The sequence below is a fragment of the Mesorhizobium sp. M0011 genome, assembly GCF_040324155.1.
Classification (GTDB): Bacteria; Pseudomonadota; Alphaproteobacteria; order Rhizobiales; family Rhizobiaceae; genus Mesorhizobium.
On the sequence record NZ_JAMYVQ010000012.1, the window covers coordinates 115,344 to 169,946 of the forward strand.

Here is a 54,603-nt window from a genome sequence, read left to right on the forward strand (position 1 = left end):
GCATACCTACCTCACGACCATCGCGGCGACCGCCCAACTGTCGGGTACGCCGACAATTCACGATCGCGATGCGCGTTCGGCAGTATCGAGCGCAAGCGAAAACCTCCTGTCTGACGGGCAGATTTCCACCGCACCAAACCCGCCTCACGTCCTCGACGTCCTTGTGGCCAGTCATTTGCTGATCAGGCATGACAGCCAGCTCTATTCGTTACAGCACCAGCAGCTACAGGAGTGGTTTGCATCCCTTGACCTGGAGGCGGGGCTCGTAATGGCAGGGGATGACCTCAGCCTAGAGCATCCGCTTACGACAGTTGCGCTCAACGACCGCAGCTGGACCGAGGTGGTCCTTTTTGCATGCGAGCGAATGTCGCGGAAAGACGAGGCGGGTGCCAAGGTTGTTGCGAAGGTTGTGGATTTGTTGCTGGGTATCGACCCAATCTTCGCCGCGCATGTTGTCGCGCGATCGGGGCCGACTGTTTGGCAGATCATTGGAGACAGGGTCGTAAGGTTCGGGCGTGCCTGGCATACGCAAGGCCGGTTAGACCGCGCGGTCGGTTTCATGATCGAGACTAAAAGGCCCGAGTTTGCGGATATCGTGTGGCCTTTCGTTTCCGGCGACAACGGTCAGAAGCAGATGAGCGCGATGAGGATCGTGCGTCGCTTCAATCCGTTCGTCCTCGGAGATCGTCTCGCGCGGGACTTCGCGGGACTGCCTGATCAGGCACGCGAGACATTAGCCACCGAATTGGCGTTTCATGGCGATCGGGACGCCCTCGATGCGGTCCTCGCATTGGCGCTGAATGAACACAATCTGGAAATCCGGCTTCGCATCTTTGAAGGCCTCTCTTTCCGTGTCGCCACGCGGCAAATGGAGGAGCTTCTGCGAGCCTCTGGTGACGAGTTGGCGCAAGCAGTCGCACGAAAGAACCAATTCGACGGGGTTCGGGATCCAGAACTACTGGCTGACCTCTTGGAAAGGCGAAAAGCCCTAGTTACAGCCGATGCATCGCCAGAGGTCCGTTTGGCGACGGCCCTCGACTCCCTTTCGGACGAAGAAGCAGCGGTGGCGGTTGAGCGCGAACTGAAAGATCTCGCATTCTCGTTCAAGGACCGCGGACATCACATCACGCACGAAGCCTGGAACCGCTTTCCGCGCCACGCCGTGGCGCTCAGGTGGCGAGTGGAGAATGGTCTCGACCTACCCTATCAGCCGCTGCAGTATTTGGAAGGCGCCGAGCCCACCGACGACGACCCTGTAGCCACGCTGACGTTGCAGGACGACAAGAGCGATCGAGCAAGCGTGGCGTGTTTTCTAGCCGGGGAGCGTACCGTTCGGGAATTGACCGTTCGCTACCTTGATACCAGACGCAAGTTGCGAGCGGACGGCGAGCGGACAGAGGCTGCCTACGGACCCTCCCAAAAGCTTGCAGACAAGCTGGAAAGCACGCGCGCAAGCGTGCTGATCGATGTCTTGCAGGAGTTCGCAGAAGGGCTAACTTCAGATGAAATCAACGACCTCGCCGATGTTCTCAGCCGGCACGGTCGCGGAGGGGATATCGAACACTTGCAGATGCCCCCTGCCAGCAGACCAGCTGCCGTCAAACTTATAGAAGGATGGGGGCAGCAGCTCCTCGGCAAGTCAGCTTCACGGCATCACATGGCCCAACTCACGTGGGCGATGCGCCGCGTTCCTGATGCTTGTCAGGTACCCATATTGAACAGGATGGTCGAAGCAGACCTCGCGGGTCTTGCCGCGGCAAGGGCGGCGTATGCGGTCAACAGGTCCGACGAGAATGCCTTGAACGAAATGCGATGGTCTCACGTTCACGAGTACCGCATCATGCTGACAACTATCGGCAACGACGAGGCCGAAGCGGTGCTGAAGCGTTATCTTCTCGACGCGGACTTCGGTCCGGAAGCGGCTGTCGGGCTCCAAGTCATCTGGCAGCAGCGAAACGAACCAGCGCCTGACGACAAAGATCGCAAGTTCAGCCAATGGCCCGACTTCGCCCGTGCCGTCGCAAATCGGTCAAGGGACCGCACCCAGAACTGCGACACAGCGGATCTGCTTTTCAAGGTCGCAGAGACCTGGGGTAAGGCCGGATCCATGAAAGAACTTGGACGTGCGGCGCGATTTGCCGGCTGCGCCGTGCTGCTTCCGCATGGCAACCGCACGGCATTCCTGATCGACTTCCTGCAGGCCGAGTTACCACACCGGCTGCGGCTAGAACTTGCGCAACGCATGACGGTCGGCGGTCTTGTCGTGCCCGCTGGCATCATCATGAAGGGGCTGTCGGATGCGATGGCCGAGCACGGCGATCGTAAATGGATACAGGACAATGACCTATACACATTGTTTGACTGGCTGGAACTGCTACCGGTCTCGGATCAGCCGTTCGCGTTGTTTGACGGACTCGATGCGATGGCCGCAAAATTCCAGTTCGGCGAATGGCGTATCCGGGATCTGTTGAACAGTGTGCGACATCTGGAAGAAGGTCTTCGGATCGAACTTTTGCGTGGGCTCGTATACCGCTACCCGAAGTTGACTGACCAATACGAGCTGTTTCTTGCGCTCAAGAATCCGGGGCAGGCAACGCTGGACTTCCTACTGGAAATGGCGGCCGGGAAATACGGCAATGGACCGATCGAGCGCGGCACACGCTTTGACTACCCCGACGAATTGTTTCTGACGCTCTCGCCAGAGGCGCGGGAGAACTTACCGGCGCGATATGACGCGGTAAATGATGAGCGACAGAAGGCGCTGCTCGCGGGCATCCTTCTCGCTGGAGCAGATCACGCCACCGTCCTGAAGCTTGCACAAGACAAGACCGGACGCCGTGTCATCGGTCAATTTGGCTGGAATACGCGCTCCAAGATTCTGTATTTCCACCAGCCGACTGGCAACGGTTCGTCGTCTTACTCTCTCATCCCACGCGATCTGTCCGAACTCCGTAAAGGACTGTACGGTCTGACCCGGTCTTCTGATCCCGAAACGGCCAAATTCGCTGCCGACTATCTGGTGCAGATTGACGCCGAGCGTGATGAGGAAGGTGGGATTGATGCTGGTCCCCGCCATCCGGATATCTCCTCAGGTCGGCCGTGGCCCGTCGTGAAAGAGGTGGGCAACGCAGGGTTGCCAGATGCATCTCCTACTTCCGCCTAGAATGGTCTATCGGCAAGCTGAGCCGGGGCGCAGGCGCTGCAAGGGCGCCTATTTTGAATGCCAGTGGCCGTGCATCCACAGGTATGACGCTAAGGGCAATATTGGAGCAGCTAAGAGCCCGTCTTGCCAAACGATTTGCCGATAAATTTAGCTAAACCGTCTTTCTCTCCCTTCTCAACACGGGCGTGTCGTTGGGCGTTCGGCAGCAGTGTCATTGTTTCCGGAGACATCCTTTGAAAGAGAGAGTCTACCCACTCTATCTTGCTCAACTCCGGAAGCGGTTGGATTGGAAGGCCATAGACGTAGTGCGCGCCGTCGGCAATGAACCCAATCACCCTGCCACCGCCGCGCCGATTAAGCGACACGATCTGCGGCACGCCGCCAGAAAGTGGATCGCTTTTCTTCTCCAACGCGTCACAAAACGATGAAAAAATCGACCGGGCGGTGCCGCCCTGTGGGCTCGCGTTCCAAGCGTTGATTTCGCGATCCAGCGCGTGGTCGCCGCTTCCAAGTTTAACCAACACGGCGCTTTTCAATGGAACGCCAACTTCGATCTTCTGGTCCGTCCAGGTCCGCCGCCCAGCTTGATAACTGGTTTTCCAAAGGTAAAACGACCCTCTCAGCCCCTCACCATCTCGTGCACCGTGCAAGATGATGAAGTCGTAATCTGGAGCATTATGCCGCCGTTCAAATGACCGTTTCAGATACTCAACAATCTTGTCGTGCCGCATTTCAGCGGTTGCCTGTTGGTCCCAAAGCAGGCTTTGCCCGGCTAAATCTCCGAGTTGACCGAGCACTAAGGTTGGGTACAGAACGTCGCCGCAATAGCCGAACACGTCCGCCGACCGGGACGCAAATACCTTGCGGCCGCTGTCCCACCGGTGAGATTCTGAGCCCCATGTGATCCGGCTATCTCCCACAATGTAAATGCTGCTCGGCCCTCTCGAATCGACCGAAACCCAGGATAATAGTGTTGTCACTTGACTAAGCGCCCCGTTTATCTCCAAAGGATATACTGAATTCGCGAGGCAACTCCCAGACGTTCCACCACTTTTGCGGGGCGTGACGGTCGAGGACCTGTGTCGGCCCGGTCCATACTGGGCCGACACGGCTGGGTAATGGAACGAACCCAGTTTGCGAGCCTGCATGGAAATGCGAAGCCGCACGGCGATTTGACCGTGAACATCCGCGGGCATTGTCCGCCCTGATCGCGCTCGCCGTAGCTGCCTGAACCACAGCCGGGTATTCGTCCGGACACGTTGAGCTTTCCTAGTAGACGTCGGCAAAGAGGAGAATCGGGGGCATGGCGGAAATCGAGTTTTCGGAGCGCGAGCGTCTGAACGCGCTCGTGCTCATCATACACAATGAGCGGCCGCTGGATGCAGCTGAGGTTGCAAACCTCCTGCGCGACCTTAACGCCGACTACAAGCGCGTGACGGGAAGCCGGCTTGTCCTGGCGCGTTTCGAAACCGGCTCGTCCGGCTTCCTGCTCTACGATTATCTCATCCTAGCCGGTGGCGGTGCATCGGCTCTCACCGCCATCACTGTCGCGACCGGCCACATGGCCAAGTTCGTGACGTGGATGAAGGGATTCTTCAAAGGCACGCATGCGGTGCCTCAAAGTCCGCTGATCGAGCTGCCGGATATGTCGAAGGTTGCGAAGGCAGGACTTCGTCTCGCCGACACGGCTATCAAGAACGGTATCGAATTCGATTTCAGCTATGAGGCGGATGCCAAGGCAGGCACCCAGAAAATTGCCTTCAAGGTGACGCCCGCGGAGGCGCTGGAAGCGAAGAGTCGGGAGAAGGCGCGGCAACAGTTGCTTACCGGCCCGGAGACGGTGCGGCGGCTAACTGCTGCCGTTCCACAGGTCCAAATCGAAGACTTCACCAGAAGAGTGATTGCGCACGCCCCGTCTGGCAGCTCGTTCGACCAAATTGAAAACCTGGTCGAGGCTTTCGTGCAGTTCATGAAAGATAACGGCAACGCTTACCAGTTGCCACAGCTAGCGTTGTCATTTGAGATGCAGGGCAGGTCGGACATCGGGCAGATCATACGCCGACATATCGAGGACGGACCGGGCAAAGTGAGCGTCAGCGTAGAAGACTAGGCTCAATCAAGCCTTTGGGGCAGCTGCGGGTTTCACCGCTTCCTTTGCATCAGCGACAGCTGCCCGCTCTTCGGGCGTCGGGAAAATGGTCTGAAGCTCCTCGGGTGGTATCCGCTCTTTGCCCTTATCAAGGATGCCACTGGTACAGATCGTGATGAACCCGACTCCAAACTGCGAGGTGGAGATCATGAAGTCCTCCTTCTCCTTGTACCCGTAACGGTAACCGAACCGCCTGCCGTAATCCTTGATGTTGCCCCGGCCGCCAACCTCTTTTTCAGGCAACATCCTATTCACGTAGTCGGTTAGCTGCGACGCGCGCGGATGGCCGCTGTGAACCGTTGCGGTCCAGATGTAGTGCTTCTTCGTAAGGAACTTGCCGCCCGTTTCCTTGTAGTAGATCGCACACGCCATCTTTCGCCCGATATTGGTGGCCGCCGCAGGAAACTCTGCAGGCACACCAGCCAGCGGCATGTTCGACAAATCGGCGTCCGCTGGCACATGAATCCCCATATCAGCCAGCGCCGCCGCCTTAGCCTGATTGCTGAGCTTGGTGTTCAGGAGCGCGGCCGGATAGTTGTTCTTGATGCCATCCTGCAGTCGCCACATCGACCACAAGTCTTTGGTGAACAGGTCGGGGTTTCCCATCTGCATGTAGTAGCCGAATATCTGGTCCTCCGTTTTGGTCGAGCCGTTGCAGGCCTCACACGCGGGGAACTCAAAACCCTCCGGGAAGAACCCACGCGGGAAGCACGCCTGAGGCGGGATGTGGTCGACCGTGGACGACTTGGTCACGCCTCCACAAAGGCAGCACAGCGGGTTGTCCTCCAGCAGTTGCTGGTAGCGGCTCTTCTTTTGTTTGGCCTGTCCCATTACTTCAGCAGCCCGTGCAGGAGGTCGTTGAGCTGGAAGGTGCCATGTGCAAACCCCTCGGCGAGGCATCGATTTCCGGAATCGAGAGCCGCGCGCGCTTTGCGCGATGAGGCGCTGTTCCGCTTGCTCGAAAGCCCCGCGTCCAACCTTTCCCAGGCCGATGCCGAACGACGGTCAGTCCGACTGAACTATACCCGTTAAAGCATCTCAGGTCTAAGCTTAGCACGGCTCGGTTTCGGATAGGTAGCAGGCGACATCTACCAGGCTAGGGAAGCCCGGATGAAAATGTTTAGCGACCTTGCTAGAGGCCCTTCCGCTGCACAAACAGTGGGACAATCGCAAGCGCAGCGTTCGAACCAGCATCGGCTATAATGGCCAATATGCGCCGCATCTCGGATTTGTCGCTGGCCGCATGATCGGCCAACGGCTTCGCGAGCGCTGCGGCGCGGTCGCCAAGATCTTCATATCGCCAGAATTTCGGATCGCGGCCATGCGCCTCGACAAGACGGGCGAGCCATCGCGTATAGGTGGAAGCCCGCTCGTCCAACGACATGCGTTCGACCACACGCAATGATAACCACGCCGCTCGGCGGAGATGAAGCGTCGATTGCTGCCAGGTGTCGATCCATTCCAGAAGATCTGTGAGATGTAGCCAACCGGGCGGAATTGGAGTCGACCAAGGGCCTACGAACCCTGCAGCCTCCACGCAATCGTCGAGTGAATCATAATTGGTTTGCCGAGATGGGACGGCCGTCGCCATGACCCATTCCGCCGCGGGCTTCCATGCGGACCAGAAGCGTGCGTCGGGCCTCCGCTCGCTGACCATTAGTTCGTGGGCGATCGCCTCCATGTAGTTGCCAACGAGTTCCCGGGCGTGATCTCCTTCTTCAAAGCGGGTCAGACTGTTCCAGATCGCCCCATCGCCGTGGAAGGCCGCAAAGCGCCCCACCTCGCGCGCCATCTTGTGCGCCCACTCGAAGGGATAGCGGCGGTCGTGCTGCCGCGACTCCTCGCCTTCCGAATAGTCCCGAGTCCATTCGACGAGACCCTTCAAATAGGCCGCGAAAGCGTCGCGCCCCGTTGTCTCGCTTGTAAGGCGACGCCAGTCGAGACGGGTTAGAATTTCCGCGACGCGTCCCCAGTCGAGCACGACAGGTGAGATCAGCCGAATGCGGCGCGGCGGATGATACCATTTGCGACCGCGTATCCACTGAAACCGATAGGGTGGCGGCGGAAGCTCTGGAACTCGGTTTGTCGGACATGGCTTTGCAGCACGTTTGATAATCTTCAATCGCCTTCTCGCCATGCGTCTCGCAGCCTTTTCCTCGCTGCCCTGAAACCAGAAATGGCCAATGTCGATCACGCACACATCCAGCGCTGCAAAGGTCACCCGGCGCGCAAGGTCCGGGTTTGCGTCCCAGAGAAGTCCATCGAGCACCGCCTTTTGAATGCCGTGCAGCCGATCAACGGCAAGTTCGAGGACGCGCTGCTCGATGGCGTCGTTGCGTTGGCGGCATGCATAGGCGGTGAGCCCCCATGCGCCAATATCTTGCGCATCGAAGCTGAGCAGCGCCTCATCAACAGTAAAGCGTTCTTCTGCGAGTGATCGCCGAATTCCGCAACCCGCCACAAGCCGCTCGCGCACCCATTCGAGCCTTGCATCGAGAAACGCCATATCGGCCGTTGCCGCGACAACGGCTGCGGCGCCAACAATGGCGAAGGAGGTCATTCTCCGGGCCAGCCCGAATCCGTCATCATTGGCGTCTTCGGGCGGTTCGGCCATCACTTGATCAGCTAGTTCGATAGCCTCTTCGAGGGTCAAGCTTTCCTCGATACCATCTTTCTTGCGCGAGTGGACTGCCCACATCGCCAACCGATTTACCTGTCCCATTCTGCGGCGGTTTTCTTCTGCAGCCTCGATAATCTTGAGCTGCTCGGCCGGAGGACTGATATGGGCTTCGATACGCTGCTCGGTCTGATTGTAACTGATCTCGACCTGATCCCGGTCGCTATCGGAGAGGATGCGGGCAAACCGCTCTTTGTTCGCCGCCACCCAGGATGAATCGGCAAGCTGTCGTTCGTCTTCGGCGAGATCCTCCAAACTCCACGCGCCGCGCAACGCGTCGAACTCGGCTTGGGCGTCCTCGCCCGCCTTGAGGCGGAATGGAAGCATCAACGTGTGCGACATCGGTGACTGCGCCTTATGTCGCTCGAAGATCGCCTCGACCTGATCGAAGTGGTGGTCACGCTCGGAGAAACTGTAGCTTATGCGATGCGTCGGTTGTTGGTCGTCGATATGCTTCCGAATGTCGTAGTTCCAGAACCGCGGCGTCCCGAGAAATGGCGCAGCGTGATCAATCGCACCCGGGGTATTCACATGCGCTTTGAGGATCGAAATACACACACCCGCCGTTGCCACCAGGCCGTTGGGCTGAAGAGCAAGCTTAATAAGGTCGCCGACATCCCGTCCATTGGATGCTTGCCGATACATCCATTCATCGAGCGCGAGATGCATCGAACCCAGGATGTTTGATCCGAGTACGGCTCGGGACCAGCGGTAAACGGTCTCGTCACCCCAGAGAGCGATGGTGTGCCCATCGATCTTGAGCATCAGCGCAAGTGGTTGTTCGCCGTCGCGGCAGCGGGCGTACCAGCGCCAAAAGACCGAGGCCCGCCGTTCGATTTGATGGAAAAGATCCAGCGCCAACACTTCGTCGGCCTCAAACAACTCAAGGAAACCTGCGCGTGAAGGGCCAGGCGGGTAGCAACTCTGACCGTCAGGGAGCCCAGCGCTATGAGCATCGGAAAAACTAAATAGCTCACGCCCGAGGATCGACTGATCGTTACGCGAGCGGCGTCGCGGCGGCAGATAGTGGCAGGCGGAAAGCTTGGCCCACGTGGCTGGAAACCTACCAGGAAGGAAACCAGGGGATTTCAGCAACTTGCGTCGCGGGCTGCCGAGGCGCCGATCATTAGCCAGACGCGCGAGATAGGCTTCGACACCGCGTGCGTCCGACTCAGCGCAGAATATTAGGGCCTCCCGAAGTTTCTCTTCGATTAGCTTCCAAGCGTCGCGGTCCGGCAAATCGATCCCGAAAGGCTCACGTCTATCGCTCCAACCGAGCAAGTGACGGCATTCCTCGATCTCATCGAGCCAAGGGCGGACGATCTGTCCTATGGCCTGGCTATGGGCGTTCGGGATGTTGAGCGTTGCTCGGCAGAAAACACGCGCAGTCTCGGTAAGCTGAGGAATAAGACTCTTCGGCCAATTGGACCATTTCGGCAGCGACCAACGTAGAAAGGGAACCCAGCTTCGCCACACCGGCTGCTTGCCATAGCTTGCGATCGCGTAGCGTTGGCTTTCGCTAAAATGGGCAAGGCGCGGCGAGTGTAGGAGCGTTTCGTCTAGCCGAGTCTCGGATACGAGGAGCGTGTCAAGAAGACGGCGGATCAGCCGGAAGTCATCGGCTTCGAGGGCGGAACCGAGGTCGTCAAGGATTGCGCTAGAGGCTTCGGTATGGAGCGGCGCGACGAGCCAGGCCCGAGCCCAGGCAGGATCCATTGAGGTGTCGGCTTCGAGTGCCGCATACACTTCGCGCCAACGGACATAGTGGCCTTGCTCGAGACACAATTGTCCGAGGAGCCTCACCGCTCGAAGCCACCACAATGGCTCGCCGCTGTCGCGCAAACGTTCGCTAAGCCGGTCGCAATCGGGCAGCAGACCACGGGCGATGAGCCAATCCTCATGTACGTCAAAAGCAAGCGTGATTGCGTCGGCACGAGGGTCTGAAACCAGCGTGCCTTCGCTTATGAGGCAGAGCGCTCCTTCCGGATCGAAAACGGAGCTCCCAGGCGCGCGCGTCGGATTTTCGACAAGCCACCGCCCCATCTGCGACAGAGCCTTGGTCCGGCAAGCGGTTAGGCGGGCATCATTCTGATCTGCATTAGCCCATTTTCCTGCTAAATCCATTTCGGTGATACGCCCCTCGGGCGGTACGTCGAGCTTTAAAAGCTCGCGAAGAAGAAAGAGCCGCCGGTTCTGCTGAGCAAGATCATTCCGTCTGAGTAAAGATGCAAAGGCCGGGAACGCTTCCGCGACTGCTTCACAATCCTCCTTGTCTATCGCATCGACCGGAAGGCTCGCCGACTTGCTGATCCCCGCGTCATCGAGCGCAGCGAGCACCAGGTCCCGGTCTTGATATGCGCGAGCGGAAGTAATCATCCGCCAATTGCCGGCATCCAGATAACGTGCCGCGAGCGCCAGCAGGTCGGTCACGACCCCGCGCCGCTCCGAGAGCAGGAGTCGGTCGGCCCCGTCGATCAGGACCAGCAGATTGCCACCGCGCCCAAGGCGCTCGAACAGCTTTGTAGATGTCTCGCCGATCCCGAGTTGCACCAGATATTCGGCGAGCGAGCTTGCCCGAACCCTATTGTCTTTCAGAACAAAAAGCGGACCCTGATGTTCAAGTGCCAGGCGCTTCAGGATAGCCGACTTGCCACCTCCGCCCTCACCGGTGACGCGGACGATATTATGCTCAGCAAGGTAGACCGACGCGCGCGCAACGAGATCCGACCGGGGCAGCTGGAGACTTTCACTGCCGCGGCGCAGGCGGTCCTCGATTGACCCCAAGGCGGCCTCAGCGGCCTCGGCAACACGCTCGAGATCGGCGGCGCCTGCCGCAAGTTCAGGGTAAAATTGGCGGATGACCGATGGATGCTTTGCCAGCAAGGCTTTGAGAGCACCCCAGCCAAGAATATCTACCTCGAACTTGCCGACGGCAACCCGAGCCGCGGAGACAGTGCGGGCGTGCTCCTGGAGATCCGCATCGACCTCGGCAGTCGTCGCAAAATACCATTTCCCGAGGGGTGGTGCGAACGCCTCTGCTTTGGCGAGCTCGATATCGAACTCGGCCTTAGTTGGCTTTCCGCCAAAGCCCTGGTCCTTGCCTTTGCACTGAACACCGAAGTATCTACCCGGCTTCCATTCGGGCGAGCCGTATACGTCGACGCCGTGCTGCGGTTGGCCGATCCGGCCGTTCTTCTGCGCGGTTGGATCCCTCCATACTTCCGCGAACAAGGCGCAAGACAGGTCCTCGAAGGTTTGCCACTTGCTTGGCGCATTGATCTGTGAGTCGAGAATATCCACGAGCCCAGCCTTGGCACACCGAAAGATAGTCAGCAATTATGCGGGCGGAGCAATATCTACCCAGCGCAAGATATTTCACTTCCATTTTCACATTGGCTGGCGCGAAAGCTAATCTGCAATCCGAGTCACCCTCCGCTGGCCGAGGTGTTTGAGCCGATGCTTGATGCTCTGCGATTTCGCCTTGCGCGCCGATCGCGTAGGAGGACCTCTCAGCTTCTCCCATCCAGATGCGCGACCGATGCCTGTGGGGCGCCCGCCGCCGCTTCCACCCGCAACTCCAGCTCATGCGCCTCGGCGACGCCAACCCCGATCAGATTGCCCAGCGCGCGGTCGATCCGGCCCCGCGCGGGATGCGCCGGGACCAGCAGGCTCGGTTGTTCGGCGAACGCGGCGTCGAGCCATCGCACGACGCGACCACCGATGCCAGCGGTGATCCACAGGCCCGCCGCGCGGGTGCGGTCGAACCAGGCCTCCACGGCATCGAGGACAAAGTCGAGGTGTCGCGCCCGCGGCGCAACAAGGAGCAGCTTCATAGTGCAAAGCGCCACGAACACCGTCGGGCCGCCCCTCAGCAGAGGGCGCATTGTGGCTAGCAGCGGGTCGACACGGTCGAAGAGTAATGGTGGAAGATAGCTGTGCGTCCCGTTGAACGGATCGTAGGTATTGAGGAGCATCTTCGCGATGATGCCGCCACTTTCGATGTCGATCCGCGAGCTGGCCGGATCGCCGGCATATTCCCACCGCTTGAGCGCGATCACCCGCTCCACCAGCTTGGCGCGCAGATCGGCAGGCCGAGAGGCGGGGCGTTGGGGATCATTAAAATAGAGCGCGTCGGCCGCATGCATGACCGCCTGCGCAACGTCGCCGAAGGGCTCGTCGGGCAAGTCGGTCACAAGCTTCAGATCGGTATCGAATGACGCGGGCGTGCCGTCGAGTAGTCGCTCGGCGAACAGCGCATAATAGTGCAGGTTCCAGTCGTGGGGATCGCGGTCGATCTCGATATCAACCGACAGCCCTAATCCGTTCATTCGCGCGGTCCAGTCGGCATAGCCCGCGACCACCTCCTGCCGCCAGCCGATCGATCCCTTAGGTGCGGCCTGGATCATCGCCAGCCACTGCACCGCAGCCGAGCTGTCGACGTGGACGATCTCGATCGCCTCGTCTTCGTCTGTCGGTGTGACTGGTCCAGGAACGCGGATGCGCGAGCCGCGGCGCAGATGTGGACGCTCCCTGGGCCAAATCGGCCATGCAGGTTCGGCGCCGCCATCCAGCCACGCGATCTCGGCCGCGACCGCGGCATCGATTGTCGCGGCCCGCTCTACCTCGAAACGCGCATGCTCGGCGTCCTCCTCCTCCTGAAAGCTCTTCCAGCGCCAAGTCATGCTTGAGAAGGCTACGCGCATCGCCGCTTTGAAGAGCCTGGGCTCGATCTCGAGGATCCGCGCAAGGCAGCCGGAAAAGGCCGGCGAGGCGCTGCGGTCCTTGCGTGTCGCGAGCCGGATCAGCGCATCTCGGTCCGCGTTGCTCCCCTTGCGCTCCCAGAGATGAATCAGTGCAAGCGTCGCGATCGCCGGCCGGTTGAAGCGCAGCGTATCCTGAGAACCACCTCCGCGATCGGACTGCTCTTCCAACGCGATTGAGATGACCTGGCGAACCCATTTCTCGTGCGTCGCGAGCAGATCGTCATCCCCGTCGCGTGCTACGAGCAAGGCAGTCGTGATCAGCCTTGTCGAGCGCGATTTGAGAGCATCGGTATCAGTGTCGTCGGGGAGATCGCCCTCTGCATACTCGACCGCATCGCGTGCCGTTGAAGCAGTGGCGTTTTCGCCTTCTCCGGCCATAGCCAAACTGATGCGCGCCTCGAGTTCGCTCGATCGGACAAACTCACCCCGCATCTGCTCCGTCGCTGCGAGATGAGCGGCCTCGTCCGCCGGCGATTGATAGGCCAACTTCCCGCCCCCGATGTCTGTCCAGTTCGACCGCTGGAGCATGTTGTTGGCAACGCGTGCGATGAACCGTGCATCTCCCCAGTTCGAACAAGGCTCATAGGGGTCCAGGTTCTCGACTGCAGCGCTCATCTGCTCACGCAGACGGTTCGCAATGGTGTCGTCGCCCATATAATTCGGGACGATCTCAAACAAGGACGCACCCCGTGACGGGCGGGCTTTCAAGTCGGCCAGTTTGACCTTTCCATCCGGCTCTTTCCCGATAGGGAAATCGATTCCCGAACCGATATGATCATGGGTCTGACGCGCACGGTCGGCAGCCAGCAGCTCCGGGGCCGCGATAAAAGGAGCGAGAACATCACGGCCTACACCGAAATGCGACAGCAGCACGTCGATTGCGACCAGCAGATAGGCTGCACAGCTGCCCTCGGGTCCAAGGATGTCGGTGAGCACTTCATCGACGGGGACACCGTCGTCGAGGCGCTGCTGGCTCCACGCCTCGAGGGCCTTCAGTCCAGAGGCCGCCGAATATTCGTGGCTCTGATCGCGAGACCACAAGTAGCTCGAAGCCCAGGGAAAGAAGCGCGGGCCATGGCCGAGATCGACGGTGTAGCCGTCGTCTTCCGACACAAGCCCGTTGGCGTTGAACGCAATCGCTTCCGCGACCAGCGACCGAATCAGTCTCAACCCTTCGGTCGCACCGGACTCCAACAGATCGAGGAATGGCGGCTGCGCTGGCGAAGCCGGCAGATAGTCGCTGTCGGCGAAGCTGAAGGCTCGGCCCATCGAGCGGTCACCACGGCTGCGCCGATCCCGCTTCTCAATGAGGCTCGACAGCACGAGGTCCGCAAGCTCGGCCGGCGCAACCGGCGCAATTATCTTGGAAAATGGCCGGATCGCCTTGACCTTGTAGCTGTCCCTCTCGGCGCCGATCTCCCTTAAATAGGTCTTCAGTTGATCGGGCGCGAATTCGCCAAGCAAGACCGCAATCAGGCGCAACTGCTCTATCGTGCTACGCGACGCGTCGCTCGCCGCCCGGCCGAGGCTTCGCTCTCCGGGGATCGTCACCTCGGCGTCGCGAACATCAAGCTGACGCAGCCAGCCGAACAGCATGATGGCCGTCTGCTCGGCGAACGGTCGAAGGTGCTTGAGGAAATAGACCTGTATTTGGACCAGCTCGACCGCCGCGCCGATCGCCGACATTGGAATCTCGGCAGCGTGCGCCACCACCCAGCGCAGGACCAGAACTGCCGACCCGGTAATACTTGTACGATACGAGCGCGGCAGATTGACCTTAGAGCCGTCCGGCATCGTCATCAAGTCGGCCGTCGCCACGGTCTCGGCCGCCGCGATCGCCGTGCACAATTCGCTAAGGAGAGCTGCGCCGTCTGCCAATAGACCAGCGCTGCACTTTTCGAGCAATTCGAAGCCGGCCTCCGACCGCGGCAAAGCGAGGATGGCTTGGCGCCGCCATGATCCGTGCGCCCCTCTCGGAGACAGATGAGCGATTAGATCGGTCCAGGCGCCGCAATCTGCCCCCATCTCGAGCGTGAGACGGGCGGCGAACTCGATTCCGCGCGCCACACGCGTCGATACGGGCACACTCAGATCGAGTGCGGCCAGACGGCTCGGATTCTCTGCGATGTAGTTGCCGATCGCCCAGTCGCGCAGCACGTCGTGATAGAAATCTAGCCGGTCGCGGCGCACTTCCTTGAGCGTCAGTGCCTCAAGCAGATGCGACCGAGCAGAAGAATCCTCGGTCAGCTCGGTCCCGTCTTCTCCCTTTATGGCACTCGCCGCGAGCGTTGCCAGCAGGCGCTGCGCTGCGCGCACCTCGGCAGCCGCCGCGCCGTCCGCTCTCTTCCACCACAGATCGGCCATTGCTGCTTCGGTGCGAACCTCGGTCGCGCTCGGCACCTTCAGCAACCGGGATAGCCGATAGAGATTGCGAGCAAGGCCGGCGGCCGGATGTTGGGGCGCAAGCAGCAGCCGAAGATCCGGCGCCTGATTAACGAGGATCGTGACTTCATCGTCCGACAAGGGGCCGACGAGTACCGGCTGCGCGCCGCCCAGGGCGGCAACGATCTCTTCGTCGAGCCAAGGTTCGACATCGACATGGCCGGCAGTGCGCGTGGTTGCGATTACCGTGAAACCCGGGATCGTGCTAGCCGCGCGCATGAGCTCGTTGATGGTGCGTTGGCGGCCCCGATCGTCGAACATATCGATGCCGTCGATGAACAGCATCGCGCCGCCGCTCGCGGCCAGATCGGTCAGGAACTCGACCGCCGAACCCGGAATATCGAGCGCGTTGGAGAACGGCAGCCAGCCGCCTGCCGGCGTCGAATCGCGGTCAAGCACGATGATCGGCGCTTGGCGCGCCACGCGCTCGGCGACGTGGCGAAGCACCCAGGATTTGCCGACACCGGAATCGCCACGGATTTTGATGAACCGATGCGCTTCGGACGCGTCATCCACCGCAGCGACAGCTTCCAACCGCGGCAAGGTCACACCCGCCACGCTCGTCCCGATATGGGCAAGCGTATTCTGCGCGAGCTCGGCGAGCCTGGCGCGTGCCGGCCCATAATCGCGGTCGCCGGCAAGCCGGAACGCTGCCTCGGCGAGATCGGCCCTGAGGCTATCTCGATCAATTCTACCACCAGTGGTTCCGGTCTTGATCGACAGATCGATCAGCCGGCTCCATAGCGCCTCGGCACGGTCGACATCCTCGTCTGCCAGCGCCACCCGCGCGAGTGCTTGACTATACGTTCGGGCGATCGGCGCTGTCGCTTCGAAATCGAACTCGAGAATGAGCATTCGCCGCAAAAGCGACCAGATCGCCTGGTTATCGTCAGCGATGCCGCCGTCGATCAAATGCCTGCGTGTCGTCGCCACGAAGTCGCGCATGTCCTTACTCGCGACGCCCTTGGCGTGGATCCGGTTGAAGAACGCTGTCGCGCTGTCCGCCGTTTGCGCCCATCTGAGCACATCCTGATATGCGCCAGAAATCTTGCGGCTGGTCCGCTGAGTCGCGATGCCAAGAAGATGCCGGTCTTCCGGGACAGAGCCCGCCACGCTCCGCGCGATTTGTGACGCGACATCCTGATAGACACTATCGCCGGGCGAGAAGGTGATATCCCGCTTCGACTGGATTTCGAGGATGAAGTCGCCCGCCGATCCCGCGCCCGAGACTATCAGGTCATCGAGCTTGAACCCTTGCTCCGTGCCCTGGAACCGAACGCTGACGACCCGGGTGTCGGGCAAGCCTGGTGCCCGATTGCCCGTCAGCAGCGCGAGCAAATACAGCGCGCCGAGCTCACCTTCAATATAGGCACCGGCAGGCCCCCGCGATGCCGGGCTAGAACCGCGCGCGATTTCGGGGCTGGGCTCCTTTTCCACCATTGAGATGATTTGCAGGGAGTCGTCCTTGCGATCAAGTGGGCACAACACTTTGTTCTAGCTCGCCTGAACGGACGGCAGGTTCTGGGTTCGTTGAGAACAGCTGGGAACGGCAGGGATATGGCGCAAAGCGGTCGTTGGCGAAGTAAAAAGGTCGAGGACTGTTCCTGTCGCCGTAACGCCGCCGCCAGTGCCGGCCGATTGTCCCGATTGGGACAACGGGCCCTGTATTCGGCCGTAACGCTGCTCAGGCTTGAATTACTCGTCGGGCTTCTGCAGAACGGGCGACGAGGCATTGATGGTTTCTTGAAATTTCCGGAGACGCGAAACGACTTCATCGAACGACAGTGGCTTTTCATCGAACATCATCGGCGGCATGCCACGGTTGTCGGAGCGCAGGTCCGCAGTCGCATTTCGGACGGCACGAGCTGAAGCGTCCCGGGCCGCACCGTCTCGTAGCTCGCCCAGCTAGAGCGGAAAAAGACCGCCTTGTGCTTGGCTACCTGTTCGAGCAGCTCAAAGTCCAAGGCCGCACCCTTCCCATCTTCGGTGTCGAGCAGCATCGCTATATCGTAGTAATGCCGCGAGAGATATTGCGGCGTCGGCGTTTCCTCGGGCCTGTGCGCCTCGGCATGGAGGGCGGTTATCTTTCCCATAAAGTCCGCCGAACCGACAACACGGTCACTGTGGAATCCGGATCCTCGAAGAAATCTGGAAAATCTTCCGCCGCATAGGAACGGGTCGTCTTCTGTTCGGTAGATGGGTCGCCACGGGCGCCGAACTCGAGCTTAACCCGCCGAGTGATGTAGGCCATGCCTTCGTACTCTTCCGCGGCTAGCGCGGTCGGATAATGAAAGTTGATCGTCTGTAGATCGCCTGCGTCGATCTTAAGGGACCATTCGCCCTTCGTGGGCTCGCCGAGATGTCCGCCGATTGCGGCGCGTAGCGCCGGCAGCAGCTTCTCTGCGACGTGCATTTCGACATCGCCGACGAGCTCCTCGACAAGCCTGTGTGCCGAGGGCCAGGCGACGCGTGACCTTACGGTCAGGTTGCTTGCCAGACTGTATCCGGTTCTGGCCATAGTCCCCCTGGATATGGTCGCGAGCTCTCAAGCCCAAGCGCTCGAGCGCTTGGCAAAGTCGATCAATCCAAAATTCAGCATCCGGCGTTCCGGCAAGTATGCGACGGTCTGTGTAGCTGCAGGCGCGGTGCACCCATCACTTCGGTGCCCAACGTTTTTCATGGGATCGCAGGGTTGGGCGGCAAAGCTGTCGCGTACGGACCCGGTGGGCTCTGGCTCGAGCTTGCTGCCTTATGGAGCTGGCGCCGCAAGCTGCTTCGCCGCGGCCAACGTCTTTCGAACCATCTTTGCTTCCCAGCTGACCGGCGCCGAGCTGGACGAGAACATCGACCTCTCTTTATGCACCTACAACAAGAGCAACGCCGGCGATTCCAGCCCCTTAAACTTCCCTGTCGACCTTGGCGAAACGCACCTCGTTGGGCTCGGCGCGATAGGCCATGGCTCGCTCTGGGCGCTGGCGAGGCAATCCGGTCTGTCGGGGCGCCTGCATGTAGTTGATCACGAAGCTATCGAACTCTCAAACCTGCAGCGCTACGTGTTGGCAGGTCAGGCGGTGGTCGGCCTCTCTAAGGCGGCCCTCGCAACCAACGCCCTTCGGTCCACCGCCCTTGAAGTCGAGGCGCACCCTATGAAGTGGGCAGAATATGTTGCGCGCCGGGGCGACTGGGTATTCGACCGAGTGGGTGTGGCGCTTGACACCGCCGCCGACCGTCTAGCTGTCCAAGGTGCTCTGCCCCGATGGATCGCGAACGCCTGGACTCAGGAGCAAGATCTAGGCATCTCGCGGCATGGTTTCGATGGCGGCCAGGCTTGCCTTTGCTGCATGTAAATGCCGACCGGGAAATCCAAGGACGAACACCAACCGGTCGCGGAGGAACTCGGAATGCCGGAAGCACACGATGAGGTAAAAAGCTCCTGCAGACCAATACCGGAGTCCCCAATGAGTTCGTAGCTCGGGTGGCTACGGCGATGGCTGTGCCGTTTGAGCCGCTCGCCGCGTTTGTTGGCCAGCCCCTCCGTTCCTTTTATCAGCAGGCTATCTGCGGCGGTCTGGTGTTCCAGCTTAGCGATGGAAGTCGTCTCGTTCGAACCGTGGTTCCGATGGCCTTTCAAGCAGCGCTTGCCGGGATCATGCTTGCCACAGACCTGGTCAAGCATAGTGCGGGTTTTCCGATAGTCCGATAACCAGCACTCGCGTGAATCTACTGCGCCCCCTTGGTTCTCACCTCCATGATCCGAAAGCCAAAGATTCCAGCGGCCGCTGCATCTGCAGCGACGAGGATTTCATTTCCGCCTACAGGCTGAAATACGGCTGTGCCGTTGAACAGCTGAGCAACGGGTCCGCCTAAAAAGATCTGAAGTCTTCGTTACCGCGGACGGCGCGCTGTCAAGCGCTCACCGATGTTTTCGACCACGATCGAGTGCCTGATGAGAGTGCGGGGCGGATACTGTGACACGCTCGGCCCGCTGCTTGTCAATGTCAGGCCCAGAACCCACGACAGAGATCCTTGAGCGACGGCTCGCCGTTTAACGTTTTTTGTACTGTTATCTACGTTCGACCATATTCGTCGTCGAAGCGAACGATATCATCCTCGGCGAGATAATCGCCGCTCTGCACTTCAATGATAACCAGGTCAATTCTGCCTGGGTTCTCGAGCCGATGCTTATGGCCGCAGGGGATGTAAGTAGATTCGTTTGTCCCCAGGAACAACTCCTGCTCGCCATTGACGATTTTGGCGGAGCCGCTGACCACGACCCAGTGCTCCGAACGATGATAGTGCATCTGCAGGCTCAACTGGCGACCGGGCTTCACCTCGATGCGTTTGATCTTGAAGCGCTCGCCTTCCTCCAGAACCGTATAGGTACCCCAGGGCCGGTGTACCGTGCTATGGACCAGATGAGCTTCATGTCCCGAAGCCTTGAGGCCCTCGAAGAGCTTCTTAACGTCCTGAACGCGGTCGCGGGATGTGACAAGCAAAGCGTCCGGGGAATCCACGATCACCAGATCGCTTACGCCCACCGTGCCGATGACGCGCTTGTCGGAGCTCACATAGGTGCCGGTCGTGTCGACCATGTGCACATCGCCGCGTATCCTGTTCCCGCTTTCGTCGGGGGCGATCAAATCGGCCATTGCGTTCCAAGATCCGATGTCGTTCCAATCCATGTCGCAGGGAATCACGGCAAGTCTGTTAGTCTTCTCCATGACAGCGTGGTCGAGCGAGATTCGCGGCGCGGAACCGAAATGCTCAGGCGCGAGTTCGATTTTGGCAAAGCCTTGGCATTGACTGGCGCGGCCGTTCTCATAGCTGTCGGCGACGGCCTGGAGCACCTCGGGACAATGCAAAACCATCTCGTCGAGCATGGTTTGCGCACTGAAGCAGAAGATGCCGGCGTTCCAGAAGAAGCGTTGAGACGCGACATAGGCTTTGGCTGTCTCCAGATCCGGTTTTTCAACGAAACGGACGACGTTCTCACCATCTGCTTCGATGTAGCCGAATGCGGTGTCCGGTCTGGTTGGGGTGACGCCCAATGTGGCGATCCGCCCGAGCTTCGCATGTTCCATGGCCAGGCCCATGACGTCTAGAAACGCAGGCAGGTTGCTAATCAGGTGATCGGCCGGGAAGACGCACAGGATCGCGTCAGGGCCTTGCGTTGCCCTCGCATGGATCGCGGCTGCAGCCACGGCGGCGGCCGTATCCCGAGCTTCGGGCTCGAGCAGAAAGGTGCGTGGCAGGACCACGGAATCCAGTTCGTCAAATTCGTCCTTGGTCAGGAAGAGGTGGTCCCCGGATGTCACAGCGACGAGTTCCACGACACCTTCTATCGAAGCGGCGCGCAGCACAGTCTGCTGAATGAGAGAATATCCATCCGCCACTTTGAGGAAAGGTTTGGGGTGCGATTGCCTTGAGGCGGGCCATAGCCGCGATCCGGCTCCGCCGCTGATGATCACGGGAATGACTTTCATAAACCAACCTCAATTTCGTCTCTGGAGTGATCGCCCGCGTTCTTTCGAGCGTCAGCGTCACGATCGCCGTCGCTCTGGCTTGTCTGCGGCCCCCGCGTAACAGCGAAGTTCTGGCGCGTTGCAGGCGGCGTTAGATGACGACGCTATCGGTAATGTACGACGCCTCCACTGGCGTCGGTGAGAAATGCGCATTCAACTATGCCTTTGGTTGCGTCTGCCGAATTGCGCAGGTGGCGGGTCTTAACTGAGATCAGAGACTTGGCTGCCTTCTATCAAAGTCAAACGACTTGGCTCTTTCAGATCGAATTCAATTACCCGTGGTGCGAAAAGGCGTGCATATCGTGTAAAGGCGCTCGTCGGGGGAAACCGAATTACGGTATCGCAGCGCCCGAGAAGATACATCTCAACGAGGGCGGAAATTCCGCCGTCAATCCCGAGTGCTGCAGTGTGTAAGGGGCCACCTTGATTGGATCCGAAGTGCTTCGGGACAGTGAGCAGATCGGGAAACCTGGCCGACAGAAGATCCAGTATCCGCGCGCTGTCCGTGCATAAGAACAGCCGCACAGGCCTGGGGTGCGGTAACGCCTTAGCCTTGTCAATTGCAGCGCACACTTGCCGAACGGCGAGCTCCGGATCGGCCCAGTAGGGCGCATGCTCCATGATGTCTTCACCGTTACCGTGCCGAACATGAATCCCGATGATGCTGTGCCCCTCAAAACATTCCTGATAAATGGCATCTATGCGGGCTTGAATTTCTGGCCGAGGCTTGACACTCTGGAACACCTGCCGCTCTGCATCCTCATCGCACCGCCACATCAGACAAGCGTCACACACTACTGTGTTCGCTTCGACATCGTGTTCGGCCTGAAAGAGCTCGCCCAACTCATCGCGCTCTTGGAAAATCTGCTCATCTGGCCGGTAAAGGCACTCGATCGCCGGCCTGTTCCACCACTCCGGGAAGAATGGACCAGGGAAGGAAACGTCGTTGATCCGGTCGTCGGAAATAGCCGGCACGCCAGCGATGTCATTGATCGGCTGGAAGAACACCGGAAACGCATTTGTGAAGGGTTGGTCGAGGTAGCAGGCCCCCCGCCAGTCGATGACTAGAGTTCGTCCCGACCGCTGCGCGTAGCGCCAAGCGGCCGCCAATGACCACAGACAATCACCGAACCCCGTACGCCTCCGAGAGACGACGAACCGGCGCTTTTCCAATCCACTAACATGCATTTTCGGAAATCTCGTTCAGAGAGGAGGTTGCCCGGTTTGGTATCCTTAGTCGACACGTAGACCCTGACGCGCTTGGCAGAGGCCGGGGCATAGGGCAGAAGAGCTCACTCAGCACTGCCCACTAATCCCGTGACGCTCGCACAGCTTGAAGCCGATGCCCTCGCTTCCGGTTCAGCCTTCTCTACTGGGCCTCCGCGGCATATGTAAAATCTATTGAGTGGATGCCGGCCATCCATGTGTTGGATGCCATGATGAAGGGGCTCGGCTGACGCGGGCCCGGCCAATAGAGCCGAAACAGCCGGGAAACGCTGCGACACGGCCTGCCGGAGCAAATCGTTCCGTCGACGCCATACGCCAAGGGTGCAAGCTGCATACAGCAACCGGTACCGGGCGAGATGAGGTCGACAGCTCGACGCGCCTGGAACCAGCTGATCGACAGAATCTGCAATCTGCTCCCAAAGTTCTGCACGACCTGTGCCGGATGCTGTGGTGAGGGCTCGCGGCCACGAACTTTGTCCTCGCCCCGAAACGGAAGCTCGCGCCTACGACTCCGGGCCGGCGATGCGCCCCCGCTGCTCGGCCAGACCATCCATTCTGTGGATGCACTTTATCCAAACAATCGATTTCACTGATCCAAACAATTCCCATTAGAAGACGCTGAAGCAAGAAAGAAAGGCGTCCTCACTCACTGATGGATGAGCAAATCAGCTGCAAGGTGCTGGGAGTACATGCGCTCACGGCGTGAGCTGAGCGGCACTCAGACCGCATGTACGAAGCCGACAGGTTAGCGGCGCAACTCTATTTTGCTGTGACTCCAAGCAAGAGGTGTGCTCGGCTGGCGGACTGTCAATGACGAGCTTCGCGCCGCATCTGTCGAAGTGCTCCATAGCGCACGGGGCTGGCCGCACATTGTGTCGGCGTGGCGAGCCGGAGCCGAAACTTTAAACTTTAATAGAGCAGGAATAGAATGGGCGATAGCAGAAAAGTTGCTCTTATTACGGGCATAACTGGACAGGATGGTGCCTATCTTGCCCGTCTTCTTCTCAAAAAAGGCTACATCGTTCATGGGATTAAGCGACGTTCCTCTTCCTTCAACACGGGTCGTATCGAAGACCTCTACCAAGACCCGCACGAATCCGATCCGCGCCTGATCTTGCATTACGGTGACCTCACTGATTCGACTAACCTCATCCGCGTGGTTCAGGAATCTCAGCCAGACGAAATTTACAACTTGGCTGCTCAGAGCCATGTGCAGGTGTCGTTCGAAACACCTGAGTACACAGCAAACGCGGACGGTATCGGTACATTGCGACTTCTTGAGGCGATTCGCCTCCTCGGTCTGACGGACAAGACCCGCTTCTATCAAGCCTCGACTTCGGAGCTATACGGCCTCGTGCAGTCCGTACCGCAGAACGAAACGACGCCCTTTTATCCGCGCAGCCCTTACGCCGCCGCCAAGCTCTACGCCTACTGGATGGTCGTCAATTATCGCGAGGGCTATGGTATGCACGCTTCCAACGGCATTCTTTTTAATCACGAAAGCCCCCTTCGTGGCGAAACTTTTGTGACGCGCAAGATCAGCCGCGCTGCCGCTGCTATCTACCTGGGCAAGCAGGACAAGCTTTATCTCGGCAATCTCGATGCTCAACGCGATTGGGGCCATGCGCGTGAGTACGTGCGAGGTATGTGGATGATGATACAGCAGGATCAACCGGATGATTACGTGCTGGCGACGGGCAAAACGACTCCTGTCCGCCAATTCGTCGAGTGGGCTTTCGAAGATATCGGCGTCGAGATCGAATGGCGTGGCAAGGGTGTCGGCGAAAAGGGCTATGATGTAGCGAGCGGCAGATGCCTAGTCCAAGTGGACCCACGCTACTTCCGCCCCACGGAAGTCGATCTTCTCCTGGGTGACGCTACCAAGGCGAAGGAGAAGCTCGGCTGGGTGCATGAGACATCCGTGCGCGAGCTTGCTGCGGAAATGGTACGCGAAGACCTGAAGGTCATGCAGACATCTGTAGTCATGAAGGAAGCGTAATGTATGATCTGAACGGAAAAACCGTGTGGGTCGCTGGCCACAAAGGTATGGTGGGCAGCGCTGTTGTACGCCGACTCGCGTCTGAAGACTGCAAAGTTGTGGCCGCCCCTCGGGGAGAGCTAGACCTCAAGCGACAGACCGAGGTTGAAAACTTCGTGGCAGTGATGAAACCGGACGCTATCATTATGGCGGCGGCAAAGGTAGGTGGTATTCTCGCGAACGCCACCTATCCGGTCGACTTTCTTTACGACAATCTGATGATCGAGGCCAATATCTTCGCGGCAGCCCACGAAAACAATGTCGACCGCGTCCTCTTCCTCGGCTCGTCTTGCATCTATCCGAAGATGGCACCACAGCCCATTCCTGAAAGCGCGCTTTTGACCGGGCCACTAGAGCGCACCAACGAATGCTACGCCGTCGCCAAGATCACGGGCATCAAAATGGCTCAAGCCTATCGCCAGCAATATGGCCGCGACTACATCTCCGCTATGCCGACGAATCTCTACGGGCCAGGCGACAATTATGACTTGCAGTCAAGCCACGTCATCCCAGCGCTGATCCGGAAAGCGCATGAAGCTAAGCTCATAAGTGATAAGCAAATCACCATCTGGGGCACGGGCACACCACGTCGGGAATTCATGCACGTCGACGACTGCGCCGACGCATTAGTCTTCCTTCTGAAGAACTACTCTGACCATGATCACGTCAATCTCGGCTGCGGACAGGACATCACGATCCTAGAGCTGACTAGAATGATCTGCCGTGTAGTCGGATTTACCGGGGAGATCGCGCATGATCACTCTAGACCTGACGGTACACCGCGAAAGCTGATGAGCGTCGACAAGCTGCGCACTTTGGGATGGGCAGCAAAGATCACTCTCATGGAAGGCATCGAGAGTGTCTATCATGCATTTCTGAACGGGAGCTACACCGAACGGCGATAGATAAGAGGATTTGCTGCGTCTCAGGCCTGTACGCGCTTTCGGGACCCAGAGCTAATGTAGTTGAGACAATCACTCGATGGCGATAGCGCTCATGTGAGCCAGCCGCGAGGAGCCCTGCCGGACCCGGACCCCATCCGCTCCAACCTCGTCGCCGTGGAGGTCACGGTGCGCTGCCCACGCCGACGCCGACTGCGTCAATCCTCACAAGGGTAACCGTCGATAACCGAACGCGTCTACGGTAACCGAATGTACTTCTTGTTCTCGTCCGAGGGATCTGTCGATGGGCATTCCGGACGAGCCAAAGTTTGAGCATGTTACCTTCAAAACCCGGTTAGCAACGTCGGATTTGGTATGAAATTCGGAACAAGTGGATTACGGGGCCTGGCGACAGAATTGGCAGGAGCCGCCTCTGCCCTATATGCAACGGCATTCGCGACATTCCTGCTGGAATCCGGCCTGGCCAGAATTGGCGACGAGATACTCATAGGGCGCGACTTTCGCGCCTCGAGTCCGGCCATCGCCGCCGTCTGTGCGGCGGCACTGTCCGCGCTCGGCTTCATCGTAGTCGATTGCGGCGCAGTCCCCACCCCTGCCCTGGCACTGTATGCTCAGGCGCGTAAGAGTGGTTGTTTGATGATCACAGGCTCGCACATTCCGGCCGACCGTAATGGAATAAAATTCTATCGACCCGACGGTGAGATCGACAAGGGTGATGAGCGGGAGATAACGCGCATCGCCTTGCAGTTGGAGAAGCGCGGATACGTCCTTGAAGGTGCTGTTGCACGTCGGCAGCACCGGGAGGCCGAATGCAAGGCCTTTTTCATGGCGCGCAATCGAAAGCTTATGGAGATTAATGCTCTAAAGGGCTTAACGGTGGGCGTATATCAGCACAGCACAGTCGCGCGCGATCTCTTGGTTGACATTCTCTCATATCACTGTGCGACGGTCGTAACCCTGGGACGTTCGGAAGGTTTCATTCCTGTCGACACTGAAGCGGTCTCTGACGAGACTGCTCAACAGTTCAAGCTCTGGGCCAAAGAGCATCGGCTTGATGCGGTCGTCTCGGCAGATGGCGATGGTGACCGCCCACTGGTAGCTGACGACCACGGAGACCCCCTTCGCGGTGATTTGTTAGGCCTGATTACGGCGAACTTCCTGCAAGCGAAGGCAGTCGTCACGCCGGTCACATCAAACTCTGGCATCGAGACCGCAGGTTCTTTTAAAGTCGTGCGTACCAAGGTTGGATCGCCATTTGTTATTGCTGCCATGCTCGATTTGGTTGCGTCGGGTCACGAGCGCGTGGTTGGTTTCGAAGCAAACGGTGGTTTGTTGACCGGCACGGACTTTGACCCGAACGGAACTAAACTGCCAGCGCTACCTACACGCGACAGTTTTCTCCCCATCCTCGCGGCACTTTCCCTTGTTAATACAAGTGGGCAGCCACTGTCGGAGATTGGCAGTTCCTTTCAATTGCCGGCGGCGGCGGCGGATCGCTTGGAAAATTTTTCCGTCGAAAGCAGCACTCGCCTCATGACATACCTTCGTACAGCGGAAACTAACATCGCCGCCTTCGTCGGGTCGATTGGAGTGGTAAGCAAGGTTAGCGATGTTGACGGGCTTCGTATCACTCTCGCGGATAAGCGTGTCTTGCATTTGCGTCCATCCGGAAATGCCCCGGAAATGCGGTGCTACGTCGAAGCCGAAAATCGGGAGGATGCGGAGCTTTTGCTCCGGACTGGATTGGATCGAATTCGTAATTGGGCGCAAGGCTAAATAAAAGCCGCCTCCCTGCGTATTCCCAGGTGACCCTGGGGGTCGCACAAGCTACTCAAGCGCGATCAGAACGTCCACAGTGTCCCGGCCCTGTCCGCTTTGAAGCGAGCCGGAACGCCCGTGGAAACAGCCGATCCGTACCAGCCACGGAGCATCCGGTCGCTCATGGTCAAGGCAGCGCCTTCCGGTAGCGAACAGCCGGTCCCGCACTGACCGCCTGCGCCGCATGTACGATGGCGTTGGTGTCCAGGCCGTGGTGACGGTATAGGTCCGCAATAGTCCCCGTCTGGCCGAACTGCTCGACCCCGAGCGCCTTCACGCGATGCCCGTTAACCCCACCGAGCCACGCGAGCGTCGCCGGGTGGCCGTCGATCACGGTGACGATGCCGCAGTCACGCGATAGCGGCGCGAGCAGCCGCTCGATATGACTCAGGGCGCCAATCGCGCCACGCTGCCGGCCACGTTCCGCCGCCTGCCAGCCCGCATTAAGCCGGTCCGCGGAGGTGATCGCGAGCAGCCCGACATCGCGCCGGTCCTCCGCCAGAAGACCCGTCGCGGCAATCGCCTCCGGCGCGACGACGCCTTGATAAGCAATGACGACACTCGCGTTGGGCCCAGGGGGACGCAGCCAATAGGCGCCATTGACGATGTCCCGCGCGAGCGCCGGGTTCATGTCGCGCAGCGGCTGCTCGAGCGGCCGGGTTGACAGGCGAAGATAGACCGATCCTCCGGTCTGATCACGCAGCCACGTCGTCTCATCCGGATCCCCCTCGCCATTACGTTGCATGTAATCGAAGGCAAAGCGCATGATCACGGACAGTTCGTCGACGAAGGCCGGTTCGAAGGCGCAAAGCCCATCCTGCGCCATGCCGATCAATGGGGTGCCGATCGACTGGTGTGCTCCGCCCTCGGGCGCTAGCGTCACGCCCGAGGGCGTTGCGACCAGCATGAAGCGCGCATCCTGATAGCAGGCGTAGTTTAGCTGGTCGGCCGATCGGTAGATGAAGGGATCATAGACTGTCCCGATCGGCAGCAGGCGCACGCCATTGATCGAGTGCGAGAGACCGAGTGCCCCAAGCATGATCATCAGGTTCGACTCGGCGATCCCGAGCTCGAGGTGCTGCCCCTTCGGCCCAAATTCCCAGGTAAAGGTCGACGGAATGCGTTCGGCCTTGAAGGTGTCCGCCATGGTCTCCCGGGCGAAAAGGCCGCGCCGGTTGACCCAGCCACCGAGATTGGTCGAGACCGTCACATCGGGCGAGGTGGTGACAATGCGGTCGGCAAGCAGACTGCGCTCGCGTGCGATGTCGTTCAGGATCTGGCCGAAGCCCATCTGGGTCGAGAGCGGCTTGCCGGGCTGCCCCGGTGACGGAAGGGTTTCAGGCACCGGCACCGACGGCGCAGACAGCCTCCTACGCCCCTCACTGAAGAACGGCGCCTTTGCGAAGAAGGCGTCAAGTTCCGCTTCCGGCAAGGTGGCGGCCGCCCATTTGTCCCACTCCTCACCCCGCTTTACGCCCATTTGCAGGCGGTAGTCTTCCATCTGCGTGGGCGTCATCTGCCCCGCGTGGTTGTCCTTGTGTCCGGCAAGCGGCAGACCGTAGCCCTTGATGGTGTAACAGATGAAGCAGACGGGACGGTCATGCCTGGACGCCGCCTCGAAGGCTTCGAGGAGGCTCGGCATGTCATGCCCGCCAAGGTTCGTCATCAACGCCTGCAACTCGTCGTCGGAGCGGCGTTCGATCAGAGTGGTGACCGGCCCTTGGTCTCCGATCTCGTCGAGCAGCCGCTTGCGCCAGGCAGCACCCCCTTGGAAGGTCAGCGCCGAATAGAGCTGGTTCGGACAGCGCTCTATCCACTCGAGCAGCTTCTCGCCCCCCGGCTCGGCAAAGGCAGCCTCTTGCAGAGCGCCGTGGCGCAGGACCATCACGTCCCAGCCGAAGTTGCGAAAAATCTGCTCGAAACGCTGCCAGAGGCCCTCCCGGATCACGGCGTCGAGCGACTGGCGATTGTAGTCGACCACCCACCAGCAGTTCCTGAGCCCGTGCTTCCAGCCTTCGATCAGGGCCTCGTAGATGTTGCCCTCATCCATCTCGGCGTCGCCGATCAGGCTGACCATTCGGCCCTCGGCACGCTCCTTCATCCAGCCGTGACCCGAGACGTAGTCCTGCACCAGCGACGAGAACAGCGTCTGAGCAACGCCGAGACCCACCGACCCGGTCGAGAAGTCGACATCGTCGACATCCTTCGTCCGCGAAGGGTAGCTCTGCGCGCCCTTGTAGCCGCGGAAGTTCATGAGCTTTTCGTGGGTCTGGTTGCCCGCCAGATACTGAAGTGCATGGAAGATCGGCGCCGCATGGGGTTTGACCGCCACCCGATCCTGCGGGCGCAGGACCGAACCGTAGAGCGCGGTCATGATGGTACTCAGCGACGCGGACGAGGCCTGATGCCCCCCGACCTTGATCTCATCGCCCTCGCGGACGTGGTTGGCGTGGTGGATCGTCCAGGCTGCGAGCCAGGAGACGCAGCGCTCGATCTCGTGCAGATATTCCAGTTTCCTCGTCATTCAGTTTCCCGCAAATCAGCTGCCGGTCTCACAGGACCCCCGCCCAAATGGTCAAAGATCGAGTTTCAACACACCTGTCGCGCGCGACACGCAGGGGATGAAGCGGTGGCCGCGTGCCTCCTTGGACAGGACGGCATCCCGATGGATCGGCTGTCCCGCCAGCATTGCGCATTCGCAGGTCCCGCACACCCCGTTCTCACACGAGGCCATCAACGGCACACCGGCCGCACGCAAGGCGGCCAGTGCCGTGGTCTCAGCCGAAACCTCAACCACCCTGCCCTCAGCCAGTTCTATGACGAATGGTTCCGGTGGCGCGCCATCAAACTCGGGAGGCTGGAAAGTTTCGAAATGAACAGTACCCTTGGGCCAGTGTTGAGCCGCGCGCCCCACAACCGCCATGAAGCCAGGCGGTCCGCAGTAGTATGTCTGCGCGTCGTCCGAACGGTTCGCCAGCAGCGCGGCGATGTTCTGCCGGGTCTGAGGCTCGTCGTCGAAATGGATCCGCACATTGCCGCCAGGAAGATCGCTCCCGATCGCCGCCAAGAGTGGCGTGAGCGCCCGGCTGCGGGTGAAATAGTGCAACTCGAAGGGCTTGGCCTGCCGGGTGAGCGCGCGCGCCATGGCCAGAATCGGGGTGATCCCGATTCCCCCTGCCAGCAGCAAAGTCGGCCCCTCGCCTGGCTTGAGCGCAAAATGGTTGCGTGGCGCGGAGACAGGCAGTGTGGAGCCGACGGCAATGGTTTCGTGGATCCACGCCGAGCCGCCACGGCCGTCATTCTCGCGCTTCACCGCGATGGTGTAGCGGCCAAGCTCGGTCGGGTCGCCGCAAAGTGAATACTGACGCACCTTCCCTTCAGGCAGATGGACGTCGACGTGAGAACCCGCTTCGAACGCCGGCAGCACAGGTTTGCGTGGGTGTTTCAGGTCGATGACCAGCACGTCGCCCGGCTCCTTGCGGGCGGCGGTCACGGTCAGCTTCATGATGATGCGCGGCGAGGCCATGGCGTTTCACTCGTCGATGGGCAAGATCAGATCACCGGGGCGGATCACGCCCCCGACCTCGATTGTGCAGTTCAGGCCGGAGCGGTTCAGAAGCCCCTCGTAGAGACCCGGAAGCCCGAGCAACTCCTCGATATACTTGCACGGCACATTCATCCGGGCGGCCCTGAGAATCGTTTCCCCGACCCGGAAGCGTTTGCCGACAAGATGGCTAAGCGGAACGCCTCGTGTCGTCAGATTGCGCCGGTGATCTTCGGGTGCGAGCTTGGCCTTGAAGCCCGGAATTCTGGGTTCGCCCTGCGCGATGGCGTCCAAGACTTCAGCTTCGATCAGCGTCACTTCGCGAACGTCAGGACGCTCGGAATAGGTCCCCGTCCCCAGGTAGTAGCGGTCTCCGACAATGCCTTGGCCGGCAATAAGCTGCGCCTGCGCCAGCTCCTCCATTTCATAGGAGGCGGCAGGCGCGATATGGACGTGAAGCAGCTTTCCTCGCCAGGTCATCATCGCTCTCGGAAATTCGTCTCGTGGAAACCTGCTGCATAACTGGCCTGATCAACAGCGCCAGTTGCATGGCATTTTCCCGGTCCAGTTGGCTGTTTGGAAAGAAATACGGGGGGCCCTCGGACCGTTTTCAGCGCCAGCTTTCGGCGTCGCCCCGTCTCAGTTGTTCCGCGCCGGCATCGCGTCTTGCACCTGCTTGACAACCTCTCGCAGGACCTCAACGCCCTTCCCGATCTGCCGAATGCTCAAGGCGGCATAGCCCATGACAAGTCCGACGCGATCGGTGCGGCCTTCGTCCGATGGCCGTTCGTAGAGCGGCGAGATCAAGTGTAGCCCCAGGCCAGCGTCGCGGGCGGATTCGACCAAGGCCGTTTCCCGCGATCGTGGCAGGTCATTGAACCAAACGGCGACGTGCAGTCCCGCATCAGCTCCCTGGACAGTGATGCGATCCCCGAAGCTGTGCTGCAAGGCACCCAACAACGTTTCCCGACGCTCGCCGTTCAGCCTGCGCACACGGCGCACATGGCTTTCGTAGCCGCCGCTCTCGATCAACGATGCCAGCGCTTCCTGTTCAGCGACCGGCGAATGCCGGTCTGCGAATTGTTTGGCGGTTGCGAAGACCTCCTGCAATTCGGGCGGGAGGACGAGGTAGCCGATGCGCAGCATCGGCGAGAGCGTTTTGGAGATCGTGCCGAGATAGATGACAGCCCCGTGGTCCTCGAGACTGTGCAGCGGAGGGACCGGATTGATGTCGTAGCGATATTCGCTGTCGTAGTCGTCCTCGATCACATAGGCGTTGTTGTGCCGCGCCCATTCCAGAAGCTGATGGCGGCGCGCGATCGGCATGACGCCGCCCAGCGGAAACTGATGCGACGGCGTCACATAAGCCAGTCGTGCTCCGATCCCCGCCAGCAACTCGGTCCTCATCCCGTCTTCGTCGACGATGACCGGGATGGGTGAAGCACCCGTACTGGCAAAGACCTGACGCGCCATCCTGTAGCACGGATCCTCGATGACGAAGCGGTCGGCGGGATCGAGAAGCAGGCGCGCGCACAGATCAAGGCCCTGCTGCGAACCGCTGACGATGATGATCTGGTCGAGGTCGCAGCTCAGGGTCCGGGCGCGCCAGAGATATCCCTGAAGCGCCTGGCGGAGCCGGCGCGAGCCGCGAGGATCGTCATAGGCAAGACGCAGCGGGCGCTGCCCCATCGCCTCGTTCATCGCGCGTTTCCAGACCAATGAAGGGAAATCCGACGGCGCCAGGTCGCCATAGCGGAACTCGACCTTCAGCCCAGTCGGCAGATAATCTGGCCAGGGTGACGTCGCGCGCAGCCGCTCGCCATATGCGGACAGGTGGATCGGGCCGACCCGTTGCGCGTGAGTGCGCCCCGTCCCATGGCCCATCAACGAAGACGCAACGCGAGGTCGTGCGCCTTGACGGACTTCGATGAAACCCTCCGCAGCCAGTTGCTCATAGGCGACCGTCACCGTGGTTCGCGAAACGCCGAGGTCATTTGCCAGGGCCCGGGAGGATGGCAACTGACTGCCGGTTTCGTAGACGCCGCCGAGGATTTGCTCGCGAAGGGCTTCGTATATCTGGCGTGCACCCATCGCGTGCGAGCGCGCTGCAGACCCGGCACTTGAAGACTGGACCATCTCTTTCATCGCCAACTGGATATTTCACATTGGCCAGGTTGCCGTCAATCTTTCGGAACCCCAAGAGAGATCGCAGAGGCCGAATGACCAGCTCCCATCCATCCGAAACCGATGCTCCCACGGGATCGCTCAACCGCACCAGCCCCGGATTTGCCACCCGGGCGATCCATCATGGCTACGATCCGGCCGGCTTTTCCAATGCCGTCCAGCCGCCAGTGTTCCTGACGTCAACCTATGGGTTCGAAAGCGTGGCAGCAAACGATGCCGCCGCCGCCCTTGGTGGACGGCTCTATGCGCGCGAATACAATCCCACGACCGAGATCCTCGAGCAGCGGCTCGCGAATCTGGAAGGAGCCGAGGCGGGGCTGGTTGTTGCCTCGGGGATGGCGGCCTTCGGCACTCTGATCCTGTCGCTCCTGTCCCAGGGCGATGAACTCATCGTCCACAAGACGCTTTATGCGAACACGCTTGCCATGGTCGAACAGGCGGTCCCCCGCTTCGGCATCAAGGTCGTCGCGGTCGATCTGTCAAATCCCCACAATCTCGATGCTGCGATCACCGAGCGGACGCGGCTGGTTTTCTTCGAGACGCCGGTGAATCCGCTGAGCCGCATCCTCGACATAGCGGCAATTGCCGAGCGCGCTCACGCGCGCGGTGTAAGGGTTGCAGTCGACAGCACCTTCGCCTCGCCCGCGCTCCAGCGACCGCTTGAGCACGGGGCGGACATCGTGCTCCATTCGATGACCAAGTACATCAATGGTCATGGCGATGCCCTTGGCGGGGCGCTTCTCGGCGACGCCCAAACGCTCCGTACGCTGCATGAAACGGGCCTGCGCTACATCACCGGCGCAGCGCTCTCGCCCCTGTCAGCTTTCCTAATCCTGCGCGGTCTCAAGACGCTGACGCTGCGTATGGAACGGCACAGCGCCACAGCCCTTGCGGTGGCTCGGGCGCTGGAAGCGCACCCGGCGGTGGCATTTGTGAGTTATCCGTTCCTCGACTCGCACCCTGATCAGGTGACGGCGCGAAAACAGATGTCCAGCGGATCGGGCATGTTGGCCTTTGGCCTCCACGCTGGATACGAAGGAGCGCGCCGGATGATGGACCGGCTCAACCTGATCATTCGCGCCGTCAGCCTCGGCGATGCCGACAGCCTCATCTATCATCCAGCAAGCCTCACCCGTGCTCGGCAGCCGATCCGCAAGGATGCCCATTTGGCCGATGGAGTCGGCGAGGATCTCATGCGTCTCTCGGTGGGGCTTGAAGACGCTGATGACCTGATCGCCGATCTGCGGCGGGCTTTGGACGTCTTGTAATGACCTGGCGTGCGGCCATCTCTGCGCTCACACATAGATCTGGAGCCTTGCCATGGCATTCCTGAGCGGTCTTTCCGCGTTCCCCATCACCCCGACCAATCGTGACGGCCGCGTCGATAGCGTTGCCCTGCGCAGGCTGATTGCTCGGCTTGGCATTGCTCAGGTCGATTCCATCGGTCTTCTCGGCAGCACCGGCACATACATCTATCTGTCGCGCGAGCAACGGCGGCGGGCGCTCTCCGAGACCTTGGACCAAACGGCGGGGCAAATGCCGGTCGTGGTGGGTGTGGGCGCGCTGCGCACCGATGAAGCCGTGGGGCTCGCGCAAGACGCCAAGGCCCTTGGAGCAGCTGCGGGTTTGCTTGCCGCCGCCTCCTACACCCCGCTTACTGATGACGAGGTGTTCGATCATTTCTCCACTGTGGCGCGCGAAAGTGGCCTGCCGATCGTCGTCTACGACAATCCAGGAACGACGCATTTCCATTTCAGTCCACCCCTTGTCAGCCGCCTGGCAAAGGTGGCTGGGATCGTCGCCATCAAGAATCCGACAGACAAAAGCGATGCGATCAAGAACCACCTGACCGCCCAGAGGCGCACACTGCCGGAAGGGTTCTCGATTGGTTACAGCGGCGACTGGAACGCCGCCGAGGCCATGATCGCCGGCGCCGACACATGGTACAGCGTCCTCGCGGGCATCCTGCCCGAGGTCTGCATGACGATCGTCACAGCGGCGCAACAGGGCGATGCGGCCGAAGCGCGACGGATCAATGCCGCGCTGGTCCCGATCTGGAGCCTCTTCAAGGAGTTCTCGAGCCTTCGCGTCGTCTATGCACTCGCTGAATTGCTCGACGTTTGCAGTGCCGAACCCCCGCGTCCCATCCTGCCTCTGCCCCCAGCAGCGAAGCGCCAGATCGCCGCCGCGTTGAAAGGTTTGCCATCGGATGCCAGCCGGTGAACAGCAAACCCCGTTCGGCAAGTGAAAGGTATTTACCCGCTCATTTCGAGAACTGATCGAAAACAACGCACTCGGCGTGCTGATAGCCATGGCTGGAGCGGTCTCGACGCCAATCACACCCCTTCGAACTCGACAATCGACTGCGGAGGTACAGACTGCGCAGGGCACTCCGCCCATGCCGCACCGTTCGCCTTCAAACTAGGAATCGGTGGTTTATCCATTGGAATGGCATCGAGCCGGCGCTTTACTTCCGGCCCGGTGCGCGCATTGAAGCCGGTGCCAATGCCGCCGGCGAACACCAGATTTCCGTCCTCGACATTCGCCAGAGCACGCTTCCCGACCGCCGTAACTGTTGCCGGGTTCGCAGCCGATGACGATGAACTCATCACTCAGCACGCATTTTGTCTCACCCATTCTTAGCGCCAGCCGGATCGATATGGACTGACACGCAGCTTGGAGACGATGCCCTCGAGGCCGAACTGGGAGACTTGCGCGAGAATGTCGCTGCCGCCGCTGATCTCGTCGCTCAGAACGATGCCGTTTGGCGGCGTCTCAGCAGGTTAACTAGCGCTTTGCGCCGATCGACGAGTGGCCGATCGCGAAGACCCTCGCCGTCGATCTTGAGCAGGTCGAAGCCGGCAAGCATGGTCCTGACGTCTCCCGCCGTGGCCAAGAGCCCGCTGAAGACTGGGAATGCGCGACAAGCCTTCTGGTCAACGACGAACGCCTCACCGTCTATTATCGCGTCCGAGGCGCCGAGCTCGGCCACCGCCCGGGACGATAGCCGGAAACCTGAGGGTCCAGTCGTGGAGGTTGCGGGTCGAGGTAGGCCCCCATCGATAGTAGTCCCATTTCATCTCGTGTAGCCAATCAGGGCCCTGCCGGACGCGGCCGACCAGCGGTCGATGTTCGCGACGACCCGAATGTCCAGTCTCGTGTAACCCAGCCTAAAGCGGCCTGTCCGCCCAAAAAATGACATTCAGTTGCCTCCAGCCTTTCGACACGACCCACTTCACGATCTCGTAACTCGCCAACCTAGCGGCTTGTTGCTTGAGCTGCGCGTTCCTACGGTGTGGTCGCTAGGCCTCAGCAACAAGAGCTCGGTTGCCAGGCGGGCGGAGGCTCAACGAGATAGCCAGCTCAGGACAAGGAGAGCAAGCAATGGTCGCTTTTACCCTCAATGGCGAGGCGCGAACACTCGACGTCGATCCAGAGATGCCGCTGCTCTGGGCGGTCCGTGACGTCATCGGACTCACGGGAACGAAATTCGGTTGCGGGCTTGCCCAGTGCGGCGCTTGCACGGTTCACGTTAACGGCATGCCGACGCGCTCGTGCCAGACCGCAGTCGGCGACATCGAAGGAGCCTCGATCACCACCATTGAGGGTGTGTCGGGCAAGATAGGCGAAACGGTCCAGGCCGTGTGGGCCGAGTTCGACGTACCTCAATGCGGCTATTGCCAGTCTGGCCAGATCATGTCGGCCGTGGCCCTCCTTACAGAAACGCCTAAGCCGACGGACGATGATATTGATTCGGCGATGAGCGGCAACCTCTGCCGCTGCGCCACCTATCATCGCATCCGCGCGGCCATCCACGAGACCGCCAACCGGCTGGAGACTTGAGGCATGTCGCAGTTTCTCTCGAAGCATACTGCCGTGCGGCCCACGCGCCGCTGGTTCCTCGTCGGCGCGGGCGTCACCACCGGCGGCCTCGCAGTGGGCTACCGGCCAGTGCTGGCCGCGCCCGACATCGCACAAACGACCCCTGCAAAGGTTCAGGCGAACCCCTTCCAGACCTATGTCGAGATCACAAAGGAGAACCGAATCATCATCCACTCCTCGCAGTTCGAGATGGGACAAGGCTCCTATTTCGGCATCGCCACCCTGGTTATGGAAGAGCTCGACGGCGACTGGGCGCAGGTGGACGTGGTCGGCGGATATGGCAATACCGCGTTCTACGGCAATCTCGCCTGGGGCGGGGCCGCACAGGCAACTGGTGGCTCCACGTCGATGGGCTCGTCGTGGGAACGCTACCGCAAGGCGGGTGCTGCCGCACGGGCCTTGCTGGTGGCGGCCGCGGCGCAGCGGTGGGACGTGCCAGCCGGCGAGATCAAAGTCGCTTCCGGGGTCGTGTCGCACGCCTCAGGGATGCAGGCGCGCTACGGTGACCTGGCTGAAGCCGCAGCGGGAATGCCGGTTCCCGACGACGTGCCGCTAAAGCCGCGCGACAAGTGGGCCCAGATCGGATCGGACAGCCTCAAGCGCTACGATTCCGCCGGCAAGACCAACGGCGCGCAGACCTACACGATCGACCTCATGATGGAGGGACTCCAGACGGCCGTTATGATCCATCCGCCGAAGTTCGGCGCCGAGATCGAGAGCTTCGACGCAACCAAGGCCAAGGCACTCGACGGCATTGTCGATGTCGTCCAGACGCCGCGAGGCATTGCCGTGGTTGGCAGGGACACCTGGACGGCGCTGAAGGGCCGCGACCTCGTGGAGGTGACCTGGAACGAGGAGAAGGCCGAAGAGCGCGGCACGGCCGAGATCATGGCCGAATACAACAAGGCAGCAGACGATCTGGGCGCGGCCACCGCGCGCGACGACGGTAACACTCCCGCAGCGTTCGCCAGTGCTGAGAAAATCATCGAGGGGCACTACGAATTCCCCTATCTTGTCCATGCTTCGATCGAGCCACTCAACGCGGCCGCCCGAATCAACGAAGACGGCACCATCGACGTCTGGGGCGGACACCAGATGCCCGACCTTTATCAGGCGGCTGCCGCTCAGGTAGGCGGCACCACGCCGGACAAGGTGAGGCTGCACGTGATGAAGACCGGCGGCAGTTTCGGCCGCCGCGCGGTCTTGGATGCAGATGTCATTATCGAAGCTGTTTCCACAGCACGTGCACTGGGACGCGGCAAGCCAGTGAAGGTGCAGTGGACCCGCGAGAATGACATGCGGGGTGGGCGGTACCGGCCGGCCTATGTGCACGCAGTCAAGGCGGGGCTCGACAAGAAAGGCAATGTCGTCGCTCTCCATGACCACATCGTGGGCCAATCGGTCTTGGGCGGTTCGACCTCTGCGGCGATGATCAAGAACGGCATCGATCCAACCTCCGTAGAGGGCGCCACCAACCTGCCCTATGCGATCCCGAACCTGAAGGTCGAGCTGACCACCACGGACGTGAACATCCCGGTGCTGTGGTGGCGTTCGGTAGGCTCCACCCACACCGCTTACGCGGTGGAAACCCTGATCGATGAGCTCGCCGCCGCTGCGAACCGTGATCCGGTCGACTTCCGCTTGTCAATGCTCGGTCACCATCCACGGCATGCCGCCGTGCTTAAAGTGGCTGCTGAGAAGGCAGGCTGGGACAAGCCTCTGCCGGAAGGCCGTTTCCGCGGCGTGGCCCTGCATGAAAGCCTCTCGACCTATGTCGCCGATGTGGTGGAGATCACCCTCAACGATGAAAATGGTTTCAAGGTCGACCGCGTCGTCTGCGCGGTAGATTGCGGCACCGCGATAAATCCTGACCAGATTCGCGCTCAGATGGAGGGCGGTATCGGATTCGGGCTAGGTGCGATCCTCCAGGAGGAGCTGACCCTGAAGGGCGGTGTCGTAGACCAAGAGAACTACGATACCTATACACCGCTCAGGATCGAGCAGATGCCGCGAGTCGAGGTGCACATTGTGCCGTCCGAGGAGCCGCCCACGGGAGTTGGTGAGCCAGGTGTGCCGCCGATCGGCCCGGCCGTCGCCAACGCGCTACGGGCGGCGACGGGCAAGACTATCCGCAAGCTGCCGATTATAAAGAACATGTCAGGAATGACACCATGAAACAGCCGCGATGAAGATCGCGCCGTTTTCGAACGCCTCCTGACAGGCGCTCATTTCCATGGGTCAAATTCCGGCGGCTGCCCGCTCCAATATCCGGTTTGGAGACGGCACCCCGTGTTCTGAACGACCACAGACGGGCCTTGGCGCCGGTTCCACTGAAGAACCGCTTTCGAGACGCAAATGCGTCCACTCCATGAAGAGCACAACCGTATAGCACCAGGAAGGCTAGCTACCTCCATCGCTTCGGAGACCCAGGAACCCTCAGAAAACCGAACCTCCCGAGCTCAGAGGCGCTCGTGATCACAATCGCGCTGGTGCGTGGATCATTGTTCAAGGGTTTGTCAATAGGCAGGCGAGATGGCCGATCGACATGATCTTCGCCCGATGCCCTACAAACACAATGCCAGCCGCTGTCACGGAGTCGCGAAGACGAAGGCAATGAGGGTCGACGCCGATACTCATCGTTTGGTTGACAGAGCGCTTGGAATGCCATGCGCTTCACATCGGAGTAGCCATCCGGGAAGCCTGAAGCGCTTTGAAAACGCATGTGCTGCGGCTGTTATTCATAGCGTGGATGACTTTGATCAAAACAATCGATTTCATCACTCTTCCGGAATCGTGCATGGACAAAAAAGAGCCTCACGCACCAATCACACGCTGCTCTATCGCGTGACGAAAGCTGCCTTAGGAATAATCCAAAGGAGAAAATCTTCGATGCGCCCTGACGTGCAGTGGAGGTCGTGCCGAGAAAGTGAGTTGCAACTGGCCGACAATGTCGGGCGGTGCGACCATGGTCGCTTCGGAGAATGAAATCGGCCCAGTTCACGGGGGCGGTACTGTTATTCGTCGACGGCCGCCCTTCCCAAGAACAGGCGGCATCGCAAGTTGGTTCTGCCGATGAAAACGACATCGCCGGATACATGTCAGCAGCCGCTCAGGATTGGATGATCCAGCCAAGCTCTCGGCGTGATGGCACTGTAGGCGGCACAGTCGAAGCATCTCATTGATCGTTTATGAGGCTTTCTTCGATGCCGCTGATGCCTGACGGGCGGTCGCAGCTGCAGGCGACAACACGGCCTATTTAGTTGGAAACAGTCGAGGTAAGCCAATTTGGCTTCCCGTTACTATTTGGAGAAAGAAATGCTGTGCCTAGGAATCAGCGGCGGACTTGACCAAGTCCATGAAAACCGATTCGAGCGTTCGAACGCCTTTATGCACGATGGCGCCGCGGTGCTCGTCCGAGACGGAAAGGTGATAGCCGCCGTAGAAGAGGAACGCCTCAATCGAATCAAGCACTCGAACAAGCTGCCAAGTGGTTCGATTCAATACTGTCTCTCGACGGCCGGGGTTCAGCTCAGCGACATTGATCGTGTCGCGGTCTACGCCAGCGAGCCCTATGCCAACGCCATGCTTGAAGGTATGTCCGCTTCCCAACCGGACATTCTCTCCACTCCGTTGGATGCTAAAATGTTGGTTCAGAACCTGTTAGCGCGTGAGTTCGGCACTAAGTTGGACAGTTCGCGTATTTCATTCGTAGGTCATCATCAGGCGCACGCCGTGAGCGCCTTTGCAATGTCGGGCTTCGAACAAAGTCTCATTCTAGCGATTGATGGCTGTGGTGATTTCCTGTCGGGCCTTGTGGCGGTAGGGTCTGGCACAGAAATTACGCAAATCGAGGCTTTCCCGGAGGACAATTCTCTTGGGCTGTTTTATCTCGAGACGATCCGCTGTCTCGGCTACGGCATGTTCGACGAGTATAAGGTAATGGGACTCGCGCCCTATGGCGACCCCGCTCCCTATCGCGAGCTCTTCGAGCAGTTCTACGAGCTCTCCGCCAACGGTGGCTACCGTGTTCACCTCGACCGCATCGGTCCGGCGTTGCTCCGCAACATCGAGATCAGGCGAAAGGGAATGCCTTTCACCCAGCAGCATCGAGATGTGAGTGCGTCACTGCAGGAAGCGCTTGAGCGGATCGTGTTCCACATTCTCCGGCACCACCGTGAGGCCACCGGCATGAAGCGGTTGTGTCTGGCGGGAGGGGTAGCCCACAACTGCACGATGAACGGCAAGCTGCTGTATTCAGGGCTTTTCGAAGACATCTTCGTGCAACCCGCGTCTCACGACGCTGGCTGCGCATTGGGAGCTGCGCTGATAGTCTCTAACGAGATGGGCCGCCCCGCGCCGCGTGAGCGACTGCAGGAGGTCTATTGGGGTCCTGATCTCGGGAGCGACCGCGCCGTGGAACAGGAACTGAACGCATGGTCCGGACATCTCGAGGTTGAACGCTCTTATGACGTAGCGAGCAGTGCAGCCCACTGGATCACCAACGGCGCCGTGATCGGCTGGGTGCAGGGTCGTTCGGAGTTTGGGCCACGTGCGCTGGGCAACCGCAGCATTCTTGCCGACCCTCGGCCCGCTGCAAACAAGGACCGGATCAATGCCATGGTCAAGAAGCGCGAAGGCTATAGGCCTTTCGCACCATCTGTGCTGGAAGAGGATGCGAGCGAATTTTTCGACCTCCCGGACGGTAAACACGAATTTCCATTCATGAATTTCGTCGTTCGCGTGCGTGACTCAAAGCGCGCCTTGTTGGGTGCCATTACGCACGTCGACGGTACGGCTCGGCTGCAAACAGTATCGCGCGATGCCAACCCCGCTTACTGGGAGGTCATCAATGCGTTCAAGAAGCGGACAGGCACTCCAATTCTGCTCAATACGTCCTTTAACAACAATGCTGAACCGATCGTGGATACGGTTGCAGACGCGATTGCCACATTTTTGACGACAGAGCTGGATGGACTTGTGGTCGGGCCCTTCCTGGTAAAAAAACGGGCTGCAACGCTGCAGGATTGGACTGCGCTTTCGATTTCATTGCCTCCCTCAGTCTCCCTCCATCAAACCCGTGCTTACACAGCGCGAGATCATCAGGAGACTGTCTGCGAGATTATTCCGAACCACTCCAGCATTGACAGTGTGCGAATTTCAAACGACCTGTTTAATCTGCTGATGCGGATTGAGGGCGAAGCCGTGTTAAGCGATCACCTCAATATAATTGCGCCGGATCAAGCTGAGCATGAAGCTCTGATGGAGGACCTGCGAAGACTGTGGGAGCAGCGCCTGGTTCGGCTGCATCCCTCACAAGCTGCTCGGATGGATCATGGGTCCGATCAAACGCCGGACCAGCCTAATAGGCTATCAATGTGATAGAGATGCCGCTCAAGCTCGGCCAATCAATAGTGTTCATCGACCCCGCCTGCGAGCTCACCGCTGTGATTAGGGGGGTCGAGGTCGCCCTGGTCAGTATGCTTAGGAATGCTAGGGTCTGGCCTCGATATTGAGCGGACTTCTGTGTCGAGAGGTCCAGCCCGCAGAACTTTAGAAACTGGCGATGATGACCTAAGCGGCGAAGATCGCCGGCTTCGGCAATGACGGTCAATGCCTTGATCGATCCGATGCCCGGGATTTGTCGCAGGAGCTGGTAATCCTGGCTGTGCCGCAGCAGATCGTCGGCCTGTGCTTCGATCTCATTGCGGTGCCGGATCAGGCTGCGTGCTTCGTCAATGACCATCCGGAACATGCGAATGGCAGGCGCATCAAGTGGCAGTGGCAGTCCGATCGATGGGCGCGCCGTCTCGAAAATATCCATCAGAATCTGTGTCTTGCTGACCTTGCGGCCGACGGCATCCCAAGCTGCTGCCACAAACTCCTCCTTCGTCAGCGCCGTGATGCTTGCTGGGGTCGAAAAGGCATCGAGGAAGGCAAAGAACCAATCGCTGCGGCTGTTCCCCCGGAAGCGATCGATCTCGGGAAAATACAGCGGCAGGTAGTTGTCAGGATGCGGTGCTGGATCTCGGTCTTGGCCCTGGCGATCGCTTCATGTGTCTTCGACAGTTCCTGCACGTCGTTGATGCCGGCTCGCAGCGGATCATGGTAGACCTGCGTCGCCTGGATCCTGAGCATGTGTACGATCACCTGGGCATCGATCTTCTTGCCGAATATGACGCCGAAGGCCTCAAGAAGCCCAGGCATCTGTTCTCGATTTTGCCTACTAGGCTGACGAGAAGGTCGCGTGCCGACAGCAGCACCCGCACGACACAGGTGCCGTGGCTCTTGGTGCGAACCTGCTTAAACCATCCGGTCCGTCCGATCTGGCAAGGCCCGCCGCTCGTCGGGGCCCGATTTGTTCGGCATCATCGAGAGGGCGGCGCTTGACACGATCGGAAGTCCGCGCTTCGTTAACTCGTTCCAGAGCCAGACCGCAAGCGGTCACGGCTCCATGCCGATCCGCTCCGTCTCCGCAGTTCACAGTCCCGCCCGCATCTCCCGGTCGGGCCCGGGTAGCCATTGCGCTGCAAGGCGGGTCTGATCGCTAGGGCGGCGCCCGCCACCATCTCCATCATCGGTTCGGCGACATAGCCAATCATCTCCCGTAAGAGAAGTGCTTTCAGGCAAGTTCCGCAGGTTCAAGGAGATCGTTGACGGCGCCGCCACTTGGGAGCTGCGTCGAGTGCATGGTCGAGCTTGCCGCCCAAGGTACGTGGCTTCGAAACGCGTGCGATTGCGCCTCATTCAAGACCGGTAGCGGGTGGTCGCCGACATACAACGGGGCGCAGGCGACTGAAACGAACCCGTCGGCCACTACGGAGCAATCCTGCCGCCTGACCAGGCGCGTGGGAAAGTATCACAACGGTGACCACAGCGTCGCTTCAGGCCGTCAAAAGCTATTGCCGTGCGTCAAGGCAGGCTAGGTGACCCGTCGGAGGCCGGCACCAGCGGCTTTGTCCGGACAAGACAAATGCTATTGGGATTTGGCCGCCGCAGCCGCGAGCATCGCTTCTCCCATCGCAATGGCCCCTTGGGCACGCAGCATTTCATCAGGGTTCTGAATGTCGCGCAAGTCTTTGTTCTGGCTGAGTTTTGATTTTCCAACCAGGCCGGTGATCTCGATCTCCAGGGCGACGATTGCCTTAACCATCGTGTCGATGAAGTCCTTCGGCGCGTCGCCCATCTTCCACGGGGCAGGCTGCGAGGCTTCTTGCATATGAGTGAGCTTCGCCACGTTACGGCGTACATATCGCTCATCATCCCGGACAGTGATGCGTCCGTGGGCGTGGACGACGAGATAGTTCCACGTCGGCACCTGCTTGTGGAGTTCGTGCTTGCTTGGATACCAGTTCGGCGAGATGTAAGCGTCGGCCGCACGGAAGATTACGAGAACCTCATCGCCATTGGCGACTTCCTCCCAGACTGGGTTCTTGCGAGCGACATGGCAATTGAGAACGCCCTTGTCTCCCTTCGAGCGGTCAAGCTCGAAGGGGAGGTGGTTCGCGTCCAGTGTGCCTTTGCTTTGGGTGACGAGGATACCAAGCGGGTGTTTCTCGATAAGCTCGAACAGGGCGTTCTGATCAGGGACGGCAAAATGAGGCGGAACGTACAACGGTTTATCTCCTGTCGCGAATGTGCGGTTGCTAGTAATCGGCGGAGCCTTACGGAACGGGCTCCTGAATCTTCGCTGCCGTCGACGAGTGCCCCGGATCTCGGTGTCCACCACGCTCAAGAACCGCCATCGAGAAATGGGCGGGCACATCAGATGCCGCCGCGTATGAGTGCGGTTGGTCAGTGACAAGCCGCGCACTCTCGCCTTCGCTTAAAATGACCACATGGGTACCTACCACAACGCTCAGGGCACCCTGACTGACCGAGATCAACTCGCGCGTATCCGGACTATGAGCATCTGCGGAAAACACGTCGCCCGGCATAATGACCCAGCTCCACAATTCGAACATCGTGCGCCCCGAGGTCGATGAATGAAGTTGTGCAAAGCTTCCCTTGGCGCTTGTCCAAAGCGTCCTCGTCTCTGTCCGCTCAATAGGAAGGCGAACTGTGGAAGGATCGTCATTCAGCAAATCGGCCACGGAGAGCGAAAACGCCGCCGCCAGTCGGCAAAGTATGCCGATACTAGGGTTCGCCTTGCCTTGCTCCAGCGAGACGACGGTTCCCTTGGACAAGCCGCTCAGTTTTGCCAGGCGATCCAGGGTCAGATTTTGGTCGCGCCTCAAGTCTCGGATTCGAACAGCTATCGCTTGCCCAAGGACCTGCTCGGCATCAAAGGCTGTCGTAACATCGGTCATTATATTGACTTAGGACCTCGGCTCACCTATTGCGGTCAGTATAATGACCGGGGCGAAATTGCAACTGCCCGTTAGGAAGGAAATAACCGATGCGTTTTGATACGAAGGCGATCCACTGCGGCCGAGGGGTCGACGCGTCCACGGGGGCCGTATCCATGCCGCTGCACACCAGCACGACGTTCGAACGCGGTGTCAACGGGTCATTTCCGTCCGGCTTCGAATACACAAGGGATGGAAATCCTACACGCAATGCGTTCGAGGCGGCCATGGCGATGCTTGAGGGAGGGGAAGACGGCATCGCCTTCGCTTCGGGCATGGCCGCAATCGCTGCAGTTTTCGAGAGCCATCCGTCGGCGGGTCGGATCGTTCTGCCGGATGACATGTATTTCGGCATTCGTTCGCTGATCGAAGAGACCGACATTGGGTCTCGCTTCGACTTTGCCCCAGTCGACATGCGCGATTTGGACGCTTTGCGCGCCGCGGTGACATCGAAGCGGACTGGCCTCGTCTGGATCGAGACGCCGTCAAACCCGATGATCCGCGTTGTCGACATTGCGGCCATCTGCGCAATCGCGCACGAGGCCGGTGCCTTGGCGGTGGTGGACAACACCTGGGCCACCCCAGTGCTTCAACTGCCACTCGAAATCGGGGCAGACGCGGTAATGCACTCGGCGACAAAGTACATTGGCGGCCACTCGGATTTGATGGCCGGAGTAGTCATTGTCCCAAACGCGTCACCCCTCGGTCGCCCATTGCGGATGGTCCAGAAACACAAGGGCAGCGTTGCAGCGCCCTTCGACTGTTGGCTGGCGTTGCGGGGCCTGCAGACATTGCCGGTCCGCATGCGCGCCCATTGCGAAGGCGCCCAGAAAGTGGCCGAGGCCCTGGCGTCTCATCCGCGCGTCGAAAAAGTGCTCTTTCCTGGTCTGCAAACTGATCCGGGACACGATCTTGCTACGCGGCAAATGAGCCATTACGGAGCGATGCTATCCTTTATCGTCGAGGGCGGAGCCGATGCTGCAATGGCCGTGGCCGGCCGCCTGAAGATTGTTGTCCGGGCGACAAGCCTTGGCGGGACGCATTCTCTGATAGAGCATCGCGCATCCGTTGAAGGTGCGAAGTCCAAAGCGCCAGGCGGATTGCTGCGAATTTCTGTAGGGCTTGAACATCCTCAGGACATTATCGATGACCTGATGCAGGCCCTAGGCGAAACCTGCAAAGCGGGAGTCCAATGACGCGTGCAAGAACTCTGGCGCCGCTTTATGTGGCTGCCGGCGCAGCCGACGATCGGCAGAACAATGTTCCTGCTGAGCAGAACGCACGTCCTCTGGTGAACCGCTATCGCCGTGTCGCATCGTCTCGGGCGCGTGGTCGCATGGGTGATGAACGTCTTCGGGTTTCTGGACGATGGCCACGCGCTCGACCGGAAGCGGAAATACCCAGATTTGCCGTTGACCTACTGCTGCTCGACCTCGTCGGAGATCGCGTTCAACAGATGGGATGGATGTGCTGGCACTACGGCAGTTTGACAAGCCGGCCATCGGGGCGCTAGCACCGTCCAAAGCCAAGAGTCGCAGGGCAGAACCGACCGCACCAAGCGGGCTGCGGGACCCATCAGCTAACGGCCAGGTTGGTACCTCAACGCGCATCAGCACCGTGGATGCGACATTGTCCTTGTTGCGAGCGCGATCTCGGAACTTCGTTGTGACGCAGTCTGTGCAGAGAGCGCACCGCTGGTAAGCAAAATGAGCGGAAGAACGACACCCAGTGGAGGTGAAGAAGTGATGCGGCGTCAAGATCCTCCGCGCTTTGCGGCAAACACACTGATCCCTCTTCACAACCCGGTCTTTCGTTCTATCTGGACAGCCACGCAGATATCCAGCCTTGGCTGGCTGGTGCAGAGCGTGGCTATAAGCTGGCTCATGGCCACGATTTCAGCCTCCGATCTGATGGTTGCGCTCGTACAGGCTGCATCGACACTGCCCGCGTTCTTCTTGTCGATCCTTGCTGGAGCCATTGCAGACAGCTTCAGCCGCCGTGGCGTGATGCTTGCCGGACACTGCCTGATCGCACTGGCATCCACGGCGCTGGCACTCTCTGTGGGACTGGGCTTTGCTAGTCCATGGCTAATCCTGGGACTGAGTTTCTTGGCCGGATGCGGCTTTGCCTTGAACGATCCAGCCTGGCACGCCTCGGTCGGCGATATCCTGGAAAAGCGCGACATACCCGCTGCAGTGACGCTGATGTCGGTGGGGTACAACGTGGTTCGCAGCATAGGACCGGCGCTGGGCGGTGTAATCTTAGCTTTGCTGGGCCCCCTTACGGCTTTCGCCCTCGCTGCGCTAAGTGACCTGGTCCCGTTGAGCGCTGTTCTGCGCTCACAATGGCAAGTTCGCTCTTCGCCTCTTCCGCGCGAGCGGATGACTACGGCCATTCATGATGGCATGCGATTCACGGCGATATCCTCAGAGATCAGAGTGGCGATCGTGCGTGCAACCCTGTTCGGGCTATCAAGCATCTCGATCCTTGCTTTGCTCCCCCTCCTGGTTCGCGACCAGCTGGCGGGAGGGCCAATTGTGTACGGCGTGCTATTGGCCGGCTTCGGCACAGGCGCCTTCATCGCCGGCATTGGCAGCAGCTACTTGAGACGCATCACGTCCCAGAACCGATTGATCACGCTCGCATCCGTTGCTTGCGCAACGTGCTGCCTTTTGATGGCCCTCACATCGTCGGTGGCTGTGGCGGCGATCGCGCTTGCAATCGGTGGCGCTGGCTGGGTTGTCACCTGGACCGGAACCGACGTGTGTGTGCAGTTGGCAAGCCCAAGGTGGGTCGTTGGTCGCACCCTGTCCATCTATTACGCCCTGACCTACGGCGGCATGGCAGCGGGTAGCTGGATCTGGGGTGCTGTCGCGCAGTACTATTCGCTGACGTGGGCTTTGGAAGGCGCTGCAGCGGCACTGTTGCTGGTCGCGGCTGTGGGAAAGCTATTGCCGGTGCGGCTATGGGAGGAATCGGATCAAGCGGCCGTCGACTTCAGGCCACCAGAACTGGCCCTCCCTTTGAAGCCCAGGAGCGGTCCGATCGTGATCAAGATGGAGTACTCGATACTCGAGGAGAGTATCGATGAATTTCTGAGCTGCATGCGCGAAAGGCGGCGCGTTCAGAGCCGCGCCGGTGCGCGGGACTGGACCCTCCAGCGCGACCTTCAGAAGTCGACGCTTTGGACCGAGACATTCCGCACGCCGACATGGACGGACTATCTTCGTCTAAACCATCGGCTAACGGTGAATGACAGGGAGGTAGGCGAGCGCCTTGCCGCTCTGCACATGGGTGATTCTCCGCCTCGCATCTCACTTTCCATCGAGCGGTCGACAAGCCCCGCCTCCGACAGCCAAGTCCAGCCTGTGCCTTTTGTATCGCGCCCGTGAGAAAACCAAGGCTTGTCTGGGCTTGGACACGGAACGAGCTACTCCTTAATGCAGAACACTGACTCTCCGCCAAATGAATGCTGCGAGCAAGCAGCAGGCGGAGGAACTCCGTCTGGGCTGAGTATGTGTTTCAACGCGGACAAATAAATTGTAGCCAGTTCACGAAACGCCGGGCCCGCTCCTCTGGCGTCCGATCGTCCAGGAAATCCCCTCGGCGCGCACCACGCCAGACACCTCCTTACCGATATGATGCTCAAGCACCGGCCGCCAAGGCACCAGCGTGAACTCGCGCGATTTCTCGATGACACCGTATTTTCCGCCGGCGAGCTCGACGCAGCAGCGCAGCGTTCCGTCTATTCGATTGCCATGCTGCGCTTCAGAATACGAGAGCCCGAGTTCGTCCGAGAGCTGACTGGCAACACGGTTCAGCTCTCGTTGGCGCAGCATTGAAAGCATGTTGGCGCGATAGATGACCCGATCCTGCGCATCATGGGCAAGACCTTGCGCGATCAGCCACTGCTGTCGGCGGGCCTGGATCTGACGTACTTCGCGACCGAAGCCAGAGTCGCGCAAGGACTCAGGGTGGGCTGATACCAGCTCCTGGTCGATCCATGTGGCGCCGTCGAAGCCTACTTGGCTCTCCAGCGGCATTGATGAGAGCTTGTCGACGACAACAGGCTGGGCCCTCGCTCGCTGACGCTCGTAATCCGCGACGCGGTTGAGATGGTCGGGCGCGACTGTCCATGTGCCGTCCGGCTCGCGCTCGACGCCACCGGTCGCACGGCGGATCGCCTCCAGTCGCCGCACGTGCGTTTCGGCAAAGCGTTCAGTGGCCGAGGGGTCATGCTTGAGATGGATATCGATGCTGTAGCGCCCGTCGTTGACCGTGGCGATGCCGGCAATTGTGCGGTCGACTTTTCTTGGCCCGGTGTCCCTCGGCCTGACCCGCACTATGCAGCCCTCTGGTGTCGGTTGGGTGGCCTCGCCTTTGCCGATATCAAAATAGTGGCTTTTGCCGTCCACGCCGTCGACGACGAGGTAATGGCGGTCAGTGATTTCGTCGGCCAGCCCGCGCCCGACGACACGTCCGACCACGGTTTGAGCCGACCCGTCGCATCGATCGTGGATAAGATGGTCGGCGGCACTGCGGACGAGCCCCTTGCCGGTCAGCTCGCGATGGATGGTCTTGACGATGTCGCCGCGCGCGCCGATGCGGCGTAGCGTAGCTTCGAGCTCATCCTCCAGGCGCCAGCGACCGGCAGGCATCTCCTCGGCGAGGCCCATCCGCTCGAGCTTGCGCAGGCGGCCCTGGTGCAGCGTCTGGCGAAAGGTGTCTCGGCTGGCCGGTGAGACACACCCCTCATCGTCGCGCATGCGCATCAGCTGCCGGTCGATGCTGGTGAAGCGTTCCTGATCCATCTCCTGGCGCAAGCGCTGCTTGATCTCGCGGTCGGTGCGCGGGCCAAGGTCGAGGCTAACCAGTTCGGCTGCGCGCTCGCGCAAGCCAGAGGAGATGTAGTCCCGCGCTATGACGAGGTTTTCGCCGTGATCATCCCTGCCGCGCACGATGATGTGGGTGTGAGGATGGCCGGTGTTGAAATGGTCGACGGCCACCCAGTCTAGCCTGGTGCCGAGGTCTTCTTCCATTTGCGCCATGAGGCGCCGGGTGAGCGGCTTCAGGTCATCATACTCGATTCCGTCTTCAGGGGCGACGATGAAGCGGAACTGATGACGGTCACCGTTCGCGCGATCGAGAAAGGCCCTGCCGTCCGCGTGGTCATTGTCGGCAGCGTAGAGCTCGCCACGCTCGCCTTCTCGGGTGACGCCGTCGCGCTGGAGGTAGCGGAGGTGCGCACGAGCCCCGTCGACTCCCTTGCCGGCCAGCTTGACGATGCGTGCCTTGACGACTGCGCGCCGCTGCCGAAACGCCGCGTGGCGGTCGCGCGCTCTAAGAACGGCGGCAGCGGCCCCGCCGCGCCCCACCCGGCTTCCGATGAAGCGGCTGCCGCGTCCGCTCCTGCCGCCTGCTCGGTTGACCGCGGCCTGCACCTGGCCAGCGTAGCGTTTGCCCGCCTTCGAGCCGCGCGAGCCAATTTTGCCGAGCTTCGGCGTGAATTCGTCATCCTGCATGCGGCCTCCGATGAGCCAGCAGCAATTTCAGAGGCTTGCCCGCCAGACCCTCCTGGACCCGGAGGCAACCTCCTGGGAAAACGATGTGAAGACAAACACTTCGCCGCCTCCAGGAGGCGCTGCCTTTATCTTGCCTTCCGCGCACATGCCCCCCTGGCCCCCGCCCGAACCACGCTAGCCGCTGCCCTCACCTGCGATCCGGCCGGCCTGATCTTGCTCGCTCCGATCCGAGCGGCACCAGGAGTTGGCCATTCGGGCCGGTCACGGAAACACCGTTTCGGAGAAAAAACAGCGACTGCCCGGACGGGATGCCCGGCGCGCTTTTGGAACGGGATTTGCCGGTGAGCGCGTCCATATCGGCGGCCGAAATGCCCGCCGCCTTGATCTCTTCCAGATACGAAACCGTCTCGCTGGGCAGCGGTCGCCCGCGCTGCAAATGCTGCTCGTAGCGCTCCGGCCCGGCGTTATAGGCTGCAAACAGGCCTGGAAATCCGAAGCGGTCATACATGGCGCGCAGATAGGCAGTGCCTGCCAGAATGTTGTCGCGAGGGTCGTGCGGGACGGCTCCGAGGCCGAGCTCTGCGCGCAACTCCTCGTAGGTGTCTGGCATCACCTGCATGAGGCCAATGGCGCCGGCGCTCGACGTGACCGGCCGCCCATTGAGCGTCGTCTGCCCCCGGCTTTCGGCATCCATGACGGCATAAATCCAGGTCTGTGGAATGCTGAAACGCCGGCTTGCTTCGGCTACGAAGGGCTGCCATCTTGCAAGCTGCGGACTATGGGAGATGACGACCGGCTTCGTGTTGGTCGCGGCGGAACAGGAGCATGGTGCGAGACACGCCATGCTCAGCATAAGGAGGGTCACTCGGTCCATAGCGGCACGAGCCTCCCGATGATGTTTTCGGTCGGCACCGGCCCGAAATAGCGGCTGTCGAACGAGCGATCTTTATCGCTGCCGAGCAGGAAAACCTCGTCGGCGGCGAGTTTTCGGCATGCATTCCACCAAGGCAGCGGACGGTGCTGCGTGTCGGTTGCAAGCCGGCGCGCGGCTATCTCGCCGCCGATGATGATGGCGTCGCCAAAGGTGCAGACATGCTCGCCGGGCAGCGCCGCAAGGCGCTTGACCAGCGGCACGTTGCTGGGCAGATAGAAGCGTTCGGCGGCGAGATCGGCAACCGGTCTTGGTGGGCGGACGAGTACGAGATCACCACGAGCGGGCGATCTGGATGCGACGCGATAGAGGCCGACCGGCGCACTCGCCGAGGCGTTCCAGACCAGCCAGGGCGATGGTTTGCCGAAGGCGGCGAAGCCGATCAGGCCAAGTCCGATTGTGGCAACTACGATCGTCTTGCGGGCTCGAATGCGCCGCAGATGGCTGCCGATCAGACGGATGGTGGGACGCCGGCTCATGAGCGGCCTCCCTCACCGGCCGAGCCGGATTCGTGCGCGCCATCCTCGGGCGCGGTCTCCTGCGCGTGCCCCTTCGACCAGTCGTCGAGTTCGTCGATGTGATAGCGGACATAGCGGCCGTGCTTGCGGAATTGTGGGCCACCGCCTTTGAGGCGCATCTTCTCCAGCGTGCGCTGGGACAGCCCGATATAGAAGGCCGCCTGCGCGGTGTTGAGAAACGGACTGCCCTTCTTGGCGCGGGCTGCGCGTTCGTTTTCGTCGTCCATGATGATCCTCGGTTCGTTACGGGCAAGCGAGGCGAGGATCGGCGAGCGAGATCGTTTTGGGGACGGGCGAAGAGTGGGGGGCGAGTTTTCGCCGCCCCTTCGGCGGCCTCACCGGTCCTGAGAGAGGCCCTGCGCCGGTTGGCGGCGCAGGGCTTTGCGGGTCGGCCGGTCAGTCGACCGGGTTCCAGATGATGGCGTAAGTGTCGTCGTCATCCTGGCCGGCGGCGCGGCCCAGATTGGCGTAGAGCTTGCGCGGGCCAAACTCGGGGGCCGCAATCGACAGGCTCACATAGTCCTTGCCGGAGGTCTCGCCGGTGCGGATCCAGGCCGCACCCACTTCGACCCCTTGCGTCAGCACCCGGAAGTCGGGATGGGTGTCGGCGCTCTTTGCCTGATTGGGCACGATGTCGATGTCGGCGCGGACGCTGAGCGTCTTGAGCTGGCCCTTGTAGCCGCCGTTTTCCTGTTTGGTGACGTATCCGATTGCGGTCATTTTCAGTCTCCTCTTGGTGCTCGCAGGGGACCATTCCCCTGCGATGGCGGACCGTGATGGGCGCGTCCGGATCGCCGGAACCGGCACGGCCGCAGCGATAGCGGAGGACCCGAGCGGGGAGTTTTTTTGAAGCGAAGCGGCGCGAGGAAGCCGCCGCAGGCGGCGGGGAAAAAAGCTGCCGGCGAGGGTTTCGGGCGGGCCGGATCCGCCCATAGGTCGTCAAGCCAGGCGCAGGGGAATGGTCCCTGAGACACAATGGCGAGAGGGTGCGCGATCGGGGGCACAATAAGCAGGCGGCACTATGCAGGGGGCCGGCGGCGCAGGCTCTCTCGGTAATCGGATGTACAATTGGCGCCATGCGCCTGGCGCCTCAGCAAGCAATGCGGGCCGGTGCGGGGCTGCCCAAATGGGGGCGAATTGGCGTTGGAATTTATCGCACGCGGCACTGGCTCGGCAAGACGATCAATCGGAGCCGGCGCGGCCCGGAGCGGCGCGCGCGTCCTCAGCGGCAGTACTCGAGAAAACGCCGCTCGGGCCCTGATCGACTATTCGCCACGAACAGCGACTGCTTCCTTGCGCACAGATCGGCGAATAGGAAGGCCTCGCGGCTGGTGTAGCTTTCGGCCGGGAATTTCACCCAGCGCGGCAGCCAGGCCTCAAGCTGAGGCGGCTTCTCGATGTTCTTGCCGCCGATCTCGGTGAGCATCGAATCGGCGATTTCCTCGTCGCGCAAGCGATCGAAAGGCATCGTCCGGTTGCCACCATATGCCCACGACGCGCACGAGATTATCGTCGCCGAGCGCCCACCTTGCGCGCGAACATGCCGGCGGCAGCAAGGGGTCGCGATTGCCGCCGGCCACCACGCTATTCTCGGTCCGGTGATCCGAGCAGGGCCAACAGCTTGTGCCGCATTTGCCGAATGCGGCGTCAGCCTTGCAGCCGACAAGGATGGCAGTCACCGTCTCGTTGGCTGCGCGCTGCGACCCGGGGCGCACCTTGGCGATGCAGATCGGCATAGTTCTGCATCGGGGCGGGTGAGTCCCGGGCGCCGTCGGGAATGGGCATCTCCTCGCTATCCGGCGTCGGCTCGGTCGTGGCCAGTTGAGCATCGGGCATCGTCATGCCGCAGTCCCTTCTTGCGCCTCGCCTTCCGCATCGGCCTGAAGGCCAAGCAGGAAATCGGCGGCCTTCGAAGCGAGGCTGGCGGCACGGAAAATGGCGCGGTTGTCCTCGCGCAGCACCTTCAGCCATGAGCCGATGTAATCGGCGTGACGCACGGTCGGCTCGATGCCGAGATTGCTGCAGACGAAGGCGGCAGTGATTTCGGCGACCAATTCTTCACGCGCGTAAGCCTTGGAGCCGAAGGAGCCGGAGAGGTCGCGAGCAAGCCGCGTCGGGTGGCCGGTCCAGTGGCCAAGCTCGTGAAAGCAGGTCCGGTAATAGTCGATCTGCTGATGGAACGCCGGCTGCGGCGGCACCTGAATGTGGTCGCTGCCCGGCATGTAGAAAGCGCGATCGCCGCCGACCCTGAAATCCGCACCACTGGCGCGAATCAGCGTTTCGGCCTGCGGCGCGATCTCGCACTGAGGCAGCGGCTCGGCGGGGGCATGGAGGTGTTCCGGAAGATTGTCGCACTGCGCGACATTAAAGACGGTAAAGCGCTTCAGAAAAGGCACGGCCTGTGGTGCATCGCCCTCGTGGCGTGCGCGCTCCTTCTCGTCCTTGGGGACAAAGCGGTCGGCATGCACGATGGTCGTGCCGCGCTCGCCTTTCCTGACATTGCCGCCCAGGGCAAGCGCCTGCCGGAAGGTCAGCCAATTCTGGCTGGGATAGCTGCGCTCGATGACGGCGCCCCACAGGATGAGGATATTGATGCCGGAATAGCTGCGCCCCGTGGACGCATTCCTCGGCAGGCCGAGGCCTGCTTTTGCGCTGCCCCATGGCTTGACCCATGGCACGGTACCGCGCTCCAGCTCGGCAATGATGCGGTCGGTGATCTCCTGATAGAGGCTGGCGCCCGGGCGCCTGCCCTTGCCTGCGCCAGCCTCTCCGCTGGTGGTACGCTTGCTGTTTGCACGCATGTGTTATCCTCCGCTCACCAATCGCCGCGCCTTTCCCCGGAAGCGGGGTGGGCGGCGAGTCGCGACCGGAAGGGCCCGCCCAGTAGGCGGACCGCATCCGAAGGACCGGAACGAAGAGGAGGACCCTGAGCGGCACGCGAAGGGTTGCGGGCTGCCGCAGCGGGTCTAGAAGGGA

At 60.5% G+C, this 54,603-nt stretch carries 34 protein-coding genes and 2 pseudogenes (1 of these 36 cut by a window edge); 13 read left to right on the forward strand and 23 right to left on the reverse strand.

Going from position 1 to position 54,603, the window contains the following annotated elements; translation table 11 throughout:
- Positions 1-3,163, forward strand: partial view of an NACHT domain-containing protein gene (locus NKK51_RS15755; protein ID WP_352553801.1) — the 3' portion only. Its footprint begins 1,319 nt before the window's first position; the window shows 3,163 of its 4,482 coding nt (coding positions 1,320-4,482); its start codon lies off the left edge, out of view; its stop codon occupies positions 3,161-3,163.
- A 110-nt stretch (positions 3,164-3,273) separates the two neighbouring features.
- Here NKK51_RS15755 and NKK51_RS15760 read toward each other — a convergent pair whose 3' ends face one another.
- Positions 3,274-3,999, reverse strand: a complete 726-nt coding sequence (locus tag NKK51_RS15760) for a hypothetical protein (RefSeq protein ID WP_352553803.1) — start codon at positions 3,997-3,999, stop codon at positions 3,274-3,276.
- 467 nt (positions 4,000-4,466) lie between these two features.
- Between NKK51_RS15760 and NKK51_RS15765 the strand changes: the two genes are divergently transcribed.
- Positions 4,467-5,273: a hypothetical protein gene (locus tag NKK51_RS15765; RefSeq protein ID WP_352553804.1), complete on the forward strand. Its 807-nt coding sequence runs from the start codon at positions 4,467-4,469 to the stop codon at positions 5,271-5,273.
- A 6-nt stretch (positions 5,274-5,279) separates the two neighbouring features.
- Here the strand turns inward: NKK51_RS15765 and NKK51_RS15770 are convergent, their stop codons facing one another.
- The 4 genes and pseudogenes from NKK51_RS15770 to NKK51_RS15785 all read right to left on the reverse strand — a co-directional run bounded on the left by NKK51_RS15770 (position 5,280) and on the right by NKK51_RS15785 (position 17,607).
- The gene (locus tag NKK51_RS15770) at positions 5,280-6,143 is read right to left on the reverse strand and encodes a hypothetical protein (protein WP_352553805.1); all 864 of its coding nucleotides are present in this window, start codon (positions 6,141-6,143) and stop codon (positions 5,280-5,282) included.
- Positions 6,144-6,444: 301 nt separating this feature from the next.
- The gene (locus tag NKK51_RS15775) at positions 6,445-11,289 is read right to left on the reverse strand and encodes an NACHT domain-containing protein (RefSeq protein ID WP_352553807.1); all 4,845 of its coding nucleotides are present in this window, start codon (positions 11,287-11,289) and stop codon (positions 6,445-6,447) included.
- Between the two features lie 209 nt (positions 11,290-11,498).
- Positions 11,499-16,634: an NACHT domain-containing protein gene (locus NKK51_RS15780; protein ID WP_352553809.1), complete on the reverse strand. Its 5,136-nt coding sequence runs from the start codon at positions 16,632-16,634 to the stop codon at positions 11,499-11,501.
- Positions 16,635-16,996: 362 nt separating this feature from the next.
- A pseudogene (locus tag NKK51_RS15785) lies at positions 16,997-17,607 on the reverse strand (nucleotidyl transferase AbiEii/AbiGii toxin family protein).
- Here NKK51_RS15785 and NKK51_RS15790 point away from each other — a divergent pair.
- The gene (locus NKK51_RS15790) at positions 17,540-18,541 is read left to right on the forward strand and encodes an E2 ligase fold family C protein (RefSeq protein ID WP_352553811.1); all 1,002 of its coding nucleotides are present in this window, start codon (positions 17,540-17,542) and stop codon (positions 18,539-18,541) included. The pseudogene NKK51_RS15785 and the gene NKK51_RS15790 overlap by 68 nt on opposite strands.
- A gap of 720 nt (positions 18,542-19,261) precedes the next feature.
- Here NKK51_RS15790 and NKK51_RS15795 read toward each other — a convergent pair.
- The gene (locus NKK51_RS15795) at positions 19,262-20,677 is read right to left on the reverse strand and encodes a mannose-1-phosphate guanylyltransferase/mannose-6-phosphate isomerase (RefSeq protein ID WP_023766636.1); all 1,416 of its coding nucleotides are present in this window, start codon (positions 20,675-20,677) and stop codon (positions 19,262-19,264) included.
- A 240-nt stretch (positions 20,678-20,917) separates the two neighbouring features.
- Positions 20,918-21,904 (reverse strand): nodulation protein NodZ, encoded by a 987-nt coding sequence (locus NKK51_RS15800; protein ID WP_352553813.1) that lies wholly within the window; start codon positions 21,902-21,904, stop codon positions 20,918-20,920.
- Positions 21,905-22,871: 967 nt separating this feature from the next.
- On the opposite strand from NKK51_RS15800, the gene gmd reads away from it, so the two are divergent.
- The 3 genes from gmd (at position 22,872) to NKK51_RS15815 (ending at position 26,659) form a co-directional block, all read left to right on the forward strand.
- Entirely contained in the window at positions 22,872-23,942 is a 1,071-nt protein-coding gene (gene gmd / locus NKK51_RS15805) for a GDP-mannose 4,6-dehydratase (RefSeq protein WP_023692482.1), read from the forward strand.
- Positions 23,942-24,886, forward strand: a complete 945-nt coding sequence (fcl, locus tag NKK51_RS15810; protein WP_023689384.1) for a GDP-L-fucose synthase — start codon at positions 23,942-23,944, stop codon at positions 24,884-24,886. The genes gmd and fcl overlap by 1 nt, the downstream gene beginning before the upstream one ends.
- Positions 24,887-25,237: 351 nt before the next feature.
- Positions 25,238-26,659, forward strand: coding sequence for a phosphomannomutase (locus tag NKK51_RS15815; protein ID WP_352553815.1), 1,422 nt, complete (start codon positions 25,238-25,240; stop codon positions 26,657-26,659).
- A 169-nt stretch (positions 26,660-26,828) separates the two neighbouring features.
- Here the strand turns inward: NKK51_RS15815 and NKK51_RS15820 are convergent, their stop codons facing one another.
- The 4 genes from NKK51_RS15820 to pdxR form a co-directional block, all read right to left on the reverse strand.
- Entirely contained in the window at positions 26,829-29,225 is a 2,397-nt protein-coding gene (locus NKK51_RS15820; protein WP_352553817.1) for a transketolase, read from the reverse strand.
- 51 nt (positions 29,226-29,276) lie between these two features.
- Positions 29,277-30,227 (reverse strand): PDR/VanB family oxidoreductase, encoded by a 951-nt coding sequence (locus NKK51_RS15825; RefSeq protein WP_352553819.1) that lies wholly within the window; start codon positions 30,225-30,227, stop codon positions 29,277-29,279.
- A 6-nt stretch (positions 30,228-30,233) separates the two neighbouring features.
- Positions 30,234-30,725, reverse strand: coding sequence for an MOSC domain-containing protein (locus NKK51_RS15830; RefSeq protein ID WP_352553836.1), 492 nt, complete (start codon positions 30,723-30,725; stop codon positions 30,234-30,236).
- Positions 30,726-30,884: 159 nt separating this feature from the next.
- Entirely contained in the window at positions 30,885-32,390 is a 1,506-nt protein-coding gene (gene pdxR / locus NKK51_RS15835; RefSeq protein ID WP_352553838.1) for a MocR-like pyridoxine biosynthesis transcription factor PdxR, read from the reverse strand.
- A 74-nt stretch (positions 32,391-32,464) separates the two neighbouring features.
- On the opposite strand from pdxR, the gene NKK51_RS15840 reads away from it, so the two are divergent.
- The gene (locus tag NKK51_RS15840; protein WP_352553840.1) at positions 32,465-33,697 is read left to right on the forward strand and encodes a trans-sulfuration enzyme family protein; all 1,233 of its coding nucleotides are present in this window, start codon (positions 32,465-32,467) and stop codon (positions 33,695-33,697) included.
- Positions 33,698-33,749: 52 nt separating this feature from the next.
- Entirely contained in the window at positions 33,750-34,652 is a 903-nt protein-coding gene (locus tag NKK51_RS15845) for a dihydrodipicolinate synthase family protein (RefSeq protein WP_023685525.1), read from the forward strand.
- A 113-nt stretch (positions 34,653-34,765) separates the two neighbouring features.
- Here the strand turns inward: NKK51_RS15845 and NKK51_RS15850 are convergent, their stop codons facing one another.
- Both NKK51_RS15850 and NKK51_RS32420 read right to left on the reverse strand, forming a co-directional pair.
- Positions 34,766-35,038, reverse strand: a complete 273-nt coding sequence (locus NKK51_RS15850) for an ATP dependent DNA ligase (RefSeq protein WP_352553821.1) — start codon at positions 35,036-35,038, stop codon at positions 34,766-34,768.
- Positions 35,039-35,178: 140 nt separating this feature from the next.
- Complete coding sequence (locus tag NKK51_RS32420) at positions 35,179-35,421, reverse strand: ATP-dependent DNA ligase (protein ID WP_502895921.1); 243 nt, start codon at positions 35,419-35,421, stop codon at positions 35,179-35,181.
- A 392-nt stretch (positions 35,422-35,813) separates the two neighbouring features.
- Between NKK51_RS32420 and NKK51_RS15855 the strand changes: the two genes are divergently transcribed.
- From NKK51_RS15855 to NKK51_RS15865, 3 genes are all read left to right on the forward strand, one after another.
- The gene (locus NKK51_RS15855; protein WP_023689394.1) at positions 35,814-36,272 is read left to right on the forward strand and encodes a (2Fe-2S)-binding protein; all 459 of its coding nucleotides are present in this window, start codon (positions 35,814-35,816) and stop codon (positions 36,270-36,272) included.
- Positions 36,273-36,275: 3 nt separating this feature from the next.
- Entirely contained in the window at positions 36,276-38,486 is a 2,211-nt protein-coding gene (locus NKK51_RS15860; RefSeq protein WP_352553823.1) for a xanthine dehydrogenase family protein molybdopterin-binding subunit, read from the forward strand.
- Positions 38,487-39,626: 1,140 nt separating this feature from the next.
- The gene (locus tag NKK51_RS15865; RefSeq protein WP_352553842.1) at positions 39,627-41,690 is read left to right on the forward strand and encodes a carbamoyltransferase family protein; all 2,064 of its coding nucleotides are present in this window, start codon (positions 39,627-39,629) and stop codon (positions 41,688-41,690) included.
- A 115-nt stretch (positions 41,691-41,805) separates the two neighbouring features.
- Here the strand turns inward: NKK51_RS15865 and NKK51_RS15870 are convergent.
- The 3 genes and pseudogenes from NKK51_RS15870 to NKK51_RS15880 form a co-directional block, all read right to left on the reverse strand.
- Positions 41,806-42,467, reverse strand: a pseudogene (locus NKK51_RS15870) (transposase); the annotation flags it as partial.
- Between the two features lie 817 nt (positions 42,468-43,284).
- Positions 43,285-43,923, reverse strand: a complete 639-nt coding sequence (locus tag NKK51_RS15875) for an FMN-binding negative transcriptional regulator (RefSeq protein WP_352553825.1) — start codon at positions 43,921-43,923, stop codon at positions 43,285-43,287.
- A 49-nt stretch (positions 43,924-43,972) separates the two neighbouring features.
- On the reverse strand, positions 43,973-44,617 hold the full coding sequence (locus NKK51_RS15880; protein WP_352553827.1) for a helix-turn-helix domain-containing protein: 645 nt from the start codon (positions 44,615-44,617) through the stop codon (positions 43,973-43,975).
- Between the two features lie 89 nt (positions 44,618-44,706).
- Between NKK51_RS15880 and NKK51_RS15885 the strand changes: the two genes are divergently transcribed.
- Positions 44,707-45,852: a trans-sulfuration enzyme family protein gene (locus NKK51_RS15885; RefSeq protein WP_352553829.1), complete on the forward strand. Its 1,146-nt coding sequence runs from the start codon at positions 44,707-44,709 to the stop codon at positions 45,850-45,852.
- A gap of 549 nt (positions 45,853-46,401) precedes the next feature.
- Positions 46,402-48,048, forward strand: a complete 1,647-nt coding sequence (locus NKK51_RS15890; RefSeq protein ID WP_023735793.1) for an MFS transporter — start codon at positions 46,402-46,404, stop codon at positions 48,046-48,048.
- Positions 48,049-48,207: 159 nt separating this feature from the next.
- Here NKK51_RS15890 and rlxS read toward each other — a convergent pair whose 3' ends face one another.
- The 7 genes from rlxS to NKK51_RS15925 form a co-directional block, all read right to left on the reverse strand.
- Positions 48,208-50,178, reverse strand: a complete 1,971-nt coding sequence (rlxS, locus tag NKK51_RS15895; RefSeq protein ID WP_352553831.1) for a relaxase/mobilization nuclease RlxS — start codon at positions 50,176-50,178, stop codon at positions 48,208-48,210.
- Between the two features lie 187 nt (positions 50,179-50,365).
- Positions 50,366-51,052, reverse strand: coding sequence for a lytic transglycosylase domain-containing protein (locus NKK51_RS15900; protein ID WP_352553833.1), 687 nt, complete (start codon positions 51,050-51,052; stop codon positions 50,366-50,368).
- Positions 51,040-51,588, reverse strand: coding sequence for a signal peptidase I (lepB, locus tag NKK51_RS15905; protein WP_023762781.1), 549 nt, complete (start codon positions 51,586-51,588; stop codon positions 51,040-51,042). The genes NKK51_RS15900 and lepB overlap by 13 nt, the downstream gene beginning before the upstream one ends.
- Positions 51,585-51,854 (reverse strand): helix-turn-helix transcriptional regulator, encoded by a 270-nt coding sequence (locus NKK51_RS15910; RefSeq protein WP_023735797.1) that lies wholly within the window; start codon positions 51,852-51,854, stop codon positions 51,585-51,587. Before NKK51_RS15910 ends, lepB begins: the two co-directional genes overlap by 4 nt.
- Positions 51,855-52,023: 169 nt before the next feature.
- The gene (locus NKK51_RS15915) at positions 52,024-52,347 is read right to left on the reverse strand and encodes a DUF736 domain-containing protein (protein WP_023762782.1); all 324 of its coding nucleotides are present in this window, start codon (positions 52,345-52,347) and stop codon (positions 52,024-52,026) included.
- 502 nt (positions 52,348-52,849) lie between these two features.
- Entirely contained in the window at positions 52,850-53,095 is a 246-nt protein-coding gene (locus tag NKK51_RS15920) for a hypothetical protein (protein WP_156934444.1), read from the reverse strand.
- Between the two features lie 370 nt (positions 53,096-53,465).
- Complete coding sequence (locus NKK51_RS15925; protein ID WP_023766617.1) at positions 53,466-54,428, reverse strand: ArdC family protein; 963 nt, start codon at positions 54,426-54,428, stop codon at positions 53,466-53,468.
- Between the last annotated feature and the right edge of the window lie 175 nt (positions 54,429-54,603).

Coding starts and splice junctions, on each gene's coding strand:
- NKK51_RS15765 (WP_352553804.1), top strand. CDS start 4,467: ATGGCGGAAATCGAGTTTTCGGAGCGCGAGCGTCTGAACGCGCTCGTG.
- NKK51_RS15770 (WP_352553805.1), bottom strand. CDS start 6,143: ATGGGACAGGCCAAACAAAAGAAGAGCCGCTACCAGCAACTGCTGGAG.
- NKK51_RS15780 (WP_352553809.1), bottom strand. CDS start 16,634: ATGGTGGAAAAGGAGCCCAGCCCCGAAATCGCGCGCGGTTCTAGCCCG.
- NKK51_RS15795 (WP_023766636.1), bottom strand. CDS start 20,677: ATGAAAGTCATTCCCGTGATCATCAGCGGCGGAGCCGGATCGCGGCTA.
- NKK51_RS15800 (WP_352553813.1), bottom strand. CDS start 21,904: ATGCATGTTAGTGGATTGGAAAAGCGCCGGTTCGTCGTCTCTCGGAGG.
- gmd (WP_023692482.1), top strand. CDS start 22,872: ATGGGCGATAGCAGAAAAGTTGCTCTTATTACGGGCATAACTGGACAG.
- fcl (WP_023689384.1), top strand. CDS start 23,942: ATGTATGATCTGAACGGAAAAACCGTGTGGGTCGCTGGCCACAAAGGT.
- NKK51_RS15815 (WP_352553815.1), top strand. CDS start 25,238: ATGAAATTCGGAACAAGTGGATTACGGGGCCTGGCGACAGAATTGGCA.
- NKK51_RS15820 (WP_352553817.1), bottom strand. CDS start 29,225: ATGACGAGGAAACTGGAATATCTGCACGAGATCGAGCGCTGCGTCTCC.
- NKK51_RS15825 (WP_352553819.1), bottom strand. CDS start 30,227: ATGGCCTCGCCGCGCATCATCATGAAGCTGACCGTGACCGCCGCCCGC.
- NKK51_RS15830 (WP_352553836.1), bottom strand. CDS start 30,725: ATGACCTGGCGAGGAAAGCTGCTTCACGTCCATATCGCGCCTGCCGCC.
- pdxR (WP_352553838.1), bottom strand. CDS start 32,390: ATGAAAGAGATGGTCCAGTCTTCAAGTGCCGGGTCTGCAGCGCGCTCG.
- NKK51_RS15840 (WP_352553840.1), top strand. CDS start 32,465: ATGACCAGCTCCCATCCATCCGAAACCGATGCTCCCACGGGATCGCTC.
- NKK51_RS15845 (WP_023685525.1), top strand. CDS start 33,750: ATGGCATTCCTGAGCGGTCTTTCCGCGTTCCCCATCACCCCGACCAAT.
- NKK51_RS15850 (WP_352553821.1), bottom strand. CDS start 35,038: ATGAGTTCATCGTCATCGGCTGCGAACCCGGCAACAGTTACGGCGGTC.
- NKK51_RS15855 (WP_023689394.1), top strand. CDS start 35,814: ATGGTCGCTTTTACCCTCAATGGCGAGGCGCGAACACTCGACGTCGAT.
- NKK51_RS15860 (WP_352553823.1), top strand. CDS start 36,276: ATGTCGCAGTTTCTCTCGAAGCATACTGCCGTGCGGCCCACGCGCCGC.
- NKK51_RS15865 (WP_352553842.1), top strand. CDS start 39,627: ATGCTGTGCCTAGGAATCAGCGGCGGACTTGACCAAGTCCATGAAAAC.
- NKK51_RS15880 (WP_352553827.1), bottom strand. CDS start 44,617: ATGACCGATGTTACGACAGCCTTTGATGCCGAGCAGGTCCTTGGGCAA.
- NKK51_RS15885 (WP_352553829.1), top strand. CDS start 44,707: ATGCGTTTTGATACGAAGGCGATCCACTGCGGCCGAGGGGTCGACGCG.
- NKK51_RS15890 (WP_023735793.1), top strand. CDS start 46,402: ATGCGGCGTCAAGATCCTCCGCGCTTTGCGGCAAACACACTGATCCCT.
- rlxS (WP_352553831.1), bottom strand. CDS start 50,178: ATGCAGGATGACGAATTCACGCCGAAGCTCGGCAAAATTGGCTCGCGC.
- NKK51_RS15900 (WP_352553833.1), bottom strand. CDS start 51,052: ATGGACCGAGTGACCCTCCTTATGCTGAGCATGGCGTGTCTCGCACCA.
- lepB (WP_023762781.1), bottom strand. CDS start 51,588: ATGAGCCGGCGTCCCACCATCCGTCTGATCGGCAGCCATCTGCGGCGC.
- NKK51_RS15910 (WP_023735797.1), bottom strand. CDS start 51,854: ATGGACGACGAAAACGAACGCGCAGCCCGCGCCAAGAAGGGCAGTCCG.
- NKK51_RS15915 (WP_023762782.1), bottom strand. CDS start 52,347: ATGACCGCAATCGGATACGTCACCAAACAGGAAAACGGCGGCTACAAG.
- NKK51_RS15920 (WP_156934444.1), bottom strand. CDS start 53,095: ATGCCTTTCGATCGCTTGCGCGACGAGGAAATCGCCGATTCGATGCTC.
- NKK51_RS15925 (WP_023766617.1), bottom strand. CDS start 54,428: ATGCGTGCAAACAGCAAGCGTACCACCAGCGGAGAGGCTGGCGCAGGC.